At 67.5% G+C, this 57,671-nt stretch carries 45 protein-coding genes and 1 pseudogene (2 of these 46 running past the window's edge); 19 read left to right on the top strand and 27 right to left on the bottom strand.

Annotation, left to right across the window (positions count from 1 at the left end):
• On the bottom strand, positions 1–282 hold the beginning of the coding sequence (locus ABQ039_RS17530) for a CDP-glycerol glycerophosphotransferase family protein (RefSeq protein WP_184632661.1). The gene continues 777 nt to the left of window position 1, outside the view; only the first 282 of its 1,059 coding nucleotides appear in the window; it begins with the start codon at positions 280–282; its stop codon lies beyond the left edge, outside the window.
• On the opposite strand from ABQ039_RS17530, the gene ABQ039_RS17535 reads away from it, so the two are divergent.
• Positions 283–1,107: a glycosyltransferase family 2 protein gene (locus tag ABQ039_RS17535; RefSeq protein WP_226427530.1), complete on the top strand. Its 825-nt coding sequence runs from the start codon at positions 283–285 to the stop codon at positions 1,105–1,107.
• A gap of 122 nt (positions 1,108–1,229) precedes the next feature.
• On the opposite strand, the gene ABQ039_RS17540 is transcribed toward ABQ039_RS17535, so the two are convergent.
• The 5 genes from ABQ039_RS17540 to def all read right to left on the bottom strand — a co-directional run bounded on the left by ABQ039_RS17540 (position 1,230) and on the right by def (position 7,484).
• Complete coding sequence (locus ABQ039_RS17540) at positions 1,230–2,507, bottom strand: O-antigen ligase (protein ID WP_228911136.1); 1,278 nt, start codon at positions 2,505–2,507, stop codon at positions 1,230–1,232.
• A 153-nt stretch (positions 2,508–2,660) separates the two neighbouring features.
• Positions 2,661–4,382: a glycosyltransferase family 39 protein gene (locus tag ABQ039_RS17545; protein ID WP_349778391.1), complete on the bottom strand. Its 1,722-nt coding sequence runs from the start codon at positions 4,380–4,382 to the stop codon at positions 2,661–2,663.
• Positions 4,383–4,430: 48 nt separating this feature from the next.
• Positions 4,431–5,741 (bottom strand): 16S rRNA (cytosine(967)-C(5))-methyltransferase RsmB, encoded by a 1,311-nt coding sequence (rsmB, locus tag ABQ039_RS17550; protein WP_179465088.1) that lies wholly within the window; start codon positions 5,739–5,741, stop codon positions 4,431–4,433.
• On the bottom strand, positions 5,741–6,664 hold the full coding sequence (gene fmt / locus ABQ039_RS17555; RefSeq protein WP_349778392.1) for a methionyl-tRNA formyltransferase: 924 nt from the start codon (positions 6,662–6,664) through the stop codon (positions 5,741–5,743). Before fmt ends, rsmB begins: the two co-directional genes overlap by 1 nt.
• A gap of 307 nt (positions 6,665–6,971) precedes the next feature.
• Positions 6,972–7,484, bottom strand: coding sequence for a peptide deformylase (def, locus tag ABQ039_RS17560; protein WP_024938525.1), 513 nt, complete (start codon positions 7,482–7,484; stop codon positions 6,972–6,974).
• Between the two features lie 131 nt (positions 7,485–7,615).
• On the opposite strand from def, the gene ABQ039_RS17565 reads away from it, so the two are divergent.
• From ABQ039_RS17565 to ABQ039_RS17605, 9 genes are all read left to right on the top strand, one after another.
• Complete coding sequence (locus tag ABQ039_RS17565) at positions 7,616–8,752, top strand: LysM peptidoglycan-binding domain-containing protein (RefSeq protein ID WP_047129487.1); 1,137 nt, start codon at positions 7,616–7,618, stop codon at positions 8,750–8,752.
• A gap of 71 nt (positions 8,753–8,823) precedes the next feature.
• Positions 8,824–9,960 (top strand): DNA-processing protein DprA, encoded by a 1,137-nt coding sequence (gene dprA / locus ABQ039_RS17570; RefSeq protein WP_349778393.1) that lies wholly within the window; start codon positions 8,824–8,826, stop codon positions 9,958–9,960.
• 43 nt (positions 9,961–10,003) lie between these two features.
• Entirely contained in the window at positions 10,004–10,477 is a 474-nt protein-coding gene (locus ABQ039_RS17575) for a DUF494 family protein (RefSeq protein WP_003484452.1), read from the top strand.
• Between the two features lie 37 nt (positions 10,478–10,514).
• Positions 10,515–11,249, top strand: coding sequence for a pilin (locus tag ABQ039_RS17580; protein ID WP_349778394.1), 735 nt, complete (start codon positions 10,515–10,517; stop codon positions 11,247–11,249).
• A 27-nt stretch (positions 11,250–11,276) separates the two neighbouring features.
• On the top strand, positions 11,277–12,509 hold the full coding sequence (locus ABQ039_RS17585) for an RDD family protein (protein ID WP_349778395.1): 1,233 nt from the start codon (positions 11,277–11,279) through the stop codon (positions 12,507–12,509).
• A 183-nt stretch (positions 12,510–12,692) separates the two neighbouring features.
• Positions 12,693–15,191, top strand: coding sequence for a DNA topoisomerase I (locus ABQ039_RS17590; RefSeq protein ID WP_104555132.1), 2,499 nt, complete (start codon positions 12,693–12,695; stop codon positions 15,189–15,191).
• Positions 15,192–15,200: 9 nt separating this feature from the next.
• On the top strand, positions 15,201–15,764 hold the full coding sequence (locus ABQ039_RS17595; protein ID WP_349778396.1) for a Sua5/YciO/YrdC/YwlC family protein: 564 nt from the start codon (positions 15,201–15,203) through the stop codon (positions 15,762–15,764).
• 90 nt (positions 15,765–15,854) lie between these two features.
• A complete protein-coding gene (locus ABQ039_RS17600) occupies positions 15,855–16,634 on the top strand; it encodes a DUF4124 domain-containing protein (protein ID WP_349778397.1) in 780 nt (259 codons plus the stop codon).
• Positions 16,631–17,290 carry a DUF4124 domain-containing protein gene (locus ABQ039_RS17605; RefSeq protein ID WP_184611560.1) on the top strand — a complete coding sequence of 220 codons (660 nt, stop codon included), beginning with the start codon at positions 16,631–16,633 and terminating at the stop codon, positions 17,288–17,290. The genes ABQ039_RS17600 and ABQ039_RS17605 overlap by 4 nt, the downstream gene beginning before the upstream one ends.
• Before the next feature lie 271 nt (positions 17,291–17,561).
• Here the strand turns inward: ABQ039_RS17605 and ABQ039_RS17610 are convergent, their stop codons facing one another.
• Entirely contained in the window at positions 17,562–18,338 is a 777-nt protein-coding gene (locus tag ABQ039_RS17610; RefSeq protein ID WP_184433147.1) for an SDR family oxidoreductase, read from the bottom strand.
• Between the two features lie 106 nt (positions 18,339–18,444).
• Between ABQ039_RS17610 and ABQ039_RS17615 the strand changes: the two genes are divergently transcribed.
• Complete coding sequence (locus ABQ039_RS17615) at positions 18,445–18,660, top strand: hypothetical protein (protein WP_016903674.1); 216 nt, start codon at positions 18,445–18,447, stop codon at positions 18,658–18,660.
• Positions 18,661–18,937: 277 nt separating this feature from the next.
• Here ABQ039_RS17615 and sppA read toward each other — a convergent pair whose 3' ends face one another.
• The 4 genes from sppA to ABQ039_RS17635 all read right to left on the bottom strand — a co-directional run bounded on the left by sppA (position 18,938) and on the right by ABQ039_RS17635 (position 24,278).
• A complete protein-coding gene (sppA, locus tag ABQ039_RS17620) occupies positions 18,938–20,839 on the bottom strand; it encodes a signal peptide peptidase SppA (RefSeq protein WP_024938535.1) in 1,902 nt (633 codons plus the stop codon).
• An 84-nt stretch (positions 20,840–20,923) separates the two neighbouring features.
• Positions 20,924–22,300 (bottom strand): MATE family efflux transporter, encoded by a 1,377-nt coding sequence (locus tag ABQ039_RS17625; RefSeq protein WP_184611562.1) that lies wholly within the window; start codon positions 22,298–22,300, stop codon positions 20,924–20,926.
• 354 nt (positions 22,301–22,654) lie between these two features.
• Positions 22,655–23,257, bottom strand: a complete 603-nt coding sequence (locus ABQ039_RS17630; protein WP_184611564.1) for a DUF3106 domain-containing protein — start codon at positions 23,255–23,257, stop codon at positions 22,655–22,657.
• On the bottom strand, positions 23,244–24,278 hold the full coding sequence (locus tag ABQ039_RS17635; protein WP_184611566.1) for a hypothetical protein: 1,035 nt from the start codon (positions 24,276–24,278) through the stop codon (positions 23,244–23,246). The genes ABQ039_RS17630 and ABQ039_RS17635 overlap by 14 nt, the downstream gene beginning before the upstream one ends.
• A 470-nt stretch (positions 24,279–24,748) precedes the next feature.
• Here ABQ039_RS17635 and ABQ039_RS17640 point away from each other — a divergent pair, with 470 nt between their 5' ends.
• The gene (locus tag ABQ039_RS17640; protein WP_184611568.1) at positions 24,749–26,971 is read left to right on the top strand and encodes a primosomal protein N'; all 2,223 of its coding nucleotides are present in this window, start codon (positions 24,749–24,751) and stop codon (positions 26,969–26,971) included.
• Between the two features lie 384 nt (positions 26,972–27,355).
• On the opposite strand, the gene ABQ039_RS17645 is transcribed toward ABQ039_RS17640, so the two are convergent.
• The 3 genes and pseudogenes from ABQ039_RS17645 to ABQ039_RS17655 all read right to left on the bottom strand — a co-directional run bounded on the left by ABQ039_RS17645 (position 27,356) and on the right by ABQ039_RS17655 (position 29,357).
• Complete coding sequence (locus ABQ039_RS17645; RefSeq protein ID WP_374057818.1) at positions 27,356–28,018, bottom strand: glutathione S-transferase family protein; 663 nt, start codon at positions 28,016–28,018, stop codon at positions 27,356–27,358.
• Entirely contained in the window at positions 28,015–28,845 is an 831-nt protein-coding gene (locus ABQ039_RS17650) for an NYN domain-containing protein (RefSeq protein ID WP_024938888.1), read from the bottom strand. The genes ABQ039_RS17645 and ABQ039_RS17650 overlap by 4 nt, the downstream gene beginning before the upstream one ends.
• Positions 28,842–29,357: pseudogene (locus tag ABQ039_RS17655) on the bottom strand (hypothetical protein). Before ABQ039_RS17655 ends, ABQ039_RS17650 begins: the two are co-directional and overlap by 4 nt.
• 118 nt (positions 29,358–29,475) lie before the next feature.
• Between ABQ039_RS17655 and ABQ039_RS17660 the strand changes: the two are divergent.
• Together ABQ039_RS17660 and ABQ039_RS17665 are read left to right on the top strand one after the other, a co-directional pair.
• Positions 29,476–30,768, top strand: coding sequence for an NAD(P)/FAD-dependent oxidoreductase (locus tag ABQ039_RS17660; RefSeq protein WP_024938886.1), 1,293 nt, complete (start codon positions 29,476–29,478; stop codon positions 30,766–30,768).
• 52 nt (positions 30,769–30,820) lie between these two features.
• Positions 30,821–31,435 carry a trimeric intracellular cation channel family protein gene (locus ABQ039_RS17665; RefSeq protein WP_016903683.1) on the top strand — a complete coding sequence of 205 codons (615 nt, stop codon included), beginning with the start codon at positions 30,821–30,823 and terminating at the stop codon, positions 31,433–31,435.
• 150 nt (positions 31,436–31,585) lie between these two features.
• Here ABQ039_RS17665 and rpoH read toward each other — a convergent pair whose 3' ends face one another.
• From rpoH to rhlB, 6 genes are all read right to left on the bottom strand, one after another.
• Positions 31,586–32,461 carry an RNA polymerase sigma factor RpoH gene (gene rpoH, locus ABQ039_RS17670; protein ID WP_024938885.1) on the bottom strand — a complete coding sequence of 292 codons (876 nt, stop codon included), beginning with the start codon at positions 32,459–32,461 and terminating at the stop codon, positions 31,586–31,588.
• Between the two features lie 200 nt (positions 32,462–32,661).
• Entirely contained in the window at positions 32,662–33,387 is a 726-nt protein-coding gene (gene ung, locus ABQ039_RS17675) for a uracil-DNA glycosylase (protein WP_054591102.1), read from the bottom strand.
• A gap of 5 nt (positions 33,388–33,392) precedes the next feature.
• The gene (locus ABQ039_RS17680; RefSeq protein ID WP_016903686.1) at positions 33,393–34,235 is read right to left on the bottom strand and encodes a response regulator; all 843 of its coding nucleotides are present in this window, start codon (positions 34,233–34,235) and stop codon (positions 33,393–33,395) included.
• Between the two features lie 8 nt (positions 34,236–34,243).
• A complete protein-coding gene (gene ftsX / locus ABQ039_RS17685) occupies positions 34,244–35,194 on the bottom strand; it encodes a permease-like cell division protein FtsX (RefSeq protein WP_104541799.1) in 951 nt (316 codons plus the stop codon).
• Entirely contained in the window at positions 35,191–35,877 is a 687-nt protein-coding gene (ftsE, locus tag ABQ039_RS17690; protein WP_016903688.1) for a cell division ATP-binding protein FtsE, read from the bottom strand. The genes ftsX and ftsE overlap by 4 nt, the downstream gene beginning before the upstream one ends.
• Before the next feature lie 75 nt (positions 35,878–35,952).
• Complete coding sequence (gene rhlB / locus ABQ039_RS17695) at positions 35,953–37,671, bottom strand: ATP-dependent RNA helicase RhlB (RefSeq protein ID WP_167709813.1); 1,719 nt, start codon at positions 37,669–37,671, stop codon at positions 35,953–35,955.
• 198 nt (positions 37,672–37,869) lie between these two features.
• Between rhlB and trxA the strand changes: the two genes are divergently transcribed.
• The gene (trxA, locus tag ABQ039_RS17700) at positions 37,870–38,211 is read left to right on the top strand and encodes a thioredoxin TrxA (protein WP_005923050.1); all 342 of its coding nucleotides are present in this window, start codon (positions 37,870–37,872) and stop codon (positions 38,209–38,211) included.
• A 217-nt stretch (positions 38,212–38,428) separates the two neighbouring features.
• Positions 38,429–40,318, top strand: coding sequence for a transcription termination factor Rho (rho, locus tag ABQ039_RS17705; protein WP_184611572.1), 1,890 nt, complete (start codon positions 38,429–38,431; stop codon positions 40,316–40,318).
• Positions 40,319–40,435: 117 nt separating this feature from the next.
• Here the strand turns inward: rho and aceK are convergent, their stop codons facing one another.
• The 6 genes from aceK to ABQ039_RS17735 all read right to left on the bottom strand — a co-directional run bounded on the left by aceK (position 40,436) and on the right by ABQ039_RS17735 (position 48,402).
• Positions 40,436–42,175: a bifunctional isocitrate dehydrogenase kinase/phosphatase gene (aceK, locus tag ABQ039_RS17710; RefSeq protein ID WP_184611574.1), complete on the bottom strand. Its 1,740-nt coding sequence runs from the start codon at positions 42,173–42,175 to the stop codon at positions 40,436–40,438.
• 267 nt (positions 42,176–42,442) lie between these two features.
• Complete coding sequence (locus ABQ039_RS17715) at positions 42,443–44,674, bottom strand: NADP-dependent isocitrate dehydrogenase (protein ID WP_184611575.1); 2,232 nt, start codon at positions 44,672–44,674, stop codon at positions 42,443–42,445.
• A 405-nt stretch (positions 44,675–45,079) separates the two neighbouring features.
• Positions 45,080–45,637 (bottom strand): hypothetical protein, encoded by a 558-nt coding sequence (locus ABQ039_RS17720; RefSeq protein WP_102251004.1) that lies wholly within the window; start codon positions 45,635–45,637, stop codon positions 45,080–45,082.
• A gap of 62 nt (positions 45,638–45,699) precedes the next feature.
• Positions 45,700–45,993 carry a LysM peptidoglycan-binding domain-containing protein gene (locus ABQ039_RS17725; RefSeq protein ID WP_102580498.1) on the bottom strand — a complete coding sequence of 98 codons (294 nt, stop codon included), beginning with the start codon at positions 45,991–45,993 and terminating at the stop codon, positions 45,700–45,702.
• A gap of 102 nt (positions 45,994–46,095) precedes the next feature.
• A complete protein-coding gene (queF, locus tag ABQ039_RS17730; RefSeq protein ID WP_184611578.1) occupies positions 46,096–46,911 on the bottom strand; it encodes an NADPH-dependent 7-cyano-7-deazaguanine reductase QueF in 816 nt (271 codons plus the stop codon).
• Between the two features lie 174 nt (positions 46,912–47,085).
• Positions 47,086–48,402, bottom strand: coding sequence for a M20 family metallopeptidase (locus ABQ039_RS17735; RefSeq protein WP_349778398.1), 1,317 nt, complete (start codon positions 48,400–48,402; stop codon positions 47,086–47,088).
• Between the two features lie 256 nt (positions 48,403–48,658).
• Here ABQ039_RS17735 and ABQ039_RS17740 point away from each other — a divergent pair, with 256 nt between their 5' ends.
• The 3 genes from ABQ039_RS17740 (at position 48,659) to ABQ039_RS17750 (ending at position 56,513) form a co-directional block, all read left to right on the top strand.
• Entirely contained in the window at positions 48,659–49,900 is a 1,242-nt protein-coding gene (locus ABQ039_RS17740) for an efflux RND transporter periplasmic adaptor subunit (RefSeq protein ID WP_046344730.1), read from the top strand.
• 93 nt (positions 49,901–49,993) lie between these two features.
• Positions 49,994–53,242: an efflux RND transporter permease subunit gene (locus tag ABQ039_RS17745; RefSeq protein WP_184611581.1), complete on the top strand. Its 3,249-nt coding sequence runs from the start codon at positions 49,994–49,996 to the stop codon at positions 53,240–53,242.
• A 133-nt stretch (positions 53,243–53,375) separates the two neighbouring features.
• Positions 53,376–56,513 (top strand): efflux RND transporter permease subunit, encoded by a 3,138-nt coding sequence (locus tag ABQ039_RS17750; RefSeq protein WP_024938873.1) that lies wholly within the window; start codon positions 53,376–53,378, stop codon positions 56,511–56,513.
• 489 nt (positions 56,514–57,002) lie between these two features.
• Here ABQ039_RS17750 and ABQ039_RS17755 read toward each other — a convergent pair whose 3' ends face one another.
• Positions 57,003–57,671: the end of a VOC family protein gene (locus ABQ039_RS17755; RefSeq protein WP_102256982.1), read on the bottom strand. 699 nt of this gene lie beyond the right edge of the window; 669 of the gene's 1,368 nt are visible here — the last part of the coding sequence; the start codon falls outside the window, past its right edge; the stop codon is at positions 57,003–57,005.

Consider the following 57,671-nt stretch of genomic DNA (forward strand, 5'->3'; position numbering starts at 1 on the left):
GTTGTCTTCGCGTTTCTGCACATTGAACCCATGGAATAGCTGCACCTTGGTGCCCGCAATGAACGGCGGCACCCAGTTGGCCGCGCTGAACACCGCACGCGGGCGCAACGCCAGCGCCTCGCGCAGGCCGACCTCGCGCACCTCCGGCAACACCAGCCCGCGCGCACCGCCCTCGAACCACGCCGACACGGCGTGCCCGCGGGCCTGTAATGCCTGCGCCAATGGCGCCAGAATAGGCAACGCGTAACGTTCCGTTGCGAACAGCAGGTATTGAGCCATCACATGTCCTCTTCGACCGCACCCGACGAACGGCCGCGCATCAGCGCCTGCATTATCGCGTTCAACGAGGCCGATCGCCTACGCGACTGCCTGCGCTCGCTGGCGTTCTGCGACGAGATCGTGGTGGTGGACTCCGGCTCCACCGACGCCACCGTGACGCTGGCCACCGCACACGGCGCACGCGTCCTGCAGCGCGCCTTCGATGGCTACCGCAGCCAGAAGGCGTTCTGCGTTGCGCAGGCCAGCCACGACTGGGTGCTGTGCCTGGATGCCGACGAACGCGTCAGCGATGCCTTGCGGGCGTCGATCGTTGCCGCGCGCGATGGCGGCTTTGCCAATGCCGCAGGCTATCGCTTCGCACGGCTGTCGGATTATTTCGGCCGGTTCCTGCGCCATGGCAATGCCTATCCGGATCGGGTGCTGCGCTTGTTCGATCGACGCCGCGGCGGCTGGCGCGGCAGGCGCGAGATCCACGAGGCGGCCAGTGTCGACGGTGCAGTGGTGACCCTGGCGGGTGATCTGATCCACTATCCGTACCGCTCGCTGGCGCAGCAACTGGCCAAGACCCAGCGCTACGCGCAGATGATGGCCGAACACGACCACGCCCGCGGCAAGCGCGCGACCTGGAGCAAGCTGGTGCTGGCGCCGGCCTGGCGCTTCTGGCGCGGCTACCTGCTGCGCGGCGGGTTTCGCGATGGCTGGCACGGGTTGATCTATGCCTACGTGCGCGCCAACTACGTGCGCCAGAAGACCATCATGCTGTGGCTGCTGCAGCACAACCAGCCGGTGCAGGACCCGCCGCGTGCGGACGAGCGGCGCGGCGACTGAGAGCGGTCAGCAACACGACTGCGCTCGCCGCTACGTCGGCGCAAGACGCGCTCGAAGCCGGCAGTCCACCACATCAATTCCGGTGACGAGCGAATAACCCATCGCCACCGCAAGCCCGCTTGCTAGACCTTGTCGGCCGCTCGAGCCGGGAACTCCTGCGCCTGACGCGCTGCCAGCCCGACCAGCACACCGACCATCGCCGTGTAGAAGCTGGCCGACACCTGGTGCGCAAACATCGACTGGGTCAGTCCGCACAGCGCATAGCTCACCACGATCATCACCCCGGCCGCGGCCGGTCCGCGGAACTGGCGCTGGCCGCTGCGGCGGTGCAGCCGCACGAAGATCCACAACGGCACCCCGTAGACCGCAAACAGCAGCAACAGGCCCGGTACGCCCTGGGTGGCGCCCCACTCGGCCAGATCGTTATGCGCATGGCCCAGATGGCAGCGCAGCAACCAGGTGTCGCCGGCGCACACCGGCAGCTCGCGCATCGCATCGTCGAAGCGCCCGACGCCGATGCCGGTGAGCGGATGCGCGCGCAAGGTGTCCCAGGCCACATGCAGGCGCTCGATCCGGGCACCGGCGGACGAGTCGCTGTCGCCGACCTCATAGCGCTGCAGGTCGCTCTGCAACTCGCCCAGGCGCATCTGCTGGGTCAACGCCGGCACGCTGAGCACCACGCCTACCGCCAGCACCGCACTGCCGACGAAGGTCAGCAAGCGCATGCGTGCGCTCTGCCAGGGCGCGCCCCAGATCAGCACGCCCAAGGTCACCAGCAGCGATAACCACACCCCGCGGCTGCCGCTGAGCACGATCACCACCACCGTAGCGATGGCTGCGCCCACCAGCCAACGCACCTTGCCAGGCGGGCGGCAGAACACCGCCACTACCAGCAACATCAGCGCGATATCGGCAAACACAATCGCATTGGTCCAGCCTTCCGCGCGGTCGGCACCGTTCATCACCTGCAGCATGGCGATCAACATTGCCGCGAACACGCCGGCCAGCGCGCCACGCCATAGCCAGACCTGGCGCGGCCGCAGTGCGTACGCCCACACCGCCGCCCACGGCAGCACCAGAAAGCGCGAGCGGTTGTCGACATCGCGCAGCCCGTGTTCGAACAGCACGATCGACAACAGCGACATCGCGATCACCGCCGCGGCCAACCACCCCAGCGCACGCAGCGACCAGGGGCGCATGGCAACGCCTGCGCGCAGGCTGCGCCACCCCACCAGCGAGCCAAGCAACAGGCACAGCCCGAAGGGCAGCAACCCGCTCGGCATGCTGACCACCAAGGCGGTCAACGCGAACACGCCCAGTTCGGCAATGCCCACACCTGCGGGTGACGCGATGGGGGCCGACGAGGAAAGCGCAGCGGACTGGGTGGGCAAGGAATTCATTCAGACATCGGTGGCAAGTGGGGGTGACATCGGGCGACACGCGTCAGCGACGCCGGCCAAGCTAACGATGCCCCGCATGAATCCATGCTAGACAGCGGCCGGCGACGGCATTGACGGGCCGCCGATCGCGGCAGACACCTGCGCTGTGCCGGCTCATTCGGTGTCCAGGTTGCCCTGCTCCTGCGCTTCCACTGCCCGCTGCTCGGAGCTCGCCACGCAGCTGCCGTGCACGGCATCGGCCGGTACCAGCCACCAGCGACGGCGGTTGGCCACCCCCACCATTTGGCTGCGGCTGCGGTCCACGCAGCCCAGCAGCGCGGTCTCCTGCGCCATCAGCCAACGTCGATCGGGACGCTCTGCCTGCCAGGCCACCGCGCGCTGCAGCTGTTGTTCCCACGGCACCTTGAAGCCGAAGGTCTGCGCGGGGCGGTCGGCCATCAGCAGGTTCTGCTCTTTCCAGGCCACCAGCCCGAGCTGCGCGTCCGGGCCGATCCGGCGCCCGGCCTCGCGCATCACCGCGCCCGCCGAACTGGAGTCGTTGAAGATCGGATAGCAGACCAGGCCGAACGCCACCCACCACGCGCCCAGCAGCGATGCAGCGGCAAACGCGGAGCGGCGCACCCGCAGCAGCAACAGGCTGGCCACGCCCCACAGACCGACTGCCAGCAGCAGCCAGCCGAGCGGGTCGGTGGCCTCGCTGCCGACCCCGCGGCTGTCCATGATCTTCTGCTCGAAGCCCGGGTGTCCGATCAGCATCGCCGCGCCGCCGGCAGCGAAGGCCAGCGTCAGCAGCAGCACGAATCCGAACAGCAGCCGCTGCACCCCGGCGCGGCGCAGCAGGCCTGCCGCCAACGGTGCCAGCGCCAGGCAGAACATCGGCAGCGCCGGCAGGATGTACACATCGCGCTTGCCGCTGGGAATGGTGAAGAACACCAGCACCAGCAGCCACCAGGCCAGCGGCAACAGATAGCGCGCATCGCGTCGCTTGAGCCGGCGCCACCAGGCCGGGATCGCCCAGGGCAGCACCAGGATGGTCGGCAGCCACATCGTGGCCATGCCCTTGAAGTGGTACCAGACCGGCTGCGCGTGATCCCAGGAATTGGCATAGCGCTTGGCGGTCTGGCGCAGCAGGATGTCGTTGAGATAGACGCGGTACTCGGGCTGGCCGGCGGTCAGCGCGGTCACCATCATCGGCACGAACCACAGCAGGATCGCGACGAAGAAGAACAGCGGCCCCAGCCAGAAACGCCGATCGCGCACATGCACGCGCACGCCCGGCCAGCCGCGCGCCGCCGCAATGCCGGCCGGGATCAGCATCAGCAGGGCGATGATGCCGACCCCCTTGGTGATCACGCCCAGCCCGGCGGCAAACCAGCCCAGTGTCCACCAGCGCCAGGCCGGCCCCAGCAGCAGATGGCGCAGCAACCCGTAATTGGCCAGGGTGATCCAGAACACCACCAGCGGATCGATCTGCGCCTTCTTGGCCTGGAAGGTGAAGTGCAGCGTGAACAGCAGCATCCACGCCGCATACGCGCCCACGCGCCGGGTCCACAGGCGCCGCCCCAGGTCGTACACGCAGGCCAGCGTGCCCAACGCCGCCAGCAGCGACGGCAGCAGGAACGCCACCCGCCAGTTGCCCAGCAGCGTGTAGAACAGCGCCTGCAGCCACATCAGCATCGGCGGCTTGTCCGAGTACAGCTCGTTGCCGCGATGCGGGAACAGCCAGTCGCCGCTCATCACCATCTGCTTGGCGACCAGTGCAAACCGCGGCTCGTCCGACGGCCAGGGGTCGCGCAATCCCAGGCCGGCACCGATCACCAGAACGGCGGTGATGGCCAGCAGCCAGAAATCCTTGGAAGCACGAGTCTTGAGCATGACGGGCGGCAATGGATGCGAAGGTGGAGCGCCGGGGTCGGCGCGCGGTCAGGACGCTTTTAGCAAAAGCGCGTAGAAAAAACCGTCGCAGTGCTGCTCGCCGGGGAAACGCTGGCGTCCGGCGCCGGCCGCATGACCGAATTGCGCACCCAGCGGCTGCGCCTGCGCGTCGGCAGTGCGTTGCAGGAATGCCTGTACCTGCGCCTGGTTCTCGCGCGCCAGCAGGGAACAGGTGGTGTAGAGCAGCTGCCCGCCCGGTCGCAGCGTGCGCCAGGTGGCATCGAGCAGACGCGCCTGCAACGCGCACAAGGCGTCGATATCGTCGGCACGGCGATGCAGCAGCACGTCGGGCTGACGGCGCACCACGCCGGTGGCCGAACACGGCGCATCCAGCAGCACCGCATCGAACGGCTGGCCGTCCCACCATGCGGCGGTATCGGCTGCGTCAGCGGTGTGCAAGGTCACCTGCGCGCCCGGCACGGTGCGCTGCAAGGTCTGCTGCACCCGCTCCAGCCGGCGCGCATCCACATCCAGCGCGGTGAGCTGCAGGCCAGGATGACGTTCCAGCAGATGCGCGGCCTTGCCGCCGGGCGCCGCGCAGGCATCGAGCACGCGTGCCGACGGCGCCAGCGCCAGCGCATCGGCAACCTGCTGGGCAGAGCCGTCCTGCACCGAGACATCGCCGTCGGCAAAACCCGGCAACTGGCTCACCGGCACCGCCCCGTGCAGACGCACCGCATCCGGCAACAGCGCATCCGTGTCCGCGCCGATGCCCAGCGCGGCCAGCCGGGCGACATAGCCGGCCGGGTCGATCCGCGCGCGCTGCACGCGCAGCCACATCGGCGCCATCTGTGCGCTGGCCACGAAGATGCGTTCGGCCTGCTCGCCCCAATCGGCACGCAGTTGCTTGCGCAGCCAGGACGGCCAGCCCGCATCGGCGGACACCGCCGGAAACCCCTCGCGCTGGGCGCGCCGCAGGATCGCGTTGACCATGCCGGCCTGCCGCGGCCGGCCCAGCGCGCGGCACGCGTCCACGGTGGCCGACAAGGCCGCATGCGCGGGCAGCTGCAGCACGTCGAGCTGGGCGAAGCCGGCCATCAGCAGCGCTTTCAGTTCCGCATCGCGCGGCGGCAACGGGCGTTCCAGCCACTGCCGCAATGCCACGTCATAGGCCGGGCGGCGGCGCAGCACCGCAAAGCAGATCGCCTCCACCAGCGCGCGGTCGCGTGGATCATCAAGACCGGGCAAGGTCGCGGCCAGTTCGGCCTTGAGCGAGCGGCCCTGGTCGAACACCGCCGTCAGCACCCGTGCTGCGGCCAGACGCGAGCCGACGCCGGCGGTTGCGGTCTCTGCCGACATCAGCGCAGCGCCGGCAGGTCGCGGCGCGCGTTGAGGTAGTCGGCAGCGGTGATCGCCTTGCCGCCCTCGCGCTGCAGCACGCGCACCCGCAGCGCGCCCTGCCCGCAGGCGATGTCGATGCCCTGCTTGCTGGCGGCGAGCAGGGTGCCCGGCGCCTGCTGATGGGCCAGCTCCAGCGCCACCGCACCATGCAGGCGCACGCGCTCGCCGGCCAGGACCGCCTCGGCCACCGGCCATGGATTGAACGCGCGTACCCGCCGCGCCAGTTCCTGCGCCGGCTGGGTCCAGTCCAGCCGCGCCTGCGTCTTGTCCAGCTTGTGCGCATAGGTCACGCTCTCGGCCGGCTGCGGCTGCGCCACCGGGCGGATGCCGGCACGCAGCAGGCCCAGGCCATCGGCCAGCACCTGCGCGCCCAGCGCGGCCAGGCGATCGTGCAGCTGCCCGCCGGTTTCCTGCTCGCCGATGGCCAGCCGCTGCGACAGCAGCACCGGGCCGGTATCCAGCCCGGCTTCCATCTGCATCAGGCAGACGCCGGTTTCGGTATCGCCGGCCTCGATCGCGCGCTGGATCGGCGCGGCGCCACGCCAGCGCGGCAACAACGAGGCATGCACGTTCCAGCACCCATGGGTTGGCGCGGCCAGCACTGCCTTGGGCAGGATCAGGCCGTAGGCCACCACCACCATCAGATCGGCATTGAGCGCGCGCAGCGTGGCCAGGGCCTCCGGCGAGCGCAGCGTCTGCGGCTGGAAGACCGGGATGCCGCGCGCAATCGCCTCCAGCTTGACCGGCGACGGCGTCAACCCGCGGCCACGGCCGGCCGGCCGATCCGGCTGGGTGTAGACCGCCACCACTTCATGCCGCTGCGCGGCTGCGCGCAACGAGGCGACGGCAAAATCCGGCGTACCGGCGAATACGATTCTCATAGGGCGGGGATTCGGGAGTGGGGATTTGGGAGTGGCAGTAGCGGCGGCGGGAAAGCGGGGATTCGGGCATCGGGATTCGCAGCAGGGGCTTGGGCAACAGCGCAATGGCAGGCCAATCCCATATCCCAGGTCCCGACGTGTCGCCCCATCCGTGTACGCGGAGCGCGTGCAGCGACGGCCTGCGCCATCGCTTTAATCACGCGCGATAGCGCAGCGCCCGGCGATTGGGATGGGGACCAACGGATCCGGCAAGCAGCCAGAAAACCCGCTTCACCAATCCCCAATCCCAACTCCCCAATCCCTGCCCTCAGGCCACGTGCTTACGCTGCTTGGCCAGTTTCTTGCGCACCATTTCGCGCTTGAGCGGCGACAGGTAATCGACGAACAACTTGCCGTCCAGATGGTCCATCTCGTGCTGGATGCACACCGCCAGCAGGCCGTCGGTGCTCAGTTCCTGCGCCTTGCCCTGGCGGTCGAGATAGCGCACGGTGATCGCATCGGCGCGGGCGACGTCGGCATAGATGCCCGGTACCGACAGGCAGCCTTCCTGGTAGACCTGCTCGCCCTGCCTGCTCACGATCTCCGGGTTGATGAACACCTGCGGGAGCGTCTTCTCCTCGCTGACGTCGATCACCATGAAACGCTTGTGCACGTCCACCTGACTGGCGGCCAGGCCGATGCCGGGCGCCTCGTACATGGTCTGGAACATGTCGTCGAGCAGGGTCTGGAATGCCGGGCTGGTGAGCTCGGCAGCGTCGACCGGCACGGCCTTGGTGCGCAGCCGCGGATCGGGGAATTCGAGAATAGGGAGCAAAGCCATGGGATTACCCGTCTGGGAACACCGGCGCTGCGCCGGCAAGACGCTGTCATTCTAGCGCAATGCTTGCGTGACGCCCCGGTTTCTGGACTATAGTGCGCAGACCTGTTGGGGAATCAGGCAAGAAGGCACTCATGTTGAACCGACTTCGTACGGTCGTCGCTGCGGCGATGCTGACCGTCGCGACCTACGCTGCCGCGCAAGCGGTGGGCGAGCATCCAGAGACTTACGTGGTCCGCAAGGGCGATACCCTGTGGGACATCGCTGGACGTTTCCTGCAGAAACCCTGGTTGTGGCCGGAAATCTGGCAGGCCAACCCGCAGATCCAGAATCCGCACCTGATCTATCCCGGTGACGTGATCAGCCTGGCCTACCTGGATCGCGTCGCCAAGGGCACCGTCCAGCCCGGTCCGCGCCAGGAAGCGCCGATCAATGCGATTCCGCTGGCCGATGTCGAGCCGTTCCTGAAGAACCTGCGCGTCACCGACGACTTCGACCAGCTGCCGTACGTGGTGGGCCTGGAAGGCGGCCGCACGCGCGCCACTACCGGCCAGGTGGCCTATGTGGTCGGCCTGGACGATGCACAGCCGGGCCAGCGTTTTGCGGTGGTGCGCCCGACGGTGAAGTTCAGCCTGCCCAAGCACAACGAAGACCTCGATGCGGCCGGCAACATCACCGCAGGCGCCGGCAACATCTGGAAGAACTACATCGCGCCGAGCACGCGCCGCGAGTTCCTCGGCTACGAACTGGCGCAGGTCAACGTCGGCACCATCACGCGCAGCGCGGCGGGCGGCAACTCCAAGGCGGCCACCCTGCTGCTGCAGGACAGCGGCCGCGAAGTACGCGCCGGCGATCGCATCGTCGCCGTCGAGGCGCAGCCCTACGACCTGCAGTTCATCCCGCATCCGCCGTCGGAACAGGCCCTGCAGACCGAATTGCGGGTGCTGGCCATCTCCGATGCCTTCATCGTCGGCGGCACCCGCGACGTGATCGCCATCTCCGGCGGTGCCCGCGAAGGCATCAACAACGGCACGGTGTTCTCGATCTGGCGCAAGGGCCGCACGGTCAGCGACCGCGTCAAGCACTCGCGCTTCTCGCGGACCGACGACGACTTCAGCGGCCCGGCCGGCTCCACCGTCGGCCTGCCCGACGAATACGCCTCGCACGCGATGGTGTTCCGTACCTTCGACAAGGTCAGCTATGCGCTGGTGATGGAAAGCGTCAAACCGACCGGCCTGGGCTACTTCGTCAAGCATCCCGACGCGCAGTAAGCGAAAATTCCGATGCGGTAATACGACGGCGCCTGAGGGCGCCGTCGGCGTTTGCGCTTCAGGCTGGACACATGGCCCTCCCCACTTCCGACCTGCGCGCGCTCCTGACCCTGCTCCTGGCGGGCGGCCGCAGCCCGCCGCGCCATGCGCTGCTGGACTGCTTCGCCAGCCCAGCCGAGCTACTGGCGGCCGGGCCAGAAGCCTGGCTTGCCGCCGGCTGCGACGAGTTGCAGGCGACCCGGCTGCAGACTCCCGATGCGCGCGCCCTGGACGCCGCCCTGCAGTGGTGCGAGCAGCCCGGCCATCACCTGATCGGCCTGAACGATCCCGACTACCCCGCCCTGCTGCGCCACAGCGTCAATCCGCCGCTGGCCCTGTTCGTGGACGGCGACCCGAACGCGCTCTGGCACCCGGGCGTGGCCGTGGTCGGCAGCCGCTCCGCCACCGCCGGCGGCCGTGACCACACCCGCGCGTTCGCCTCCGGCCTGGCCGGCGCCGGGCTGGCCATCGTCAGTGGCATGGCCGCCGGCGTGGACGCGATCGCACACGAGGCCGCGCTTGCCCGTGCCGGGGCCATCACCGTGGCGGTGGTGGGCACCGGCGCGGATGTGGCCTACCCGGCAAATCACCACTCCCTGCGCGATCGCATCGCCGCGCGTGGCGCGGTGGTCAGCGAATACCTGCCCGGCACCGGGCCGGTTGCGGGGCACTTCCCGGCCCGCAACCGGATCATCGCCGGGCTGGCCCTGGGCACCCTGGTGGTGGAAGCGGCCATGCGCTCGGGCGCGCTGATTACCGCGCGGCTGGCGGCGGAGGCCGGGCGCGAGGTGTTCGCCCTGCCCGGCTCGCTGCACAATCCGCTCGCGCGGGGCTGCCATCACCTGATCCGACAAGGCGCCACCCTGGCCCAGGAGCCGGCCCAGGTCATCGACGGCCTGCGCCTGCTGTCGGGCGAACTGGCAAGCGCCTCGCGCCAGCGCCTGGCCGCCCCCACTGATCAGGCCAGGACACCGCCGCAAGCCGGCCCGGCGCGCCCGGATCCGGACTACCAGCGCTTGTGGCAGGCGCTGGGCCATGACCCAACCCCTATGGATTCCCTGGTCGAACGCACCGGATTGACGGCCGCCGCGCTGTCATCCATGCTGCTCATCATGGAACTGGAGGGAGACGTGGTCACCGAGCACGGTCGCTATACCCGCAATCCCTAGTTTCTTCACCTCCACAGCGTCGCGCGACGCAGGCCGAGGGGCAATGAAAGAGAGCATTCTTGATGTACTGCTGTACCTGTTCGAACATTATTTCAGCGAAGATGCGGACCTGGTCCGCGACCGTGACTCGCTTCAGAATGGCCTGATCCAGGCCGGTTTCAGCCCCGCAGAAATCAGCAAAGCCTTCGATTGGCTGGACGCGCTCTCCGAGCAGCGGCCAAGCGTGGCGCGCCCGCATGTCGATGGACCGGTACGCATCTACCACGGCCCGGAGCTGGACAAGCTCGATGTGGACTGCCGTGGATTCCTGCTGTTCCTGGAGCAACACCGCATCCTCGACGCCGACCAGCGCGAGCTGGTGCTGGATCGCGCCATGGCGCTGGACCAGGACGAACTGGACCTGGACGACCTCAAATGGGTGGTCTTGATGGTGTTGTTCAACCAGCCGGGTGCCGAAGCGGCCTACGCCTGGATGGAAACGCAGATGTTCCTGGACGAGCCTGAACCCGTACACTGAGGCGGAAGCCGCAACGGACGCGTGCGAGGGGACGGCAATGAGTAGTTGGTATTACGCCGAGGGCAACCGCCACCGGCGTGGCCCGGTGGCCGGCGAGGCCTTGCTGGCGCTGTATCGCGAGCACGCGATTGCACTGGACACCCTGGTCTGGCGCGAAGGATTTGCCCGATGGGTGCCGCTGTCTGCATGCGCCGACGAGCTTGGGCCACCGATTTCCACCGATCTGCGCGCCGCAGCGCTGCCGCCGCCCCTGCCGTCGGTTCCGCCAGCGGCTGTTCACAACGCAGCCGCCAGTGCACCCTCTTCGTCAGCGCATCGCCTGCCTGGCAACGGGCCGGGGTGGCCGCTGGCGTTGGTGCTGGGCGCGGTGGTGGGCATGTTCGTGCTGGTGGCGATGATCGGCATCCTGGCGGCGATCGCGCTGCCGGCGTACCAGGACTACACCACGCGTACCAAGGTCGCCCAGGCGATTGCGGCGCTGACGCCCCTGAAGCCGCAGATCGCCGAATTTCTCGCGCAGCAAGGCCGTTGCCCGGTCAACGTCGACGCCGGCTTTCTCGCGCCCGAGCAGTATGCAAACGATGTCCTGAGCAGCGTGCGGATCGGCCGTTTCGACACCACCAACTGCGGAGTCGAGGCGCTGCTGCATGCGCCGAAAATGACCAAAATTGACGGCAAGGCGCTGTGGCTGGATTTCGACGCGGACGCCGGCAGCTGGCAGTGCAGCTCCGAGATCGACGACAACCAACTTCCGCCGGACTGCCGCGGCTAGTCAATCGCTCTACGCAAGGGGACTTCAATGACGCAGTGGTATTACGCCGACGCACAACGCGAGCGCCAGGGGCCGGTGGACACGGACACGCTTCGCGCGCGCCTGTCGGAAGGCCTGATCGATGCATCCAGCCTGGTCTGGCGCGAAGGCTTTCCGCAGTGGGTGGCACTTGGCGAGGTCATGGCCGAGCTGGGGATCGACACCGCCGTTCCAGCGCCCGCCGCGCCGAGCGCCGGAGATGTGCCGGTGAACGTTGCGCACAGTGAGCCGCAGGCGACGGTTCACCCGACCAGCGTCGCGGTGGATCACACGCCTGCCGCAGATGTGCCGTTTGCCGGCCCGGCGGCAGACGCTGCGCTCGGGCGGTCCGACTCCGGCCTTGCCGATCACCCTGCCGTAGCCGACCACCTGCAGCGTCCGCCGAGCGGGCAGGCTGCGCTGACAGATCCAGCGGCGTGGCTCACCACGCCGGCAGACCCTGCGGCAACCCCGGCGGCATCGAGCCCGCTCCTGACCGACACCTCCCACGCGCCTGCAACACCCGCGCATGCCGTGTTGCAACCACCGGCCGGCGCGCCGCTTCCAAGCGCCTGGGATTCCGTCGCCGCGCCCGCGGCAAGCGTCGCATTGCACGATGCCCCGGTCGTCTACGCCGGCCTGTGGCGGCGCGTGGCCGCCAGCATCCTGGACAGCCTAATCACCAGCTTTGCGGTGTACCTGATCGTGATCCCGCTGGTGTTCGTCGTGGCGCTGGCGACCAGCCGGGGTGATTCCGGCTCGGCGCTGGACGACGGCAGCGCGCTCAGCATCGCCATCCTGGTGATGTCCTACGGCATCGGCCTGGCGATCCCGACGCTGTATTTCGCCTGGATGCAGTCCAGCCGGCACCAGGCCAGCCTGGGCAAGCTCGCCTGCGGTATCAAGCTGGTGCGCGCCGACAGCAACGGCGGCCGGGTCGGTTTCTGGCGCAATGTGCTGCGCTACTTGGCCTACATGCTGATCAGCGTGCTCACCCTGGGCATCGGCGTGGTCGTGGCCGCGTTCATGGCCGGCATGACCGCGCGCAAGCAGGCTCCGCACGACAAGGTCTGCGACACCCTGGTGGTGGACCGCTGGGCGTTTACGGATCACCCGGAGCGCCAATCCAGGGGTCTGGACACGGTCACCATCGTGGTGCTGGCCATTTATGCGGTGATGCTGGTGATCTCGGTGGTGGTGGTGGGCTTCATGCTGGCCGCCATCGGAATGAGCCAGAGCTAGCAGTTGGCAGCCCTGGCCGCTTGACACGGCGGCGTCCGCCGTGATCTTTCTAATAAGAGAACTGAACGCCCGGGCTCGTTTCCCGGGCGTTGACCTGTGGGAAACGGTCGATCTGCTTCCCTCCACCGGCCAATTAGGCCACGCTACCCGCCCCCCGGGCCCTGCCCAAAGAAATTCGCCACCATGCCCAAGCACCTGCTCATCGTCGAATCGCCTGCCAAGGCCAAGACGATCAATAAATACCTCGGCAAGGACTTCACCGTCCTGGCCTCGTATGGGCACGTGCGCGATCTCGTCCCCAAGGAAGGCGCGGTCGATCCGGACAATGGCTTCGCGATGCGCTACGACCTGATCGAAAAGAACGAGAAGCATGTCGAAGCCATTGCACGCGCGGCCAAGAGCGCCGACGACATCTATCTGGCGACCGACCCGGACCGCGAGGGCGAGGCGATCAGCTGGCACATCGCCGAGATCCTGAAAGAGCGCGGGCTGCTCAAGGACAAGACGATGCAGCGGGTGGTGTTCACCGAGATCACCCCGCGTGCGATCAAGGAAGCCATGCTCAAGCCGCGCGCGATCGCGGCCGATCTGGTCGATGCGCAGCAGGCCCGTCGCGCGCTCGACTATCTGGTCGGCTTCAACCTGTCGCCGGTGCTGTGGCGCAAGGTGCAGCGTGGGCTGTCGGCCGGCCGCGTGCAGTCGCCGGCGCTGCGCATGATCGTCGAGCGCGAAGAAGAGATCGAAGCCTTCATCGCGCGCGAGTACTGGTCCATCGATGCGCATTGCCGGCATCCGTCGCAGCCGTTCAATGCGCGCCTGATCAAGCTGGACGGGCAGAAGTTCGAGCAGTTCACCGTCACCGATGGCGACACCGCCGAAGCGGCGCGGCTGCGCATCCAGCAGGCCGCGCAGGGCGTGCTGCATGTCACCGATGTGGCCAGCAAGGAGCGCAAGCGTCGCCCTGCCCCGCCGTTCACCACCTCCACGCTGCAGCAGGAAGCCTCGCGCAAGCTCGGCTTCACCACCCGCAAGACCATGCAGGTGGCGCAGAAGCTGTACGAAGGCGTGGCGCTGGGCGACGAAGGCTCGGTCGGTCTGATCAGCTATATGCGTACCGACTCGGTGAACCTGTCGCAGGACGCGCTGTCGGAAATCCGCGATGTGATCGCGCGCGATTTCGGCACCGCTTCGTTGCCGGACCAGCCCAACGCCTACACCACCAAATCCAAGAACGCGCAGGAAGCGCATGAGGCGGTACGTCCGACCTCGGCGCTGCGCACCCCGGCGCAGGTGGCGCGCTTCCTGTCCGACGACGAGCGTCGCCTGTACGAGTTGATCTGGCGCCGCGCCGTGGCCTGCCAGATGATCCCGGCCACGCTCAACACCGTCAGCGTCGATCTGTCGGCCGGCAGCGAGCACGTGTTCCGCGCCAGCGGCACCACCGTGGTGGTGCCCGGCTTCCTGGCGGTCTACGAGGAAGGCAAGGACACCAAGAGCAGCGAGGACGAGGACGAAGGCCGCAAGCTGCCGCTGATGAAGGCCGGCGACAACATCCCGCTGGACCGCATCGTCACCGACCAGCATTTCACCCAGCCGCCGCCGCGCTTCACCGAAGCGGCGTTGGTCAAGGCACTGGAGGAATACGGCATCGGCCGGCCGTCCACCTACGCCTCGATCATCCAGACCCTGCAGTTCCGCAAGTACGTGGAAATGGAAGGCCGCAGCTTCCGCCCCACCGACGTGGGCCGCGCGGTGTCCAAGTTCCTGTCCGGGCATTTCACCCGTTACGTGGATTACGACTTCACCGCCAAGCTCGAAGACGACCTGGATGCGGTCTCGCGTGGCGAGGAAGAGTGGATCCCGCTGATGGAGAAGTTCTGGGGCCCGTTCAAGGAACTGGTCGAGGACAAGAAGGATTCGCTGGACAAGACCGACGCCGGCAGCGTGCGCGTGCTGGGCACCGACCCGGTCAGCGGCAAGGAAGTCAGCGCGCGCATCGGCCGGTTCGGCCCGATGGTGCAGATCGGCACCGTCGAAGACGAGGAAAAGCCCACCTTTGCCTCGCTGCGGCCAGGCCAGAGCATTTACTCGATCTCCATCGAAGACGCATTGGAGCTGTTCAAGATGCCGCGCGCACTGGGCCAGGACAAGGACCAGGACGTCAGCGTCGGCATCGGCCGGTTCGGCCCGTTCGCGCGCCGCGGCAGCGTCTATGCGTCGCTGAAGAAGGAAGACGACCCATACACCATCGATCTGGCGCGCGCGGTGTTCCTGATCGAGGAGAAGGAAGAAATCGCGCGCAACCGCGTGATCAAGGACTTCGAAGGCAGCGACATCCAGGTGCTCAACGGCCGCTTCGGCCCGTACATCAGCGATGGCAAGCTCAATGGCAAGATCCCCAAGGATCGCGAGCCGGCGTCGCTGACGTTCGAGGAAGTGCAGCAGCTGCTGGCCGACACCGGCAAGCCAGTGCGCAAGGGCTTCGGCGCCAAGAAGGCCACGCTCAAGAAGAACGCGGTGAAGGATTCGGCCAAGGAAGCCAAGGACGCCGCTGCCAAGAAGACCGCGGTAAAGAAGACCGCCACCAAGACCGCGGCGAAGAAGGCGCCGGCCAAGAAGGCCGCTGCCAAGAAGGCCAGCAAGCGCGTGGTCAAGAAGACCGCGAGCAAGGCCGCAAGCTAAGGCCGCCGCATGCAGCACACGCTCAGCCTGGACAGCGCCGTCGCCACCCTGACCCGGGGCGGCGTGATCGCCTATCCCACCGAAGCGGTGTGGGGGCTGGGCTGCGACCCGCGCCAGCAGGCCGCCGTGCTGCGACTGCTGGAGATCAAACGCCGCCCGGTCGACAAGGGCGTGATCGTGGTGGCCGCCAGCGTGGATGTGCTGCACGACTGGGTGGATCTGGACGCGCTGGCGCCGGCCCGCAAGCAGGAGGTGCTGGCCAGCTGGCCAGGCCCGCATACCTGGATCCTGCCGATCACCGCCCAGGCGCCGCGCTGGGTCACCGGCGTGCATGACGGGCTGGCGGTGCGCATCAGCGCACACCCGCTGGTCGCCGCGCTCTGTGCGGCCTGGGGCGGCCCGTTGGTGTCCACCAGCGCCAACCTGGCCGGCGAACCGCCCGCGCGCAGCCGCCAGGCGCTGGACCCGGCCCTGCTGGCCAGCATCGACGGGGTGACGGATGGCGAGGTGGGCGCATTGGCGCAACCGACCCAGATCCGCGACGCCCGCAGCGGACAGATCCTGCGCGACTGAGCAGCCGCCACGCGCCGCCTGTCGGCGCGCTTGCCCTCAACACCGCTTGCCCCCTTTGCCCACAGCCGGGTAGACGCGCACACTGCGGCCATGCGTACCGTCCTGACCCTTCTGTTGCTGGCCACCGCGCTGCCTGCGTCGGCGGCCAGTACCGCCAGCAAACCGGACCCGAATGTGCGGATCTACCGCTGCGTCAGCAGCACCGGCACCGTCGCCTTGCAGGATGCGCCATGCAGCAGCGGCCGCCAGCAGGTGCTGGACCTGCAGCGCCCGCAGGATCCGCCGCCGCAACCGCAGCGCGCCGTTGCCGCCCCGGCCGCCGTCGCGACGCAGCCACCGCGCGAGGTGCGCATCGTCACCGTGCAGCCGCCACAGCCGATGTACGAGTGCACCACCGAAGACGGCAACCGCTATACCAGCGACAGCCCGGAAGGCAATCCGCGCTGGGTGCCGACCTGGGGCCCGGCCTATGTGGGCAACGGCATTGCCCCGCCGGTCAGCGGCGGCGGCATCCAGCGCCCGCCGATTTCGGTCCGCCCACGCCCGGCGATGTCGGTGCAGGGAAGCGCCGGTCGCGGTGGAAGCCTGCGCGGCAGCGCAAGCTTCGGCGACGGCGGGTATCAGGGCGGTTATCAGGGCGGCTACAACGGCGGCGGCTACGGCGGCACGGTGATCGTGCCGTACGGCAACGTGCAGATCCGCGACGAATGCCATGCCCTGCCCGAACAGGAAGTCTGCGCGCGCCTGGCCGACCGTCGCTGGGAACTGATCCGCCGCTACAACAATGCCCTGCAGAGCGAGCGCCAGGATCTCAGCCGCGAACAGCGCGGTATCGACGCGCGCCTGCAGCGCGATTGCGGCGGCGCATGAGGCGCTGGCCGTGGGCGGTATTGCTGGCGTGTGCTTCGGTGGCCGGCGCACAGGAAGTGGCGATCTACCGGTGCACCGACTCCAGCGGCGCGCTTACCGTGCAGAACATGCCCTGCCCGAAAGGCATGCAGCAGCAGAAGAAACTGATGACGGCACCGGCCGCGGTGCCGTTGACGGTGGGTGGATCAGGCGCAGCATCGCCTGCGCGTAGCACGCCCGCTGCGCAGCCCCCCACCATGCCCAAGACCGATGTGCCCGCCGCCGTCCCGGCTGCAACGCCGGCACCGACGCCACCTGCCGCGGCCTCGACCTCCACGCTGCCACCGCCACCCTTGTTCGAATGCACCGCGCACGACAACGGGCGCTATTTCACCGAAGACCGCGAGCCGGCCACGCGCTGCCTGCCGATGCAGACCACCAACCTGGCGGGCGGGCCGGCAACCGGCGGCGGCAGCGCCTGCGAAGTGGTCACCGACCGCTGCGCACCGGTGCCGGACCAGAGCCTGTGCGAGGCCTGGCGCCAGCGTGCCGAGCAGGCCGAATCGACCTGGCGCTTCTCCGACGAGGCGCAAGCGGCCGAGCGCAAGCAGCGCTATTTGCAGATGCGTCGGGTGCTGGACGAAAGCCGCTGCGCGAATCCGTCCGCCACGCCATGACGCTGCAGCCGGCGTGGCAGCGCATGCCAGCCAGTGTGCCGGTGCAGTGCTTGCCGGGCTGATTCTTTCGAGCCACTGCAACCGTTAGCGATCACCGGATGACCTGCGCGGTGCAGCGAGCCGCATGCAAGCAAGCCCGCCGCACTGTCGCCTGCGTTGCGTGCAGACGCGGCGGGCGAACACTGCAGGCGCAGCGACGGTTCGGCGCCTGCCTGCGCAGCTTCCGATGCCATGCGCAGGCACTGTCCGCGCGACCACACACGCAGGCGTGTCAGAACCCGTAGCGCAGGAAGCCGCCATCCACCGCGATGCATTCGCCGGTGATGTAACTGGCGGCCGGCAGGCACAGGAAACCGACGGCGGCGGCCACTTCTTCCGGTTCGCCGATGCGGCGCATCGGGGTGCGCTCGATGACCTGCTCGTAGTAATCCGGATCCGACAATGGCCCGGAGGTGCGACGGGTGCGGATGTACCACGGCGCCACCGCGTTGACGCGGATGCCGTCCTCGGCCCATTCCACCGCCAGGTTGCGGGTCATCTGCTGCAGCGCGGCCTTGGTCATGCCGTACGGCACGCCGCTGCGCACATGGGTGATGCCGGAGACGCTGCCGACGTTGACGATCGCCGACGCCGCGTGGCGGGTCAGCAACGGGTGCGCATAACGCGACAACTCGAAAGCGGCGAACACATTGGTTTCGAAGATGCCGCGCCACTGGTCTTCGGTGTAATCGATCGCCGCGCGGGTGATGTTGCCGCCGGCATTGTTGATCAGCAGGTGCAGGCCATCGGCATGGTCTTCCACCCAATCCAGAATCGCGCGCCGCTCTTCGTCGTCGGCCACATCGGCGGCCAGCCCATGCAGCTCGCGCTCGGGAAATTCCTCGGCCAACTCGTCGCGCGCCTGCGCCAGCGCATCGGCATCGCGCGCCACCATCAGCAGATCCGCGCCGAAGGCCAGCAATTCGCGCGCGATGGCAAAGCCAATGCCGGCGCTGGCGCCGGTGATGAGCGCGGTCTGTCCATCCAGCCGCCAACGGTGGGTTGTCACGTGGGTCATCCTCTTTCAAGACGCAGGAAACGGCCGCAGCAGCGCGCTTGACGCATGCCTGCGGCCCGGGCGTTAGGATACCGCCACCCCGAGCGAGGTCACGACGATGAAACGGCATTGGATTCTTGCGATCAGCCTGACGTTGCTGCTGGGCGCCTGTCAGCGGCCGCAACCTGCGCCCACCGAGCAGAAGCCCGAGCCGCAGGCCACCGCCCTGCGCGACCACATCCAGGAACCGTTGAACAAGGCGCACGCAGTGCAGGCGGCAAGCGACCAGGCCGCAGACGATCAACGCAAGGCGATCGATGCGGCCACGCAGTAACCGAAGCCTGCTGGCTGAAGCACGCGCGTTTTTTGTCGACGCAGCAACTGCGCGTGCGCGCCTGCGATTGAGCGCAAGGCGATCGCTGCACCTGCGCGCACGGCAAACACGCGTGAGGTCGCTCGACCGATGGCTGATTGCCTGTGATCGTGGCGCCGTGCGTTCTGCCATTTTTGCGCTGCTGGCGCGCCCGCATTGCTGCATCGCCTGAGCGCAGATACAACAACGCCGGCACAAGGCCGGCGTTGTCGATCCATCAGGTTGCGGACCTGCCGCGTCAGAAGCCGCAGAAGCAGTACGCCAGCGACTTGACCGGGGTGCCGCCCGCCTTGCTGTCGTGCACGGCGTCTTCGACGAAGCGCAACTGCGTGTCCACTTCCGGCAGCGAGCGCGCCAACAGTGCGCGCGCCATGCCCGAGTCGCCCAGCATCCAGGCGCCCATGCGGCTGCCGGCAAATCCGCTCATGAACTGCGAGAACGGCGTCGCCGGCTTTTCCACGTAGCGCACGCGGAACTTGCCGCGGCTCAACTTGGCGCGGTCGGCCGCATCGGCCACCGCTTCGGACATGCCACCGAACGCGTCCACCAGGCCATGCTGCCTGGCCTGCGCACCGCTCCACACGCGGCCGCGTGCGACCTTGTCGATGGCGTCCACCGACTGATGCCGCGCCTGCGCCACCTTGCCGGTGAAGTCGGCATAGCCCTTGTTGATCACCGCCTGGATCACCTGGCCGGCGGCCGGGTCCAGCGGACGGGTGATGTCGAAGGCGCCGGCAAAGCGCGTGGTACCCACGCCATCGGTGTGCACGCCGATCTTGTCCAGCGCGCGGGTCAGGTTGGGCACCATGCCGAAGATGCCGATCGAGCCACTGATGGTCGACGGGTCGGCATAGATGCGATCGGCGTTCATGCTGATCCAGTAACCGCCCGAGGCGGCCAGATCGCCCATCGACACCACCACCGGCTTGCCGGCCTGCTTGAGCGCGACCACCTCACGACGGATCTGCTCGGAGGCGAACACTTCGCCGCCGGGCGAATCCACGCGCAGCACCACCGCCTTGACCTCGTCGTCGTCGCGCGCCTGGCGCAGCAACGCGGCGGTGGACTCGCCACCGATGCGGCCGGCCGGCTGCTCGCCACCGCTGATCTCGCCAGCGGCCACCACCACGGCCACCTGCGGACGGCTGTCCATCGGCGAACGCTGCGCCTGCAGCTGGCTCAGATAATCGTTGAAACCGATGTTGCGAAAGCCGCTATCGGCGTCGCTGTCGGCCACGCCGCGCTTGGTCAGCAGCGCGTCGACGTCCTCGCGGGTCTTGAGCCCGTCGACCAGCTTCTGCTGCAGCGCGAACTTGGCCAGATCGCCACCGGCGGCGGCCACACCCTCGGGCAGCGTGTCGATGCCGGCGGTCAGCTGCGCCGGGCTCAGCTTGCGCGCCTTGCCGACATCGGCCAGGTAGCGCTGCCACACGTCGTTCATCCAGAACAGGTCCGCTTCCTTGGCGTCGGCCGAAGCGGCATCGAGAATGTACGGCTCGGCGGCGGACTTGTACTCGCCCACGCGGAACAGATGCACGTCCACGCCGAGCTTGTCCTGCAGGCCCTCGCGGAAATACTGGCGATAACGGCCAAGCCCTTCCAGCAGCACGCTGCCCATCGGGTCGAGATAGACCTCGTTGGCCTGTGCGGCCAGCAGGTACTGGCCCTGGCTCATGCTCTCGCTGAAGGCGACGATCTGCTTGCCAGAGGCGCGCAGCTTCTGCAACGCCGCGGCCACTTCGCGCTGCGAGGCGAAACCGGCGGGCTGAAACTTGTCCAGGTTCAACACCACCCGCTCGATCTTGCGGTCCTTGCCGGCCGCCTCGATCACCCGCACCAGGTCGCGCAGCTGCACTTCCTCGGCGCTCTTGTCACCGACCGCCTTGGCCAGCGACCGGCTCACCGGGTCGGCGCTGAACTGCTCGACCAGCGTGCCTTCGGGGTTGATCACCAGGGTGGTGCGCTCGGCCAGCGGCTTGCTGCCGTCGCCACGCGCGATCGCCACCACAAACAGCAGCAGCACCAGGAACAGGAAGCCGAAGAACACCAGGTTGAAGATCAGGCGCCGGGTGAAATTCATCACATCCCACAGGCCGACGAAGAAACTGGCGATGGGACTGCGATGCACGGGGTGGTTCATGGAAAACTCCGTCGAAAGACGCTGCATACAATTCAATGGTGTCCAGCATACCGGCTGCGCGGTGCGCGCGGCATGCGCTGGAAGTCAGGGGGCCGTGCCGGCAGTCAGCCGCCGGCTGGTCTGCCGGAAGCGCAAGCCCATCAGGACCGACGCCACGGTCAGGCCCAGAATCAGGCCGATCCACATGCCTTGCGGCCCCCAGCCCAGCCCCAGGCCGAGCCCGGCGCCGATCGGCATGCCCACACCCCAGTACGAGAACATCGCCAGGAACATCGGCACACGGGTGTCCTTGAGCCCACGCAGCGCGCCGCTGGAAAGCACCTGGATGCCGTCAGGGAACTGGAACGTGGCGGCAAACAGCAGCAGCACCGAGGCCAGCGCGGCCACCGCCACATCGTCGGTATAGACGCTCACGATGGCATCGTGGCCCAGCAACAGCACGCTGGCCGACAGCGCCTGGGTGCCCAGCACGATGGCGTAACCGGCCCAGGCCGCGCGCCGCATGCCGAGCGGATCGCCGCGCCCGACCGCATGCCCGACCCGCACGGTGGTCGCCTCGGCCACGCCCATCGGAATCATGAAACACAGCTGCGCGACGTTGATCGCGATCTGGTGCGCGGCCGCTTCGGTGGAGCCGAGCCGGCCAATCAGCAAGGCAGTGACGATGAACAGGCCGCCCTCCATCAGCACGGTGATGCCGATCGGCAGACCGGTGCGCAACAGATCGCCGATCGCACGCCAGCGCGGGCCTTCGAAATGGGCGAACAACTGCAGGTGCGCAAACCGGCGCGAGCGCCACAAATACAGCGCAAACACGCTGGCCTGCACCCACATGGTGACCGCCGAGGCCATGCCCAGGCCCTGCGCACCGTGCTCGGCAAAGCCGAACTTGCCATAGGTCAGCGCATAACCCAGCGGCGCCAGCACCAGCAGGCCGCCAAAGCCCAGCAGCATGGTCGGCAGGGTCCAGTGCATGCCCTCGCTGAGATAGCGCATGCAGAAGTAGAACGTCAGCGCCGGCCCGCCCCAGCGCACCGCGTGCAGGAAGTCGGTCGCGCCCGGCACGATGTCCGGCGCAATCCCGAAGGTGTGCAACAGCGGCGGCACCGCACTGAGGAACGCGAACATCACCGCGCCCAGTCCCAGCGACAACCACAGGGCCTGGCGGAACAGCGGGCCGATCTCGCGCTCGCGGCCGGCGCCACGCAGCTGCGAGACCGAGGCGGTCAACGAGATCAGCGTGCCGATCGGCACCAGCATCGGCAGCCACAGCAGCGAGGTGCCGATGGTGACCGCCGCCAGCGTGGCGGTGCCGTGGTGACCGGCGATGACGTTATCGACAAATCCGATCAGGCCGGTGGAGACGTGACCGAGTACCAGCGGCAATGCGAGCAGGCCGGTGGTGCGCACTTCCGCGCCGAAACGCGGCGTCGCGGAGGTGGGTACAGGAGAGACAGACATGACAACCGATCGCTGCGCGGACTACGGCCGTGCCGGGAGGCGCTGGCACCGGGTCGCGTGGGGCCGCTATCTTACCCGCACTTGCGACACGGGCAGCGGCAAGGCGCAAGCCGGGAGATGCGCGGCAATGAGCGGCCGGCGTGGCTGGTCAGCGGAACGGGATGCCCGGGCTTCAGCGCGGTCCGTGTCCTTCGTGACGGTCGCCGCTTGGCGCGCATCGTCGAAGGCGGCAGACCTGCATGCTCTCGGCTCGGTGTCCGGCCCGACTGCCCGGTATCGAGGATGGGCAGCGAGCACGCGTGGAGACGTCGCCGGCGCAGGGGCGCCGCAACGGCGCAATCCCGCCGCTGCCAATCAGCGCGCCAGCTGGCGCTTCAACCAGGCGCTGCGCGTTGCCGGCGCCTGCGCAAGCAGGGCATCGCGCAAGCCATCGCGCTCCTGCGGCGGGGTGCGTTGTGCCAGCATCGCCAGCTGTTCCAGCTGCCCGGCGTCCAGGCTGCGCAACGCCGCCAGCAGCGTATCGCGCTGCGCTGGCGGCACGTAGCCGATCAGGGGCTGCAACTGCGGATAAAACGCACCCAGCTGCGAGCCCAGGCGCCAGCCATCGCGATGCAGGCGATCCATCGCGGTGAACTGCGTGCGCAGCGCGCGCTGCTGGTCATCGGGCAAGCCATGCAGACGCTCGCGTGCCTGCCGCAATACCACCCGGTCGGTGGCGGTGAGCCCTTTCCAGGCCGCATAACGGGCGCGCAGCTCGGCCCGCTGGGCCGGCGTCAATGCGTCCCAGTGCGCGCGCTGCTGCGCGGCGCTCGGGGTTGCGGCAGTGGCGGCTGCGGGCGTCGGCGTGCCGGCGGGCGCAGTCGCGTTGCCTTCCTCCAACGGCGCCGGCAGGGTCTGCGCAGCGGCCATGCCGACAACAGCCAACACCAGCAGGCCGCACCACTTAATTGTCGTCATCGACGGTCTCCAGGGTGGCGGCAGGCTGGTCGGCGGCGGTGGCATGCGCGCCGGATTCGTCGGCCGGCACCGGATGGCCGGCCGCATACCAGGCGTAGAAATCGGCAGAACGCGCCAGTTCCAGGTCCGGGTCGGCCAGCATCGCCTGGTCGCGCGGATCCAGGCCGGGGTTTGCCACCGCCTCCGGCAAGTCGGCGGCGGGAAGGTCTTCCACCAGCACCGGCGCGGCATCGGTGACGTGCAGCACGCCGGCCGGGGCCTGCGAGACCGGCTCGGGCGGCAGGGCCGGGCGGCGATGCGTCCACCACCAGCCCAGCGCCGCAAGCAGCAGCGCCAACGCCAGCACGGCCAGCACGAGGCCGGCGTGGCGGCGGTCGATCCGCGGCCACTGCCACTGGCGTGCAGGACGGCGGCGCGGCGCGGCCGGGCGGCGCGCTTCGGCGGCGGCCGCAGGCGCGGCCGCGACAGGCTGCAGCGGCATGCCGGCCAGGGCCGACTCGCGGAGCTGTGCCAGCCGGCTGACCTGCGCCGGGCTGAGCTCGCGCAACTCCTGCTGCGCCGCCTCGGCCAGTGCCCGCCAGGCCGGCGCATCCGGGTTGCCGGCCGCATCGCGCGGGCAGGCACGGGCCAGCGACTGCCGATAGGCCGCCGCCTCGATGCCCTGCACCTCGCTGGCAGGCTCTTCTTCCAGCCCGGCCACGATACGCAGCAGCAGCGCCAGCCGGTCGCTGGTCTGCATCCGCCCCAGTGCGGTGAACGGCGGCAGCCAGGTCCCCGGCATGGGCTCGCGCCGCAGCGGCGGTGCCGTTGCCAGCAGGCTCCAGAAGCGCATCGGCCAGCCGGCCATCGGGCGACCCGCCGCCTGGCTGCTGAACGCACGCAACGCCGCCGCCAGGGCCCGCTCGGCCGCCGCGCCATCGCCGCATTGCAGTTGTGCGAGCACCAGACCCCGGCGTTCGACACCGCGCAGGAAAGCAGACAGCGCGGCAGGGGTGACGGGGGCGTCGGGGACTACGGTCATGGGAACTCCAGCATCGGCCGGCATGATACCGACGCAATCGGCCCCCGCCGATGGCTTGACAGATCGACCCGGCTGCGCTGCGTCCCGGTGCCATCGACTGCCGTCACCTGCGCAGGTTGTGCACAGCGGCAGACATACCGATACGCGGGCGTCTGTCAACTGTTGATTTTTCTTTGTTGCATTCGTGTTTCACGCCTAAGTGATTGATCCTTATCGCTTTAAGCCGATTGGCGAAAAAATGTCCAACAGGTTGCAGAGGCTAGTGAATCCGCCTTCACAGCGTGGAGCACGAGACTAATTCACAGGCTTATCCACAGGCAATGTGGATAAACCCGTTTCCCTAGCCCTCACATAGGTTTACGTCGGATTTATCACTTCCGTCACACAAACGCGTCGTAAGCCGAAGCACCGATTCGGAGACGACCGAGCGGCGTCTGCCGGGTACTGGACAGGGTCGGTAGACTGACCGGATGTCTTCGACCGTCGCCACCTTGCGCGTCGCCCTGCCGGTGCCGCTGCCCCAACTGTTCGACTATCTGCCTCCGGCCGACGCGCCGCTGACCGACCCGGCGCGGGTCGGCTGCCGGGTGCGGGTGCCGTTCGGGCCGCGCGAGCTGGTCGGGGTGGTGGTGGAGATCGGCCAGTTGGCCTCCGCCGAAGGACTGCGCCCGGCGCTGGCCTGGTGCGACGACGCCCCGCTGCTGGTCGAGGAGCTGGCGCGTTCGCTGCAGTGGCTGGCGCGCTATACCCACGCACCGCTGGGCGAGGCCCAGTCCAGCGCCCTGCCCGGCCCGTTGCGCCGCGGCGAGCCGCTGGCCGACACCCATGCCTGGGCCTGGCAGCTCACCGAGGCCGGACGCACCGGCGCCGCCAGCCTGCGCGCCGGCAGCCGCCCCGCCTTGCTGGCCGCCCTGCTGCTGACCGGTGCGCTGGGCGAAGAACAGCTGGACCCCTTGCTGCCGCAGTGGCGCGAGGCCGCACGCAGTCTGGCCAAGCGCGGCCATGCCGAGCGCGTGGCGGTGCCGGCCGACAGCATCCCGCCCCGTCCCGGCAGCGGCCCGCAGCTCAACGACGAACAGCAGGCCGCCGCCGACGCCATCCGTGCGCAGCGCGGTTTTGCCACCTATCTGCTCGATGGCGTCACCGGCAGCGGCAAGACCGAGGTCTACCTGCAGGCGATCGCCGACTGCCTGGCGGCTGGCCGCCAGGCGCTGGTGCTGGTGCCGGAGATCGGCCTGACCCCGCAGACGCTGGGCCGCTTCCGCGCCCGCCTGGGCGTGCCGGTGCACGCGCTGCATTCGGGGCTGTCCGACGGCGAACGGGCGCGGGTGTGGGCGGCGGCCTGGCGCGGCGAAGCCAAGCTGATCGTCGGCACGCGTTCGGCGGTGTTCACCCCGCTGCCCAATGCCGGGCTGATCGTGATCGACGAGGAACACGACGGCAGCTACAAACAGCAGGACGGCATCCGCTATCACGCCCGCGATTTCGCGCTGGTGCGCGGCAAGGCGCTGGATGTGCCGGTGATCCTGGGCAGCGCCACGCCGTCGCTGGAGAGCCTGCACAACGCCTATTCCGGCCGCTACCGGCATCTGCGCCTGTCGCGCCGCGCCGGCGAGGCGCGTCCGCCGCGCGTGCGCGTGCTCGACGTGCGCAAGCGCCCGCTCAAGGACGGCCTGTCGCCGGAAGTGCTGGCCGGCATCGGCGCCACCCTGGCGCGCGGCGAGCAGGTGCTGGTGTTCAAGAACCGCCGCGGCTATGCGCCGGTGCTGCTGTGCCACGACTGCGGCTGGACTGCCGCCTGCCAGCGCTGCAGCACGCCGCTGCACCAGACCCCGATGACCGTGCACGCCGGCGGGCGGCGCCTGCAATGCCATCACTGCGGCGCGCGCCAGCAGGCACCGCTGGCCTGCCCGGCCTGCGCCAGCCTGGCGCTGCAGCCGCAAGGCATCGGCACCGAACGGCTGGAAGAACGCCTGACCGAAGCGTTTCCGGAGTTTCCGGTGGTGCGCATCGACCGCAGCACCACCCAGCGCCGCGACGCGCTGGAGACCCAGCTGGCGCGCCTGGGCAGCGAGGCCGGCATCCTGGTCGGCACCCAGATCCTGGCCAAGGGCCACGATCTGCCACGGCTGACCATGGTGGTGGTGGTTGGCATCGACGAAGGCCTGTTCTCGGCCGACTTCCGTGCCGCCGAAAAGCTCTCCCAGCAGCTGATCCAGGTGGCCGGACGCGCCGGGCGCGCCGACCGCCCCGGCGAGGTCTGGCTACAGACCCATCACCCCGAACATCCCCTGCTGCAGACCCTGGTCAACGGCGGCTACCACGCCTTCGCCGATGCCGAACTGCAACAGCGCGAGGCCGCGGGATTTCCGCCGTTCGCGCATCTGGCGCTGTTCCGCGCCGAGGCCAAGGACGTGGCCGCGGCCAACCAGTTCCTGATGGCGGTGCGCGGCCTGACCACGGCAGACAGCACCGCACAATCGCCTGCGTTTGCCGCAGTGGAGTGCTACGGCCCGATGCCGGCACCGATGCCACGTCGCGCCGGTTTCCAGCGCACCCAGTTGCTGTTGTCCGCGCAACAGCGCTCGGCGCTGCATCGTCTGCTGGATGCGCAACTGCCTGCGATCTATGCGCTGCCGCAGGCGCGGCGCGTACGCTGGTCGCTGGATGTGGATCCGATCGATCTGTATTAGGGCGGGCGTATCGCACGCGGAGCTGCAGCCAGACTTACGTCTTGCGCGCTGTGCCCAGGTCCTTGATCGCGCGTGGCGTGATCTTTCGTAGGAGCGCACCTGGGCGCGATGCGGTATTACCGGCACAGCCATCGCGCCCGGGTGCGCTCCTACGAACAGACGCGAGTCAACAGGCCGCAGGTGTCCCCACGTTTTTGTAGGAGCGCGCTTGCGCGCGATGGGGCGTTACCAGGAATGCCCTCGCGCACAAGTGCGCTCCTACAGAGAACGCGGGCTATTTGGCCGCGCGATGTACGAGGCGCATGTCCTTGCAGCAACGTGCCGTGTCGGCAGCGCGTGCGGTGCCTGCCATGGACCATGCTGGCATGAGCGGAAACGCGACACTCAGGTCAGCGCGGTCATCACCCCACGCTGGTACGCAGGCCGCGCGCGCAGGCGCTGGTACCACGCCTGCAGATGTGGCAGCTCGGGCCGCTCGATCGGCATTTCGAACCAGGCGTAGATGAAGCTGCCCAGTGGAATATCGCCCATCGCAAATTGCGCGCCGGACAGATACGGTTGCTGCGCCAGGGCCGCATCCGCGCGCGCGAGCAGGTCGCCCGAGTGCGCCAGCGCCGCGGCGATGCGCGCAGGATCGCGCTCGGGTTCCGGTGTGCGCAGCACGCCCCAGAACAGGTCGCGAAACACACCGGCAAACGTCGAGGTGGTCCAGTCCATCCAGCGATCGCCCAGCGCGCGTTCGGCCGGTGCCTGCAGATACAGGGCCGGCGCATATTGCGCGGCAAGGTAGCGCACGATCGCATTTGACTCCCACAGCACCAACTCACCATCCTGCATCGTCGGCACCAGACCGTTGGGATTCAACGCGCGATACTCGGGCGTGTCGTTACGACCAAACGCACCGCCGATTTCGATCGAGGTGTACGGCACCCCGGCTTCTTCGGCGCACCACAGCACCTTGCGCACATTGCTGGAATTGCGCCGCCCCCATAGCGTGATCGAGGCGTTTCCTGCCGCCGGTTGCATCGCAGCGTCAGCCATCGTCATTTCCCTGCTGGCGGTTTGGGCGTCGCGCGCGCCGGACGCTTTGCGGTGGACGCCTGCGTGGCGACGGCGGCCGCTGGCTGCGCCGCTTTCGCCCGCCCGCCCTTTGGCGCATCGCGTACCCACAGGGCCTGCTCGTCCTGCTTGATCTCGAACAGGCCGATCGCACGCACCAAGTCGCTGAGTTTGCGATAACCGTAGTTGCGTGGGTCGAACGAGGCCTGGTTGGCCACCTGCTTGCCCACCGCGCCCAGATGCGCCCAGCCATCGTCTTCGCAGGCACTGTCGATCGCATTGCGCAGCATCTGCACCAGCCGGGTGTCGCCGCGCAGCGCGGTGGCATCCTTGCGGCCGGCGGCGGTGTCGCTGGCCGCTGCCGCCTGCTCGCCTAGCGCTTCGACATAGGTGAACTTGGAACAGGCATTGACGAACGGCGCCGGGGTTTTCTTCTCGCCGAAGCCATACACCTTCATGCCATCGGTGAGCAGGCGCATCACCAGCGGAGTGAAATCCGCATCGCTGGAAACGATCGCAAAGCCATCCAGATTGCGTGCATACAACAGGTCCATCGCATCGATCACCATCGCCATGTCCGAGGCGTTCTTGCCCGAGCTGTAGGCAAATTGCTGGATCGGCCGGATCGCGTATTCGTGCAGCGCCGCTTCCCAGCTCTTCAGGTGCGGACTCTTCCAGTTGCCGTAGGCGCGGCGCACGTTGGCCACGCCATAGCGCGCCACTTCGGCCAGCACCACGTCGATCTTGCCGGCCGGCGCGTTGTCGGCATCGATCAGCAAGGCGATGCGTTTGTCGGGATTGTCGATCATGGTCATTCCTCGAAGGTGTCGGCAGAGTCGGTGTCGATTTCGGTGTCGGCCGCATCGGCCGACGGCAGCGTGTACTGGCTGCCATCGTGCATGGTCAACACGCCATCGCTCAGGATCTCGCGCTCGGACCCGCCGCTGACCCAGGTGGCATGCACGCGGCCGCGGCCGCGATCGCCTTCCACCGTGAACACGAAATCGTCGTCACCCGGCGCCAGGCCGGTGCGCACCAGATCCACCCGCATCGTGTGGATCTGGCCGATCTGTTCCTGCACCACCGCATCGTCCTGCAGCGCGGCGCGTGCCTGGTCGGCAAACAGCGACCAGCCGAACACGATCAGCTAGCCGAGCGCGCCCAGCACCAGCATGCCGAACAGCACCACGCAGGTCGCCAGCCCGATCAGGCCGAGTGTGACGCCGCTGAGCTTCTGTCCGGGCGCACGCGCGGCAGCCGGTGCCATCGCCGGCGAAGCGGATGGCGGTGGCGACAGCGGCGGCAACGGCGGCGGTAGTGACGGCATGCGGTCATCATGTGGATGAGATGCGACATGATGCCGCAGGCAGGCCGGGTCCAGGCGGCATGTTCATTACCGATGCGGCATGCTGATGAGCCCGCGTCGCAATCCATCGGACCTTACGATGACTTCTTCCCCCTCCCAAGCTCCGCTGCACCTGGTTGTGGTTGGCGGCGGTTTCGCCGGCTTATGGGCCACCCGCGCACTCGACGATCCCGGCATCCGCATCACCCTGATCGACCGCCAGAACCATCACCTGTTCCAGCCGCTGCTGTACCAGGTCGCCACCGCCGGCCTGTCGGCACCGGATATCGCCGCGCCGCTGCGCCACATCCTGCGCGAGCAGCGCAATGTCGAAGTGCTGCTCGGCGACGTCGCCGAAATCGCACCGGCCCGCCGTGAGGTGGTCCTGGCCGACGGCAGCACGCTCGGCTACGACATGTTGCTGCTGGCCACCGGCGCCACCCATGCCTACTTCGGCAACGATCAATGGGCCGAGCATGCGCCCGGCCTGAAGACGCTGTACGACGCGCTGGTGCTACGGCGCAAGTTGCTGCTCGCCTTCGAACGCGCCGAAGCCGAGTCCGACCCGGCCGCACGCGCAGCCTGGCTGAGTTTTGCCGTGGTCGGCGGCGGCCCGACCGGCGTCGAGCTGGCCGGCACGCTGGCCGAGATCGCCCGCCACACGCTCAAGAACGAATTCCGCCATATCGACCCGCAGCAGGCGCGCGTGCGCTTGGTCGAAGCCGGCCCGCGCGTGCTGCCCTCGTTCCCGGACGATCTCACCGCCAAGGCGCGCAAGCAGCTCGAGCGCCTGGGCGTGGAGGTGCACACCGGCACGCCGGTCACCCACATCGATGCGCTGGGCTATCAGCTCGGCGACACCTTCGTGCCTGCACGCACCGTGGTGTGGGCCGCCGGCGTGGCGGCATCGCCGCTGGCGCGCACGCTTGGCGTGCCGCTGGATCGTGCCGGCCGCGTGCTGGTGGAGCCGGACCTGAGCGTACCCGGTCACCCGGAGATCTTCGTCGGCGGCGACCTGGCCTCGGTCCAGCAAGACGGCCGCCCGGTACCAGGTGTGGCACCGGCAGCAAAGCAGATGGGCAAGCACATCGCCAAGGCGATCCGCGCCCGCCACCGCAGCCAGCCTGCACCAGCCTTCCGTTACCAGGACTACGGCAACTTGGCCACGATCGGCCGCATGGCCGCCATCGTGCATGTCGGCAAGCTCAAGCTCTCCGGCATCGTGGCCTGGTGGTTCTGGCTGGCCGCGCACGTGTACTTCCTGATCGGTTTCCGCAACCGGTTCGTGGTGCTGGTGAACTGGGCGATGGCGTACTGGAGCTACCAGCGCGCCGCGCGCATCATCTTCGGCGGTGCCACCGACGATCCGCCGCCCAGCAGCAAGGACGGATGACAGCGGCGCAGGCCGTGCGCGATGCTGTGCGGCCTGATGCGACGGTCTGATCGTGACCACTCTCCTGTTCCTGCTGGATCTGCTCGGCACCTTCGTGTTCGCCCTCAGCGGCGCGACCGTGGCGGTGCGCAATCGCCTGGATCTGTTCGGCGTACTGGTGCTGTCGTGCGCGGCGGCGGTGTCCGGCGGGATCGTGCGCGATGTGCTGATCGGCGCCACCCCGCCGGCCGCACTGGTGCATCCGCAGTACCTGCTGGTCGCCTGCCTGGCCGGCGTGGCCGGTTTCTACTGGCATGCGGCGGTGGAACGGCTGCGCAACCCGGTGCAGTTGTTCGACGCGGCCGGGTTGGCGCTGTTTGCGGTCTACGGCACCAGCAAGGCGCTCGATTACCAACTCAGCCCGCTCAGCGCGACCTTACTCGGCATGCTCAGCGGCATCGGCGGCGGCATCGCGCGTGATCTGCTGGTGGCGCGGACGCCGGTGGTGCTGCAGGCCGAGCTGTATGCGGTCGCCGCGCTGGCCGGTGGCGGCCTGGTCGCGATCGGGCACATGCTCGCAGTGCCGCAGGCCTGGTCGCTGGCGACCGGCGCGCTGGTCTGTTTCGGGCTGCGTTTCATGGCCATCCGCTACGGCTGGCATCTGCCGGTGGCGCGCCTGCCGGAATAGCGCCGGCGGGCGCAGCGCGCGGTCGATCATCGGCGAACGACCACGACGAACCACCGCGCGTCGTCGGACTCGACGCAGCACAAGCAGCCCACATGCAAACGGCCCGGAAAACCGGGCCGTTTGTGCAACACCTGGGGCATGATCGAAGGATCAGGCCACGAACAGTGCCTTCATCTTCTTCAGCGCATTCGCCTCGATCTGGCGGATACGCTCGGCCGACACGCCGTACTCGTCGGCCAGCTCCTGCAGCGTCACCTTGGAGTCGGAGTCCAGCCAGCGGCGCTTGACGATGTCGCGCGAGCGCGTGTCCAGGCCGGCCATGCCTTCGCGCAGCAACTGCAGCTGATTGTCTTCGCTGTCGTGGCGCTCGTAGGCCTGCGACGGATCTTCGTCGTTGGCCACCAGGTAGCTCACCGGCGACGGCGGACCATGATCGTCGTCTTCGTCGGACGAGGCATCGAAGCCGATATCGCGACCGGACAGACGCGACTCCATCTCCATCACTTCGCGCTCGGAGACGTTCAGGTCCTTGGCGACCGCAGTCACCTCGGACGCATTGAGCCAGCCCAGGCGGGTCTTGGACTTGCGCAGGTTGAAGAACAGCTTGCGCTGCGCCTTGGTCGTGGCGACCTTGACGATGCGCCAGTTCTTCAGGATGAACTCGTGCATCTCGGCACGGATCCAATGCACCGCGAAGCTGACCAGGCGCACGCCCATTTCCGGGTCGAAGCGCTTGACCGCCTTCATCAGGCCGATGTTGCCTTCCTGGATCAGGTCGCCCAGCGGCAGGCCGTAGCCGTTGTAGCCGCGAGCGACGTGCACCACGAAGCGCAGGTGGGAATGGACCAGCTCGCGCGCGGCGTCCAGATCCAGCTCGTCACGGAAGCGACGGGCAAGATTCTGTTCCTCATCGACCGACAGCACCGGGATCTGGTGCACGGCACCGATGTAGGCGTCCAGCGAACCGAGCGCACTGGGAATCGGGAGATTGTTTGCCACTAGGGCAGTCGAGGTGATCTGGTTCATAGGGCACCATCTTAGCAGTCGAACTATTGGACTGCCGGGTACAGAAAAAGTTCCCAGCGTTCCATTTATAGGACGTTCGGGCTTTTGGCGTCGCCGTCGTTCTACGGCGAAGCTCCCCGACTTCGAGCATCTACGCTACCACCGCCGCCCTGCGCAGACCGTGACAAAGCCGCCGCGAAACGGGCCGGCGCCGGTACCGTTCAGCCGCTGGCCGGAGTGGTGTCCAGCGCGTTGCGGGGCGGCAGCGACCAGTCGATCGGGCCCAGCCCGCGGCGCTGCAGGTGCTCGTTGGTCTTGGAGAAGTGCTGGCAGCCCAGAAAGCCGCGATGCGCCGACAACGGCGAGGGATGCGGGGCCTTGAACACGCGATGGCGCGCCTGGTCGATGACCTTGCCCTTGGACTGCGCGTAGCTGCCCCAGAGCAGGAACACCAGACCTTCGCGCTCGCGGTTGAGGGTCTCCACCACATGGTCGGTGAAGCCTTCCCAGCCCTTGTTCTGGTGCGCGCCGGCACGGCCCTGCTCCACCGTCAGCACCGCATTGAGCAGCAGCACGCCCTGGCGCGCCCACGGCATCAGATAGCCATGGTCCGGACGTGCGATGCCCAGGTCGTCCTGGATCTCCTTGTAGATGTTGAGCAGCGACGGCGGCACCGGCACCCCGGGCAGCACCGAGAAGCACAGCCCATGCGCCTGGCCTTCACCGTGATACGGGTCCTGGCCCAGGATCACCACCTTGACCTGCTCGAACGGGGTGGCGTCGAAGGCCGCAAAGATCTGCGGGCCCGGCGGGAACACCCGCGCCCCGGCCGCCTTGCGCTGGCGCAGGAATGCGGACAGCTCCTGCATTTCCGGGCGCAGCAACCAATCGCCCACCCGCGCCTTCCACGACGGTTCCAGCTGGATACGCGCTTCCACTTCAGCCACTTCGGTCATAGCGTGACAGCCTGGTCCTCGAGCCGTGCCAGGCGCAGCTGGAACAGCACCTTGGTCACCAGCAGACGTTCTTCGATGGGTTTCTGCACCAGGTCGTTGGCGCCGGCGCGCAGCAGCTCGGACTGGTTGCGCGGATTGGTGTCGCCGGTCATCACCAGCACCGGCAGGCGACGCTTGCCGTAGGCGAAGTCGATGCGGATGCGCTCGACCACGTCGCGGCCGTTGAGCTCGCCCTTCAGGGTCACATCGGTCAGCACCACGTCGATGCGGCGCTCGGTGCGGCCCAGCGATTCGGCGGTGAGCAGCGCAAAGGCATCCTCGGCGGTGAGCACATGCACCACCTTCAGGCTCTGCCGCTCGAGCATGCGCTTGGTCGCCTCGGCCACCACGCGGCTGTCCTCGATGTACAGCACGGTCGCGCCGACCACCGGCTCGGGCTGCACATAGCCGCGGATGAAGGTCGCCAGGGCTTCGTGGCCCAGCGCCTTGTCGAAATAATCGGTGACGTATTCGGTGAAGCGGCGCTCCACCAGATGCTGCTGCGCATCGCCGGAGACCACGATCACCGGCACATAGGCCTGGCCGGCCGCTTCGCGCACGCTGCGCGCCAGGGTCAGGCCATCGCCATCGGGCAGCGACAGCGAGGTGGTGACCAGATCCACCGCCCCGGCTTCCAGCGCCTGGCGCGCCTCGGCGATGCTGGAGCAGCCGATCACCTGCACGTTGGGCAGATCGCGCTGCAACACATCGGCGATCAGCTTGCGCACCAGCTTGGAGCCATCGACCACCATCACGCGCGGCGCGTCGCTGATCAGGTGCTTGAGATCCGGTGGATGCATGGCAGGCCTCAGGTCTCGGTGGGACGGGTCTGGCGGAGGAAATGGCCGGTGACCAGCCAGGCACCCAGCCAGCCCAGGACCAGGGTGCCGACCAGCACCAGCGCAGAATGCAGCAGATCCAGCCCGTGCAGGGTAAAGGAGCTGCCGTAACTGTCGGCCAGGGTCGCCAACGGCGCGCGCAACGCCAGCCCGGAGGCGGCGATCAGCGCGAGCGCCACAGCGCCGGCACCGAGCCCGTACCAGGCCCCCAGGTACAGGAACGGACGCCGGATGAAGCCATCGCTGGCACCCAGCAACTGCAGCACGCCGATTTCCTCGCGCCGCGACTGGATGTCCAGCCGCACCGTATTGCCGACCACCAGCACCGCGCCGACACCCAGCAGTGCCGACAGCACCTGCACCAGCCGCTCGCCGAAGTGCAGCCAGCCATCCAGGCGCTTGCGCCACAGCGCGTCGTGCTGCACCTGGTCGGCCTGCGGCAAGGCCTGCAGCGCGCCGGCCAGCTGCGCATCGTCAGCCGTCTCGCTGGGCGTGACGACCAGCAGCGTCGGCAGCGGGTTGTCGCCCAGCGCATCGATCGCCTCGTCGAGCTTGGCGCTCTCGCGCAGCTCGGTCAGCCCCTGCGCCGGCGTGCGCAGCGTGACCTGGGCAACGTCCGGGCGGGCGCGCAGTTCGCCGGCCAGGGCCTGCGCGGCCTCGGCGCCGATCTCGACCTTCAGGAACAGGTTGATCTCGCGCGACTGTTGCACGCTGCCGGCCAGCAACTTGACGTTGTCCAGCGCGATCGACAGCCCCAGCGGCAAGGCCAGCGCCAGCGCCATCACCACGATGGTCAGCAAGGTGGCCCAGGGCTTGCGCATGGCACGGCCCAGGCTGAAGGCGATGCTGTGCAGATGATGGTCGATCCACACGCCGACCCGCGAAGGGGCGACGGCTTCGGTATTGGCGGGCTTGCTCATTCGGCCAGATCCTGCGGCGAGATGTCGTCGACCAGGCGGCCGTGATCCAGGATCAGCACGCGCTTGCGCATCTGCTTGAGCAGGGCCAGGTCATGGCTGACCACCAGCACGCTGGTGCCGCGCGCGGGCAGCTCGGCGAACAACTGCATGATTTCCGCAGCCAGCGCCGGATCCAGATTGCCGGTGGGCTCATCGGCCACCAGCAGGCGCGGTTCGCCGACGATGGCGCGGGCGATGCCCACGCGCTGCTGCTCGCCGGCCGACAACTGCGACGGCAAGGCCCGCTCGCGATGGGCCAGCCCGATCCGCTCCAATGCCGAGCGCACGCGCTTGCCGATCTCCGCACGCCGGGTGCCGCGCAGGATCAGCGGTAACGCCACGTTCTCGGCGATGCTGCGGTCGTTGAGCAGGCGATGGTCCTGATAGACCGCACCCACCTGGCGACGGTGCAGCGGAATCTGCCGGCCGCGCACCTTGAGCAGGTTGCGTTCGCCCAGCAGCACCGCGCCCTGGCTGGGCCGCTCGCTGAGGTGGATCAATTTGAGCAGGGTGCTTTTGCCGGCGCCGGAGTGGCCGGTCACGAACAGCATCTCGCCATCGGCCACTTCGAAGCTGACATCGGTCAGCGCCTGGTGGCCACCGGCGTAGTGCTTGCTGACGTTGTCGAAACGCAGAACGGTCATCCGGCGATTATGCCGGAGCGCCAGCGCTTGCGTCGCATCGCCGGAGCCCGGCAATGCGACGCAGGCCGCAGGCGATCAGTTGCCGGACACCAGCGAGCGCAGGCGACGGCCGATACGGCTCAGCAGCGACGGGCTGCCGGACGGCTTGGCGGCGCTGCGCACCGGCTTGGCGACCACCTGGGTGGGCTTGCGCGGTGCGGCAGGTGCGGCGACCGGTGTGGAGGCCACTGCCGGCTCGGCACCTTCGACCGGACGGCCGTTGCGACGACGGCGCCGCTTGCGTGGTGCGCGCTCGGCATCGGCCACGATGGTGGAAGGCGCCTCGACCGACGCCGCCGCAACCACCGGCGTTTCGGTCGGCGCTGCCGCTGCCGGGGCTTCGCCCTCCACACGCGGCTTGCGACGCGGACGCGGCTTGCCATCGGCACTGCCGCCGTCGCGGCGACCGCCGCCACTGCCGCTGCGCGATGGGCCGCCCGGGCCGCTGCGACCACCGCCGCGGCGCTGCTCTTCGGCAGCACGCTGTTCGCGCGCCTCGCGGAAGATGGTGCCCACGCTGTCGCCAGCATCCTCGTCGGCCTCTTCGCCTTCCACCGGTACGCGCGCGGTGCGCGGCAGCGGCGTCAGCAGCTCGGAGGTTACCGGCTCGACCGGAATCTTCTGCTCGATATAGGCCTCGATGTCCGGCAGGCTCATCGCATAGCGCTCGCAGGCGAAGCTGATCGCATCGCCCTCTTCGCCCAGCCGCGCGGTACGGCCGATACGGTGCACGTAGTCTTCCGCATCGAACGGCAGGTCGTAGTTGTAGACGTACTTGACGCCGTCGATGTGCAGGCCGCGCGCGGCCACGTCGGTGGCGACCAGGATTTCGAGCTGGCCCTTCTGGAAGCGGTTGAGCAACGACTCGCGCTTCTTCTGCGGCACGTCGCCCGACAGCACGCCGACCCGGTAGCCATGCCGCTCCAGCGTGCGCGCCACGCGCTCGACAAACGCCTTGGTATTGACGAACACCATGGTGCGCGCGCCTTCGCTGCGCGACAGCAGGCCCAGCAGCAGCGTCTGCTTCTCTTCGTCGGACGGGAAATAGATGCGCTGGCGCACCCGTGCGGCGGTGATGCTCTCGGTTTCGACGACCAGCTTTTCCGGCTCGTTCATGTGCTCGTAGGCGAGCTCGAGCACGCGGTGGCTGAGCGTGGCCGAGAACAGCAGGGTCTGGCGGGTGCCGCGCTCGGGCATGCGCCGCAGCAGGAAGCGGATGTCCTTGATGAAGCCCAGGTCGAACATGCGGTCGGCTTCGTCCAGCACGCAGATCTCGCAGGCATGCAGCGAGACCACCTTGTGCTGCTTGACGTAGTCGATCAGCCGGCCCGGGGTGGCGATGATCACGTCCACGCCCTGCTGCAGCAGCTCGCGCTGCTTGTCGTAGTCCACCCCGCCGTAGACCAGCGCGAAGCGCAGGCCCAGGTCGGCGCCGAACTTGACCGCATCCTTGTGGATCTGGATCGCCAGCTCGCGGGTCGGCGCCAGGATCAGCGCGCGCGGGTCTTCCGGCTTGCGGTCGGCCAGCGCCGGGCGGATCAGCAGGCGGTTCATCACCGCCACCAGGAACGCCAGGGTCTTGCCGGTGCCGGTCTGGGCCTGGCCGGCGACGTCGCCGCCCGGCAGCGCGACCGGCAGGGTCAGCGCCTGGATCGGGGTACAGCGGGTAAACCCGGCGCTCTCCAGCCCGGCGATCAGCGCCGGATGCAGGTCGAACGTGGAAAAAGTCAAATCGGTCAGCGGTTTGTCGCTCATTATTCCGTCTTCGTGAGGCGCCCTGGGCAGCCCGGGCGCGGCTTGCATCGATGCCGACAGCGTCGCAAACTGCGGCTGTTGTGGCGGACAGCGCGGCTTCAGGACTGACACTTGATTCAGTCGCGCAATGCCCCAGTTTAACGCAATGTAGCGGCCTGCCCGTTCGGGCGGGCCGTTTTGGTTTCCAGGAGACCCAACGTGAGCGATAAGGTTCAACATGTCGGCGATGCCGACTTCGATACAGCTGTACTGCAATCCGGCGAACCGGTGCTGGTGGATTTCTGGGCCGAGTGGTGCGGACCCTGCAAAATGATCGCCCCGGTGCTGGACGATCTGGCCGATACATACCAGGGCAGACTGAAGGTTGCCAAGGTCAATGTGGACCAGAACCGCGCCCTGGCCATCAAGTACCACGTGCGTTCGATCCCGATGCTGTTGCTGTTCAAGGATGGCCAAGTGCAGGCCACCCAGATCGGTGCGGTTGGCAAGGGCCAGCTGACCCAGATGATCGACAAGACCCTGGGCGGCGCGGCCGCCTGAGCGAGCGGGCGTCCAGTGATGGGCGCCCCGTGATGCGCCAGCAGTTAAATCCTGCTGCGGCAGGCGCTTGCGCGGTTGCGCGCAGCGGTGATAGTGTCAGTTGATCCGGAGCACGTTCGTGCGCCGACGTACCCCTCTAGAAACCTCTTCTAGACTCCCATCACCTAAAGTTCGCCCCCCAGCCGGGCGCTCGCACTCTTAGCGAGGAATCACGCACTTGTCCGATCATCCTTCCTCCGATACCGGGAGCAGCGTCGACGCTCCTGTCGAGAAGCGCGTGCGCAAGCCGCGCGTGAGCAAGACCGCCGCTGCCACCGACGACGGTGGCGCGCAGCAGCCCAACCTGCCCTTGCCCGCCAGCCCCGCACCCGACGCTCCACGTGCCCCGCAGGCCCCGTCGCACGCTGCCGATTCGGCACCGGCGCAGACGTCCGGCGATGGCGCGTCCTATGCCGGTAACGCCCCCAGCACCAACCAGGGCAACCCGGGCGGCGACACCCATGGCGACTCCCGCGAGGGCGGCCAGACACAGCAGCAGCGCTTCAATCAGGCGCAGCAGCAGCAGAACCAGAATCAGGCGCAGCACCGGGGCCAGGGCCAGAACCAGGCTCAGCCCCAGGCGCAGGGTCAGGGTCAGGACCAGGCCCAGAATGGCGGCCAGCATCAGCAAGGCCAGGGCCAGGGGCACAACCAGCAGGGCAACCGCCGTGACCGCTTCCGCAATCGCCGCGACCGTGGACGCGACCGCTTCGGCAACGAAGGTGGTGGTGGCATGCCGTCGTCGGATGGCAGCAACGAGCCGTTCGTCGCGCGCCCGCACCCGGCCGTGCCGGAAGGCTTCCCGGTCTACTCGCTGAGCGATCTCAAGCGGATGCCGGCGCAGAAGCTGCTGGATATCGCCGACCAGCTCAACATCCAGGAAGGCGTGGCGCGCGCGCGCAAGCAGGACGTGATCTTCGCCCTGCTCAAGGTGCTGACCCGCCACGGCGAAGGCGTTGCCGCCGACGGTGTGCTGGAAATCCTGCCCGACGGCTTCGGCTTCCTGCGTGCCGCAGAAGCCAGCTACCTGGCCGGCCCGGATGACACCTATATCTCGCCCAGCCAGATCCGCCGCTTCAACCTGCGGACCGGCGATCACCTGTCCGGCCGCATCCGCTTCCCGAAGGACGGCGAACGCTATTTCGCGCTGTCGATCGTCGACACCATCAATGGCGAGCCGCTGGAAGCCAGCAAGAACAAGGTGCTGTTCGAGAACCTGACCCCGCTGTTCCCGCGTCGCCGCTTCCGTCTGGAGCGTGGCGATGGATCGACCGAGGACATCACCGGCCGCATCCTGGACCTGATGGCGCCGCAGGGTAAAGGCCAGCGCGCGCTGATCGTCTCCCCGCCCAAGGCCGGTAAGACGATGATGATGCAGCAGGTGGCCACGGCCATCACCAGCAATCATCCCGAAGTGCACATGATCGTGTTGCTGATCGACGAGCGCCCGGAAGAAGTGACCGAAATGCAGCGCACCGTGCGCGGCGAGGTCATCTCCTCCACCTTCGACGAACCGGCCGCGCGCCACGTGCAGGTCGCCGAGATGGTGATCGAGCGTGCCAAGCGCCTGGTCGAGCACAAGAAGGACGTGGTGATCCTGCTCGACTCGATCACCCGTCTGGCACGCGCCTACAACAACGTGGTGCCCAGCTCCGGCAAGGTGCTCACCGGTGGTGTGGACGCCAACGCGCTGCACCGTCCGAAGCGCTTCTTCGGTGCGGCCCGCAACGTGGAAGAAGGCGGCTCGCTGACCATCATCGCCACGGCGCTGGTGGAAACCGGCAGCAAGATGGACGAGGTGATCTACGAAGAGTTCAAGGGCACCGGCAACAGCGAAGTGCATCTGAACCGTCGCATCACCGAAAAGCGCGTGTACCCGGCGATCGACATCAACCGCTCGGGCACACGTCGCGAAGACCTGCTGATCGAGCCGGAGCTGCTGCAGAAGATCTGGATCCTGCGCAAGCTGCTGCACCCGATGGACGAAATCGCGGCAATGGAATTCCTGCTGGACAAGATGAAGACCACCAAGTCCAACGACGAGTTCTTCAGTTCGATGAAGCGCTGAGTCGGTCGGTATTCTCGACAAGAAAAAGCCCCGCATTGCGGGGCTTTTTTGTGGCTGCGGAATTGTGTATCCGACGAGCACCTCGTTATTGTCGCCACGCACATGGGCATTCGGCAGCTACGCCAGCCGTCGCGAGTCTGCGTAGGGCGGGGTGTCGGGGTAGTCGTCCTCGCGCAGGCGGGTTTGCAGGTCGCGCCACCACTGCGGGTCGAACAGTTCCGGGTGCAGGTGCTTGACCGCTTCCAGCTGCGAGGGTGGCAAGCCCATGAACAGCGCGAAGCGCTCGGGGAACACATCGCGCGGGCCGACGTGGAACCAGGGCTCGGCAGCCATCTGTTCTTCATAGGTGGTGGCGGTCGGCCAGTCGCGGAAGGTGCATTCGGTGATCAGGCACAGCTCGTCGTAGTCGTAGAACACCGCGCGCTGATGGCGGGTGATGCCGAAGTTCTTCAGCAGCATGTCGCCGGGAAAGATATTGTTGCGCGCCATGTCCTTGATCGCCTGGCCGTAGTCCAGCGCGGCCGCATGCGCGGCTTCGGGCAGCTGTTCGCGCAGGTAGAGATTGAGCGGGCGCAGGCGGCGCTGCACGTAGCACAGCGCGATCAGCACGTCCTTGCCATCTTCGCTCAGGCTCGTCGCACAGCTGGTCTGCAGCTCTTCCAGCAACGCGGGCGAGAAACGCGACTTGGGAAACCGCAGGAAGCGATACGGCTGCGCATCCAGCAGGCGACCGATGCGATCGAGCTGGAACACCAGCTCGTACTTGCCTTCGACCTGCGCACGACTCATGGTCTTGGGATAGGCAAAGCGGTCGCGAATCAGTTTGAACACCAGCGGATAACTGGGCAGGGTAAATACCACCATGACCATGCCGGGCGTGCCGTCGGCATGCACCAGCTGCTCGGAGGGATGCGCCTGGAAATGGCTGAAAAACGTGCGATAGCGTTCGGTCTTGCCCTGCTTGGCGCGCCCGAGCATCGTGTACAGCTCGTCGACCGGCTTGTGGGTGAGCAGGCTGCGCAAGAACACCACTGCGTCGCCGACGGTGGCCAGATCGGCCTGGAAGTAACTGCGCGAGTTGCTGAACAATTGCGCGACGTCGCTGCGTTTGGTCAGCACCGCTTCGGCACGCAGGCCGGCGTCGTCGTTGACCAGGGCGATGACGCATGGCGAGAAGCGATGTTCGCCGAACACGCGGCCGACCAGGTAGGCGCGCCGTTCGCGATAGAACACCGTCTCCAGCAATTCCACGCTGCGCACCGGGTGCTCGCCCCAGTGCGCGAGATCATCGAGCAGGCGCACCGCGATCGCCGCTGCACAGCGGGTGCGATGCGCATACGGAACGTCGAAGGAATAATCGCCGAGCACGCGCACCAGCATGTCGGTCAGCCGGCCGGGCGAGACCGCATAGGTGTGCCGCGCAACCGGCACCGTGATCGCGTCGGTCGGCTCGATATCCAGCGCGATGAATTCGATCTCCGCATCCACGCCGTGGGTGCCGAAGTAACGCCGGGTCAGGGTGTTGTAGAAGGTCTTGTACAGCTCCTGGTCGATCAGCCCGCTCAGCAGCGCGGCGTAATGCACGCGTGCACGCATCCACAGCGCGCGATCGTGCGCCTGCCCCAGCAGCACCGCACGCAAGCGCAGCATGCATTCGCTGATGTACTGGTCGTACAGCGCGATCCGCGCCACCGCATCATCCCGCGCGCCGCTCCAGTCGCGCGTTTCAAAGCGCTGTTTGGCGCGTGCGGTGATCTCGGCAAACCGGGCGTGGTAATCCTCGAAGGCGTCGTACACGGCATGGGCGATCGCTAGCGCACGGCGCTCGGACTGTGGCGGTAACGGGAGCTGGCTCATGCCGGCAGTGTACCCAGCGCATGTTGCGACGTGCAGCGGAGACAAACGATCACTCGAACAGGCGCACAGTCGGCCACATGCCGAGACTGCTCGCACCGAGGCGCAGGCTCTCTCGCAGGCACGGCATTGCCAGGTCGTGAGGCCTAGCACGCAACGACCGTGTTCTCGCTGTTGCGCGCAAACGCCGGAAACGACAAGGCCCGCCCCTCATCGAGGCGGGCCCTGCCTGTTGCACCTGCTGGACGCACCGCCAGGCGGTGCGCTGGATCAGGCCTTCAGCGTGGCCAACACGTCGTTGAAGGTCTTGCTCGGGCGCATCGCCTCGCTGACCTTGGCCAGATCGGGGTGATAGTAGCCGCCGATCTCGACTGGCTTGCCCTGGGCGCCGTTGAGCTCGGCCACGATGGTGGCTTCGTTCTCGGTCAGGGCCTTGGCCAGCGGTGCGAACTTGGCCTGCAGGGCGGTGTCCTCGGTCTGCGCAGCCAGGGCCTGCGCCCAGTACATCGCCAGATAGAAGTGGCTGCCGCGGTTGTCCAGTTCACCGACCTTGCGCGCTGGCGACTTGTTGTTGTCCAGGAACTGACCGTTAGCGACGTCCAGCGCCTTGGCGAGCACCGTGGCCGACGGATTGTCGTAGCGGTTGCCCAGATGCTCCAGCGAGGCGGCCAGGGCCAGGAACTCGCCCAGCGAATCCCAGCGCAGGCTGTTCTGTTCGACGAACTGCTGCACGTGCTTGGGCGCCGAGCCACCGGCACCGGTCTCGAACAGGCCGCCACCGGCCATCAGCGGCACGATCGACAGCATCTTGGCGCTGGTGCCCAGCTCCAGGATCGGGAACAGGTCGGTGAGGTAATCGCGCAGCACGTTGCCGGTGACCGAGATGGTGTCCTGGCCCTTGCGGATGCGCTCCAGCGAGAAGGTGGTCGCTTCCACCGGCGGCAGGATGCGGATATCCAGACCGCTGGTGTCGTGATCCTTCAGGTATTTCTCGACCTTGGCGATCACCTGCGCATCGTGCGCGCGCGCCTTGTCCAGCCAGAACACCGCAGGCGTCTCGCTCAGGCGCGCGCGCTCGACGGCCAGCTTGACCCAGTCCTGGATCGGCGCGTCCTTGACCTGGCACATGCGCCACAGGTCGCCGGCTTCCACCGCATGTTCGAACACGGTGGCGCCGGTGTCGTCGGTGACCTTGACGGTCCCGGCGGCGGCAATTTGGAAGGTCTTGTCGTGCGAGCCGTATTCCTCGGCCTTCTGCGCCATCAGGCCGACGTTGGGCACCGAGCCCATGGTGGACGGATCGAATGCGCCATGCGCCTTGCAGTCGTCGATCACCGCTTGATAGACATCGGCGTAGCAGCGATCCGGGATCACTGCCTTGGTGTCCTGCAGCTTGCCTTCGGCATTCCACATCTGACCGGAGTCGCGAATCATCGCCGGCATCGACGCATCGACGATCACGTCGCTGGGCACATGCAGGTTGGTGATGCCCTTGTCCGAATTGACCATGGCCAGGGCCGGACGCTGCGCGTATTCGGCCTGGATATCGGCCTTGATCTGCGCCTGCTGGTCGTCCGGCAGCGTGGCGATGCGTGCGTACAGGTCGCCGATGCCGTTGTTGGGATCGAAGCCGACCGACGCGAGCGCTTCGGCATGCTTGCTCAGCGTGTCCTTGTAGAACTCGCCGACCACCACGCCGAACAGCACCGGGTCGGAGACCTTCATCATGGTGGCTTTCAGATGCACCGAGAACAGCACATCCTTGGCCTTGGCATCGGCGATCTGCGCGTCGATAAAGCTGGCCAGCGCGCGCTTGCTCAGCACCGCGGCATCGACGATTTCGCCGGCCTCGACCACGACCTTGTCCTTCAACACGCTGCTGCTGCCGTCGTTGCCGACGAATTCGATCTTCAACGCGCCGGCGGCCGCCACGGTGGTGGATTGCTCGCTGCCGAAGAAGTCGCCGTCGTCCATATGGGCCACGTGCGACTTCGAATCGCTGCTCCACTTGCCCATGCGGTGCGGATGCTTGCGCGCGTAATTCTTCACCGACAGCGGCGCGCGACGGTCGGAGTTGCCTTCGCGCAAAACCGGATTGACCGCGCTGCCCTTGACCTTGTCGTAGCGCGCCTTGACGTCCTTTTCGGCATCGTCTTTGGGCGTGTCCGGATACGCCGGCAGCGCATAGCCCTGGCCCTGCAGTTCGGCGATGGCGGCCTTGAGCTGCGGCACCGAGGCGCTGATGTTGGGCAGCTTGATGATGTTGGCTTCCGGCGTGGTGGCCAGCTCGCCCAGCTCACCGAGGTCGTCGGCGATCTTCTGCGCGTCGCTCAGGTGCTCGGGAAACAGCGACAGGATGCGGCCGGCCAGCGAGATGTCGCGGGTTTCAACCACGATGCCGGCAGTATTGGTGTAGGCATCGATGATCGGCAGCAGCGACTGCGTGGCCAGATACGGTGCTTCGTCGGTGAGCGTGTAGATGATCTTCGGTGTCTTCGACATAAGGTGCGATGGCTCGTGTGGTCGGAAGGAGCGCCGGCGTTGTTGGCACTGGCGTTGGCGTGCGCGACGGGGGTCGCTGCTGGCACGCCGGTCGGCCGGCGCGTGGAACGCGGCGATGGATCAGCACGGCATTGTCGCGTCTGAGCCGCGCCCGGGTAAAGCGACCACAGGCGGATGCTCCATCCCGCCACTCGGCCAATGCGATGGATGCAGCTGTAACGAATGTGCCGGCTGAGAGAATTACGCAGAAAAAAGGGCGCGATCGTGTGATCGCGCCCCGATGGCCTGCTTAATAAGCGTTGGGACAGCGCGATGGACGCGCGTGTCCGACATGCTTGGGATCAGTGCGCTACCCAGGTTGCGAGCACGCATCCCTATCTGCAGACTGCCTGCTCGCGTGGCTGCTTACTTGACCGTGATGGTCTGCGGAGTACCTGCCGGCTTGCCATCCACCATGACCTGCGCGGTGTAGCTGCCGGTCGGCCAGCCATCTGGCTTGCTGAAGCTGAGGTTGGTGGTTTCCGGGCCAGTCGTGGTCAAAGTGGCATTCTGCTCGCCGGCCACCTGGCCATCCTGATAGGTGAGCTTGGCTGCGACCGCCACATTGCTCGCGCTGCCATCGGTTTTCACCGAGACAATGATGGTGTCTTTGCTGCCGATGTTGGCCGACGGGGTCACCGACTTGTCGGCGGTCGCCGTGGTGCCGACCACCACGCTTGACACCGTGACTGCCGAACCCATTGCGGCTGCGGTATCAGTGCTGGCAGCGCCGGTCGCGGTGCTCTGACCCGCCTGATCGCTCGCCGGCGGTGTTGCCGCCGGGCCCGGCATCGCCTCGGTGGCAGCCCCGGAGGTCGGATCCTTGGACACGCTGTCGTCGTCGGCCTTCTTGCTGCAGCCCGACAGGGCGAGAACGCCGGCAAGGGCAATGGCGAGGGTGCTAGAAACGGATGTAGTACGCATGGATCGATCTCCGGATATCAGAATAAAAGTGGGTTTCGAAAGGTGCCAGGGGTGCGGTGCGCCTATGACTTCGGCGGCAACTGCAGGACCTGACCTGGAAAGATCTTGTCCGGATCCTTGAGCGTTTCGCGGTTGGCCTCGAAAATCCGCGGCCACAGGTTGCCGTCGCCGTAATGACGCTTGGCGATGCTGGACAGACTGTCGCCCGCCTGCACGGTGACCGATTCGCCGACCAGCTGCGCAGTGCTCTGCACGCTGGTACGCACGTTGGAGAAATCCGCCGCTGGCGCGACGTCTGCGGTGCTGTCGACCGAGGACGTCACGTTGGAAAAATCTGCTTTCTTGTCGACATTCATTGCCGCAATCCCTTTGCATCACGATGACTGCAGGGTGCGCGGCGCGCTGTTAAGCGTGGATCGCGCCACCGTGAAGCTGGCGCGAGCCTTGAATGGGCGCGATTACTGGCGCAGGTCGCGGAAGATCGATAGCGGCGTCGGCACGCTGGGCGAGCTGCGCAAGGGGTTGATGTCCAGCCCGCCACGGCGGGTATAGCGCGCTTCCACCACCAACCATTCGGGCGCGCAGCGGAGCAGCACGTCATGGAAGATACGCTCCACGCATTGCTCGTGAAACTCTGCGTGGTCGCGGAAACTCACCAGATAACGCAACAGGCCTTCGCGGTCGATCGGGGCGCCGCGGTAGCGCAACGTGACGCTGGCCCAATCCGGTTGACCGGTGACCGGGCAATTGGACTTGAGCAGGGCCGAGGTCAGCACTTCTTCCACCACTGGTTGTGCGTGCGCCGCCAGATATGCGGCATTGGGCGGGCCGTAATCGTCGATGCTGACATCCAGTGCGTCGATCGACTCGCCCTCACCCACCGCATCGATCGGCGGCAGACCGAATTCCACCGCCACATCGGCACCGGCGCGCGTGGACAGGTCGGAGGCGATGCGCATACGCACCGCTTCGGCGCTATTGAAGCGGGTGGCATTGAGCGAATTGAGATACAGCTTGAGCGACTTGGATTCGATCAACGACGGCGACTCGCTGGGCACGTGCAAGGTGGCGGTGGCCACGCACGGCTTGCCCTGCGCATCGAGCCAGCTGAGTTCGTAGGCATGCCAGCGGTCGCGGCCGATGAAGGGCAAGGCCCCCGTCAGGCCGATCGCCTCGCGCCCGGCCGCGCGCGGAATCGGGAACAACAGCGACGGATCGTAGCCGCTGGGATAGGCGACCTCACGACCGAGGGTGGAATCTTCTGGGGTATTCATCGCGCCATTTTAGGCCGAGCGGGCTGGCCGTGAGGTGTATAGCGGACGCTGGAGCGAGCTGGCGACAGAAGCAGCGGGCCGTCAAGCGGCCCGCTGCGCCACACGATCACCAACGCTCAGCGGAAACCGCGCAACTGCACACGATTCCCGATTCCCCATTCCCCCATTCCCGAATCAGCCAGCCTGCCCCTGATGCAGGTAATCCAGCGACACCTGCAACAGCGCGCGCAGGCCCACATCCAGCGACGATTCGTCGAGCAGGAACTGCGGCGAATGGTTGCTGGGCGCGGTGGCCGGGTCGATGCCCTTGGCGGTGGAGCCGACGAAGAAGAACATCGACGGCACCTGCTGGGCGTAGAAGGAGAAATCTTCCGCGCCCATCTGCAGCGGCGGCTCGTAGACATTGTCGGCGCCGACCACGGCCTGCAGGCTGGGCAGCATCCTGGCGGTCAGCGCCGGGTCGTTGACCGTGGCCGGGTTGCCGGGCTGGTCCGGTACCTGCGCCTCGACCTTGGCCCCGTGGGCGGCGGCGGTGTGCTCGGCCACCGTCTTGAGGTCGGCGAAGATCTGCTGGCGCATGGCTTCGTCGAAGGTGCGGATGGTGCCGACCATTTCCACGTCGTCGGGGATGATGTTGTAGCGGATGCCGCCCTTGATCGCGCCGAAGCTCAACACCGCCGGTTGTTTGGACAGGTTGGCACGGCGGCTGATCACGGTCTGCGCGGCGCCGATCATGTCGGCGCTGGCCACGATCGGGTCGATGCCGTTCCACGGCGCCGAGCCATGCGTCTGGCGGCCGATCATCTTGATCGCAAACCGGTCCGAGGCCGCCATCAGCGGGCCGCTGCGCACCGCGATCTTGCCGGCCTGCACGCTGGAGAACACATGCAGGCCGAACACCGCCTGTGGCTTGAAGTCGGCGAACAGGCCTTCCTTGAGCATCAGCGAGGCGCCGCCCTCCTCGTTGCCGGGCGCGCCCTCTTCGGAGGGCTGGAAGATCAGCATCACTTCGCCGGGCAGCTGCTCGCGCATGCCGACCAGCGCTTCGGCCACTCCGAGCAGGATCGCGGTGTGGGCGTCGTGGCCGCAGGCGTGCATCACCCCGACCTGCTCGCCGCGGTACTCGGCGGTGACCTTGGAGGCATACGGCAGGCCGGTCTGCTCCTTGACCGGCAAGGCATCCATGTCCGCGCGCAAGGCGATCTTCGGACCCGGCTTGCCGCCCTTGATGATGGCCACCACGCCGTGATGGGCGATGCCGGTACGCGGCTTGAGGCCGAGCTTGCGCAGCTGCGCGGCCACGGTGGCGGCGGTGCGCTCCTCGCGGTTGGACAGCTCCGGGTGCTGGTGGAAGTCGCGGCGCCACTGCACCAGCTTGCTCTGCAACGGCGCGGCGGCGGCCTGGACGTCGGGCCGGGGCGCGGCCTGGGCGGCGGCCAGGGTGGGCAGGGCGAGCAGCAACGCGCTGGTCAGCAGGCGGGAGTGGCGCATCAGCAATCCTCTAAAGATGGTTGCTTAATGTAGTGCAGGTGCACGCTCGGTGGGCTGCAGTGGGGCTCGATTCAGTCCTGCGGTCAACCACATCGGCCCTGACGCGTTGCCGCTGCATTGCATCTGTGAACGCTGCAGTCGTTTCGTCCGGCGGGCCGTTACTTCAGTAACGCTCAATTGCCTGATCGCAACGATATGCTTCGCACAGCCGCCCTACGGTCGCACCAGCGCCCGGCCCGCCCTCAGGAGTTGTCGCATGTCGCGTTTTTGGAAGATCACACTGCTGGTCGTAGCGGTGCTCGTCGTGGTGTTCGTCGCAATGCGGATGTTCGGTGGGGGCAACCACGGCAAGCGGGCGGACGCGCCGGACGGCAATGGCACCGAGAACAGCGGCCCGGTACCGGTCACGGTCGTGGCCGCCACCACCCAGGATGTGCCGGTCTACGCCAGCGCGCTGGGCACGGTGACCGCGCTCAATACCGTCACGGTCAGCCCGCAGGTCGGCGGCCAGCTGATGAGCCTGAATTTCAAGGAGGGCCAGGAAGTGAAGAAGGGCGAGCTGCTGGCGCAGATCGACCCGCGCACCCTGCAGGCCAGCTACGACCAGGCACTGGCGGCCAAGCGCCAGAACCAGGCACTGCTGGCGACCTCGCGGGTGAACTACCAGCGCTCCAACGACCCGGCCTACAAGCAGTACGTCTCGCGCACAGACCTGGATACTCAGCGTAACCAGGTAGCGCAGTACGAGGCGGCGGTATCGGCCAACGATGCACAGATGCGCTCGGCGCAGGTGCAGTTGCAGTTCACCCGCGTGACCGCGCCGATCGACGGCATCGCCGGCATCCGCGGCGTGGACGTGGGCAATATCGTCAGCGCCAGTTCCACCATCGTCACCCTGACCCAGATCCGCCCGATCTACGTGTCCTTCAACCTGCCCGAGCGCGAGTTGCAGGCGGTGCGCAGCGGCCAGGCGGCCGCCCCGCTGGACGTGGCGGCGCTGGACCGCGGCGATGCGCACGTGATCAGCGGCGACGGCAAGCTGGAGGTGATCGACAACCGCATCGCCGCCGACAGCGGCACCTTCGGTGCGCGTGCGATCTTCGCCAACACCGACAATGCCTTGTGGCCGGGCCAGTTCGTCAACGTGCGCCTGCAGCTGCGCACCATCTCCGGCGGCACCGTGGTGCCGACCCAGGCCGTGCAGCGCGGCCCGGACGGCGATTACGTCTACGTGGTCGGCAACGACAACACCGCGCAGATGCGCACCGTGGTGCAGGGCGTGGAAGTGGACGACAGCCATGTGCAGGTCACCAAGGGGCTCAAGCCAGGCGAGCGCGTGGTGACCGAAGGCCAGTTCCGGCTCAAGCCGGGCAGCAAGGTCAGCGCACTCAAGCCGGGCGAGACCCCGCCGGAGCCGACCGAGGCCGAACTCAAGGCCGCGCAGGACAAGAGCCGTGGCGGCGCCGGCGGCCGACGTGGCGGCGGCGGTCCGCGCTAACTCGCGAGCACCGGCGACGGGCCTTCCGTCGCCGGTGTGCATCGGCGCTGCGCGCGCCGGCATCGATTGACGTCTTCAGCAAGGACACCCCCCGTGGGCTTTTCGACCATCTTCATCCGCCGTCCCATCGCCACCTCGTTGTTGATGGCGGGCATCCTGCTGCTGGGCATCCTGGGCTACCGGCAATTGCCGGTCTCGGCGCTGCCGGAGATCGACGCGCCCAGCTTGGTGGTCACCACCCAGTATCCCGGCGCCAACGCGACCACCATGGCCTCGCTGGTGACCACGCCGCTGGAGCGCCAGTTCGGGCAGATCTCCGGGCTGCAGATGATGACCTCCGATTCGTCGGCAGGCCTGTCCACGATCATCCTGCAGTTCTCGATGGACCGCGACATCGACATCGCCGCGCAGGATGTGCAGGCGGCGATCCGTCAGGCCACCCTGCCCTCGTCGCTGCCGTATCAACCGGTCTACAACCGGGTCAATCCGGCCGACGCGGCGATCCTGACCCTCAAGCTCACCTCCGACTCGCTGCCGCTGCGCGAGGTCAACCGCTATGCCGATGCGATCCTGGCCCAGCGCCTGTCGCAGGTGCCGGGCGTGGGCCTGGTGTCGATCGCCGGCAATGTGCGGCCTGCGGTGCGCATCCAGGTCAACCCGGCGCAGCTGTCGAACATGGGCCTGACCATGGAATCGCTGCGCAGCGCGCTGACCCAGACCAACGTCAGCGCGCCCAAGGGCTCGCTCAACGGCAAGACCCAGTCCTACAGCATCGGCACCAACGACCAGCTCACCGACGCGGCGCAGTACCGCGAGACCATCATCAGCTACAGCAACGGCCGCCCGGTGCGGCTGGCCGATGTGGCCAAGGTGGTCGACGGGGTGGAGAACGACCAGCTCGCCGCCTGGGCCGACGGCAAGCCGGCGGTGCTGCTGGAAATCCGCCGCCAGCCCGGCGCCAACATCGTGCAGACGGTGGAGCAGATCCGCAGCATCCTGCCGCAGCTGCAGGCGGTGCTGCCGGCCGACGTGCACCTGGAGGTGTTCTCCGACCGCACCGAAACCATCCGCGCCTCGGTGCACGAGGTCAAGTTCACCCTGGTGCTGACCATCGCGCTGGTGGTGGCGGTGATCTTCGTGTTCCTGCGCCGGTTGTGGGCCACCATCATTCCCTCGGTGGCGGTGCCGCTGTCGCTGGCCGGCACCTTCGGGGTGATGGCGTTTGCCGGCATGTCGCTGGACAACCTGTCGCTGATGGCGCTGGTGGTGGCGACCGGGTTCGTGGTCGACGATGCGATCGTGATGATCGAAAACATCGTGCGCTACATCGAACAGGGCAAGAGCGGGCCGGAAGCGGCCGAGATCGGCGCCAAGCAGATCGGCTTCACCGTGCTGTCGCTGACCGTGTCGCTGGTGGCGGTGTTCCTGCCGCTGCTGCTGATGCCGGGCGTGACCGGGCGCCTGTTCCATGAGTTTGCGTGGGTGCTGTCGATTGCGGTGGTGATCTCGATGCTGGTGTCGCTGACGCTGACGCCGATGATGTGCGCCTACCTGCTCAAGCCCGACGCCCTGCCCGAAGGCGAGGACGCGCACGAACGCGCCGCGGCCGCCGGCAAGACCAACCTGTGGACGCGCACCGTGGGCGCCTACGAGCGCAGCCTGGACTGGGTGCTGGCGCACCAGCCGCTGACCCTGGCGGTGGCGATCGGCGCGGTGGCGCTGACCGTGGTGCTGTACATGGCGATCCCCAAGGGCCTGCTGCCCGAGCAGGACACCGGCCTGATCACCGGCGTGGTGCAGGCCGACCAGAACGTGGCGTTCCCGCAGATGGAGCAGCGCACCCAGGCGGTGGCCGCGGCGCTGCAGAAAGACCCCGCCGTGACCGGCGTGGCCGCCTTCATCGGCGCCGGCACCATGAACCCGACCATCAACCAGGGCCAGTTGTCGATCGTGCTGAAGACGCGCGGCGACCGCGAGGGCCTGGACGAGGTGCTGCCGCGCCTGCAAAAGGCGGTGGCCGGCATTCCCGGCGTGGCACTGTTCCTCAAGCCGGTGCAGGACGTCACCCTGGACACCCGCGTGGCCGCCACCGAGTACCAGTATTCGATGTCGGATGTGGACAGCAGCGAGCTGGCCACCTGGGCCGGGCGCATGACCGAGGCGATGCGCAAGCTGCCCGAGCTGGCCGACGTGGACAACAACCTGGCCAACCAGGGCCGGGCGCTGGAGCTGAGCATCGATCGCGACAAGGCCAGCATGCTCGGCGTGCCGATGCAGACCATCGACGACACGCTGTACGACGCCTTCGGCCAACGCCAGATCTCCACCATCTTCACCGAGCTCAATCAGTACCGGGTGGTGCTGGAAGTGGCGCCGGAATTCCGCAGCAGCACCGCCTTGATGAACCAGCTGGCGGTGGCCAGCAACGGCAGCGGCGCGTTGACCGGCACCAATGCCACCAGCTTCGGCCAGCTGACCTCGTCCAACTCCTCCACCGCCACCGGCGTGGGCGCGCAGAACACCGGCATCGTGGTCGGCGCTGGCAGCATCATTCCGCTGGCCGCACTGGCCGAGGCCAAGGTCACCAACACGCCGTTGGTGGTCAGCCACCAGCAACAGCTGCCGGCGGTCACGATCTCGTTCAATCTGGCCCCGGGCCATTCGTTGTCGCAGGCGGTGGAGGCGATCGAGCAGGCGCGCCAGGATTTGAAGATCCCCACCCAGGTGCATGCGGCGTTCGTCGGCAAGGCGGCCGAATTCACCGGCAGCCAGACCGATATCGTATGGCTGCTGCTGGCCTCGATCGTGGTGATCTACATCGTGCTGGGCGTGCTCTACGAGAGCTACATCCACCCGCTGACGATCATCTCCACGCTGCCGCCGGCCGGCGTCGGCGCGCTGCTGGCGCTGATGATGTGCGGGTTGAGCCTGTCGGTGGACGGCATCGTCGGCATCGTGTTGCTGATCGGCATCGTCAAGAAGAATGCGATCATGATGATCGACTTCGCCATCGACGCCCGCCGCGACGGCGCCAACGCGCACGAGGCGATCCGGCGCGCCTGCCTGCTGCGTTTCCGCCCGATCATGATGACCACCGCCGCCGCGATGCTGGGCGCGCTGCCGCTGGCGCTGGGCACCGGCATCGGCTCGGAACTGCGGCGGCCGCTCGGCATCGCCATCGTCGGCGGCCTGCTGCTGTCGCAGCTGGTGACGCTGTACACCACGCCGGTGATCTACCTGTACATGGAACGTGCCGGCGAGCGGCTGCGTGACTGGCGCGCGCGGCGTGCAGCCCGCCGCGACGGCGTGCCCCCGGCCTCCCCCTCGGAGCGCCCGGCATGATGACCGATGGCGTCATCGCTGATCGGTCTGCCTGCCCACGGCACCGCCTTCCCGCACGCGCGTATGGCAACTGCGCTGGCTGTTGCCTTTCCCGATTCCCGAATCCCGAATCCCGATTCCCGGCAGTCACCCCATGAACATCTCCGCGCCCTTCATCAAGCGCCCGATCGGCACCGCGCTGCTGGCGATCGGTTTGTTCGTGATCGGATTGATGTGCTACCTGCGGCTGGGCGTGGCGGCGTTGCCGAACATCCAGATTCCGGTGATCTTCGTGCACGCCACGCAGTCCGGCGCCGATGCCAGCACCATGGCCTCCACCGTCACCGCACCGCTGGAACGCCACCTGGGCCAGCTGCCCGGCATCGACCGCATGCGCTCCTCCAGTTCGGAGAGCAGCAGCCTGGTGGTGCTGGTGTTCCAGAGCAATCGCAACATCGATTCGGCCGCGCAGGATGTGCAGACGGCGATCAACTCCTCGCAATCGGACCTGCCGTCCGGGCTCGGCACGCCGATCTATTCGAAAGCCAATCCGAACGACGACCCGGTCATCGCCATCGCGCTGACCTCGGACACGCAATCGGCCGATGAGCTCTACAACGTTGCCGACTCGCTGCTGGCGCAACGGCTGCGCCAGATCACCGGCATCAGTTCGGTCGACATCGCCGGCGCCTCCACGCCGGCGGTCCGCGTGGATGTGGATCTGCGCGCGCTCAACGCGCTGGGCCTGACCCCGGACGATCTGCGCAATGCGGTGCGCGCGGCCAACGTCACCTCGCCGACCGGATTCCTGTCCGACGGCAACACCACCATGGCGATCGTGGCCAACGATTCGGTATCCAAGGCCGCCGATTTCGCCCAGCTGGCGATCTCCACCCAGTCCAACGGGCGCATCGTGCGGCTGGGCGACGTGGCCACCGTCTACGACGGCCAGCAGGATGCCTATCAAGCAGCCTGGTTCGACGGCAAACCGGCGGTGGTGATGTATGCCTTCACCCGCGCCGGCGCCAACATCGTCGAAACCGTGGACCAGGTGAAGGCGCAGATTCCCGAGCTACGCGCCTACCTGCAGCCCGGCACCAAGCTGACGCCCTACTTCGACCGCACCCCGACCATCCGCGCCTCGCTGCACGAGGTGCAGGCCACGCTGCTGATCAGCCTGGCGATGGTGGTCCTGACCATGGCGCTGTTCCTGCGCCGCCTGGCGCCGACGCTGATCGCGGCGGTCACCGTGCCGCTGTCGCTGGCCGGCTCGGCGCTGGTGATGTACATGCTGGGCTTCACCTTGAACAACCTCAGCCTGCTGGCGCTGGTGATCGCCATTGGCTTTGTGGTCGACGATGCGATCGTGGTGATCGAAAACATCATGCGTCATCTGGACGAAGGCATGCCGCGTCTGGATGCCGCACTGGCCGGTGCGCGCGAGATCGGCTTCACCATCGTGTCGATCACCGCCTCGCTGGTGGCGGTGTTCATTCCGATGCTGTTTGCCAGCGGCATGATCGGCGCGTTCTTCCGCGAGTTCACCGTGACCCTGGTGGCGGCGATCGTGGTGTCGATGCTGGTGTCGCTGACCTTGACGCCGGCGCTGTGCAGCCGCTTTCTGTCCGCACACACCGAACCGGAAAAACCCAGCCGTTTCGGCGCCTGGCTGGATCGCATGCACGAGCGCATGCTCGCGGTGTACACGGTGGCGCTGGATTTCTCGCTGCGGCACGCCTTGCTGCTGTCGCTGACGCCGCTGCTGTTGATCGCCGCCACCGTCTTTCTCGGCGGCGCAGTCAAGAAGGGCTCGTTCCCGGCGCAGGACACCGGCCTGATCTGGGGCCGCGCCAATTCCAGCGCCACGGTGTCGTTTGCCGACATGGTCAGCCGCCAGCGCCGCATCACCGACATGCTGATGGCCGACCCGGCGGTGAAGACCGTCGGCGCGCGGCTGGGCTCCGGCCGGCAGGGTTCCAGCGCCTCGTTCAATATCGAATTGAAGAAGCGCGACGAAGGCCGCCGCGACACCACCGCGCAGGTAGTCGCACGCCTGAGCGCCAAGGCCGACCGCTACCCGGATCTGGATCTGCGCCTGCGCGCGATCCAGGACCTGCCCAGCGACGGCGGTGGCGGCACCAGCCAGGGTGCGCAGTACCGCGTTTCGCTGCAGGGCAACGACCTGGCGCAGCTGCAGGAATGGCTGCCCAAGCTGCAGGCGGCGTTGAAGAAGAATCCGCGCCTGCGCGATGTCGGCACCGACGTGGATACATCGGGTCTGCGCCAGAACATCGTGATCGACCGCGCCAAGGCCGCGCGCCTGGGCATTTCGGTCGGTGCCATCGATGGCGCACTGTATGGCGCCTTCGGCCAGCGCTCCATTTCCACCATCTATTCGGATCTCAACCAGTACAGCGTGGTGGTCAATGCACTGCCCTCGCAAACGGCAACGCCCAAGGCGCTGGACCAGGTCTTCGTGCCCAACCGCGCCGGCCTGATGGTGCCGATCACCTCCGTCGCCACCCAGGTGCCCGGGCTGGCGCCGCCGCAGATCGTCCACGAAAACCAGTACACCACGATGGATCTGAGCTACAACCTCGCACCGGGCGTGAGCACCGGCGAGGCGGACCTGATCATCAAGTCCACCGTGGAAGGCTTGCGCATGCCCGACGGCATCCGCCTCAGCGGCGACGACAGCTTCAACGTGCAACTCAGCCCCAACTCGATGGGCGTGTTGCTGCTGGCCGCGGTGCTCACCGTCTACATCGTGCTGGGCATGCTCTACGAGAGCCTGATCCATCCGGTGACCATCCTGTCGACGCTGCCGGCCGCCGGCGTCGGCGCGCTTCTGGCGTTGTTCCTCACCAACACCGAGTTGTCGGTGATCTCGATGATCGCGCTGGTGCTGCTGATCGGCATCGTCAAGAAGAACGCGATCATGATGATCGACTTCGCGCTGGTGGCGCAGCGCGTGCACGGCATGGATGCGCGCGCGGCCGCACGCGAGGCCTCGATCGTGCGCTTCCGCCCGATCATGATGACCACGATGGTGGCGATCCTGGCCGCGGTGCCGCTGGCGGTGGGCCTGGGCGAAGGCTCCGAACTGCGCCGCCCGCTGGGCATCGCGATGATCGGCGGGCTGATCTTCTCGCAGAGCCTGACCCTGCTCAGCACGCCGGCGCTGTACGTGATCTTCTCCTGCCTGAGCGAACGCTGGAAGGCGCGTCGCGCACGTGCGCGTGCACGCCGGGCAGAGCGCGCGGCGGCACGGCGCCCGGCGTCGGCGCACTGAGGCGAAGCAGCACACGCGCCGGTCCGCACGGACCGACGCGTGCCGGCCGGCATGGCGGTTGGCCATCATCTCTCACCGTCGCTTGCCGATTGCTGGCATGACGCCGGGGCATCGCTGCTGGCAGTGCATTCAAACGCGGCACAGTGATGCGAGCTGCAAATGCACGCTCGCCTTACTTGCTTTTGGCCAGAGCCCAAGTGCTTGACCGCATCCAGACGACACTGCGACCGGAAGTTCGGCTGCCTTGACGTGTTGGACAGCATGGATGGATCAGTTGTCGCGCGGCAGGGCTGCAGCTTGGTTGCAGGGCCCTTGCCCGCCTACCATCGCAGGACACGCCGCAAGTACGTCCGTGTAGGCGCTTACGCGGCATCCATGCCGCGTAAGGTCTCGCGACGATAGGCGGGCAATGACCTGTCGAGATGGTCGGTGTGCAAGATGCAAACCGTGCGTTACATACGTTGTTCGGGCGACGGCGCGCCCTGACCGCTACACCAGCAACGCCTGCAGCGACGCCCGCTCCAGCTGCGCGTACAACGCGCACTCATCCTGCACCTGCGCACCCAGCGCCTGTTCGAAACTGCGCTTGCTCGAATGGGCGGCATAGGCGCGTTGTTCGGCGCCACCGAGATTGGACTGGAAGATGCCGGCCGCACTCACCGGCAGGAAATCTTCATAGATGATCGGATCGGCACTGAGCAGACCGAGCGCAATCGCGGTTTCTGCCGGCATCGCCGCCACCTGCGCGGGGTCGGCACGTCCGGCCTCGGTCAGCGCATAGCGGAAATAGCCCAGACCTTCCTGACGCAGCACGGCTTCGTCGTCGGGAAACGCCACGAACGCGGTCTGCAGCCGCGTGGCGTAATCGGTACCGGTGCTGCCCGCGCCATCGCTGTCGCGTGCCTGCGCCAGCAGCGCGTCGTACAGCGCGCGGCCCTTGGGCGTCAGCGCGAGCCCGCGTTGTTCGATCTCGCCGAAGCGCGCGGTGTGCGTGCCGTGCTCGGCCTGCCCGCTGTCGCCGACAAAGCGCACCGGCTCCTCCAGTGCCTTGAAACTGGTCTGGCGCAGCAGGATCGGCACCCGCCGACGCGGCGGCCCTTCGATCACCGCCTTGGCGTCGATGCCGGCGCGCTGCATCTGCGCCTGCGCCGCATCGAT

It is taken from the genome of Xanthomonas sp. WHRI 6108 (genome assembly GCF_040202385.2).
In the GTDB taxonomy this organism is placed as follows: domain Bacteria; phylum Pseudomonadota; class Gammaproteobacteria; order Xanthomonadales; family Xanthomonadaceae; genus Xanthomonas; species Xanthomonas arboricola.

Bases quoted from the DNA above. Each gene is read 5' to 3' on its own strand.
- ABQ039_RS17535 (WP_226427530.1), top strand. From the start codon at position 283: ATGTCCTCTTCGACCGCACCCGACGAACGGCCGCGCATCAGCGCCTGC.
- ABQ039_RS17540 (WP_228911136.1), bottom strand. From the start codon at position 2,507: ATGAATTCCTTGCCCACCCAGTCCGCTGCGCTTTCCTCGTCGGCCCCC.
- ABQ039_RS17545 (WP_349778391.1), bottom strand. From the start codon at position 4,382: ATGCTCAAGACTCGTGCTTCCAAGGATTTCTGGCTGCTGGCCATCACC.
- rsmB (WP_179465088.1), bottom strand. From the start codon at position 5,741: ATGTCGGCAGAGACCGCAACCGCCGGCGTCGGCTCGCGTCTGGCCGCA.
- fmt (WP_349778392.1), bottom strand. From the start codon at position 6,664: ATGAGAATCGTATTCGCCGGTACGCCGGATTTTGCCGTCGCCTCGTTG.
- def (WP_024938525.1), bottom strand. From the start codon at position 7,484: ATGGCTTTGCTCCCTATTCTCGAATTCCCCGATCCGCGGCTGCGCACC.
- ABQ039_RS17565 (WP_047129487.1), top strand. From the start codon at position 7,616: ATGTTGAACCGACTTCGTACGGTCGTCGCTGCGGCGATGCTGACCGTC.
- dprA (WP_349778393.1), top strand. From the start codon at position 8,824: ATGGCCCTCCCCACTTCCGACCTGCGCGCGCTCCTGACCCTGCTCCTG.
- ABQ039_RS17575 (WP_003484452.1), top strand. From the start codon at position 10,004: ATGAAAGAGAGCATTCTTGATGTACTGCTGTACCTGTTCGAACATTAT.
- ABQ039_RS17580 (WP_349778394.1), top strand. From the start codon at position 10,515: ATGAGTAGTTGGTATTACGCCGAGGGCAACCGCCACCGGCGTGGCCCG.
- ABQ039_RS17585 (WP_349778395.1), top strand. From the start codon at position 11,277: ATGACGCAGTGGTATTACGCCGACGCACAACGCGAGCGCCAGGGGCCG.
- ABQ039_RS17590 (WP_104555132.1), top strand. From the start codon at position 12,693: ATGCCCAAGCACCTGCTCATCGTCGAATCGCCTGCCAAGGCCAAGACG.
- ABQ039_RS17595 (WP_349778396.1), top strand. From the start codon at position 15,201: ATGCAGCACACGCTCAGCCTGGACAGCGCCGTCGCCACCCTGACCCGG.
- ABQ039_RS17600 (WP_349778397.1), top strand. From the start codon at position 15,855: ATGCGTACCGTCCTGACCCTTCTGTTGCTGGCCACCGCGCTGCCTGCG.
- ABQ039_RS17605 (WP_184611560.1), top strand. From the start codon at position 16,631: ATGAGGCGCTGGCCGTGGGCGGTATTGCTGGCGTGTGCTTCGGTGGCC.
- ABQ039_RS17615 (WP_016903674.1), top strand. From the start codon at position 18,445: ATGAAACGGCATTGGATTCTTGCGATCAGCCTGACGTTGCTGCTGGGC.
- sppA (WP_024938535.1), bottom strand. From the start codon at position 20,839: ATGAACCACCCCGTGCATCGCAGTCCCATCGCCAGTTTCTTCGTCGGC.
- ABQ039_RS17625 (WP_184611562.1), bottom strand. From the start codon at position 22,300: ATGTCTGTCTCTCCTGTACCCACCTCCGCGACGCCGCGTTTCGGCGCG.
- ABQ039_RS17630 (WP_184611564.1), bottom strand. From the start codon at position 23,257: ATGACGACAATTAAGTGGTGCGGCCTGCTGGTGTTGGCTGTTGTCGGC.
- ABQ039_RS17635 (WP_184611566.1), bottom strand. From the start codon at position 24,278: ATGACCGTAGTCCCCGACGCCCCCGTCACCCCTGCCGCGCTGTCTGCT.
- ABQ039_RS17640 (WP_184611568.1), top strand. From the start codon at position 24,749: ATGTCTTCGACCGTCGCCACCTTGCGCGTCGCCCTGCCGGTGCCGCTG.
- ABQ039_RS17645 (WP_374057818.1), bottom strand. From the start codon at position 28,018: ATGACGATGGCTGACGCTGCGATGCAACCGGCGGCAGGAAACGCCTCG.
- ABQ039_RS17650 (WP_024938888.1), bottom strand. From the start codon at position 28,845: ATGACCATGATCGACAATCCCGACAAACGCATCGCCTTGCTGATCGAT.
- ABQ039_RS17660 (WP_024938886.1), top strand. From the start codon at position 29,476: ATGACTTCTTCCCCCTCCCAAGCTCCGCTGCACCTGGTTGTGGTTGGC.
- rpoH (WP_024938885.1), bottom strand. From the start codon at position 32,461: ATGAACCAGATCACCTCGACTGCCCTAGTGGCAAACAATCTCCCGATT.
- ABQ039_RS17680 (WP_016903686.1), bottom strand. From the start codon at position 34,235: ATGCATCCACCGGATCTCAAGCACCTGATCAGCGACGCGCCGCGCGTG.
- ftsX (WP_104541799.1), bottom strand. From the start codon at position 35,194: ATGAGCAAGCCCGCCAATACCGAAGCCGTCGCCCCTTCGCGGGTCGGC.
- ftsE (WP_016903688.1), bottom strand. From the start codon at position 35,877: ATGACCGTTCTGCGTTTCGACAACGTCAGCAAGCACTACGCCGGTGGC.
- rhlB (WP_167709813.1), bottom strand. From the start codon at position 37,671: ATGAGCGACAAACCGCTGACCGATTTGACTTTTTCCACGTTCGACCTG.
- aceK (WP_184611574.1), bottom strand. From the start codon at position 42,175: ATGAGCCAGCTCCCGTTACCGCCACAGTCCGAGCGCCGTGCGCTAGCG.
- ABQ039_RS17715 (WP_184611575.1), bottom strand. From the start codon at position 44,674: ATGTCGAAGACACCGAAGATCATCTACACGCTCACCGACGAAGCACCG.
- ABQ039_RS17720 (WP_102251004.1), bottom strand. From the start codon at position 45,637: ATGCGTACTACATCCGTTTCTAGCACCCTCGCCATTGCCCTTGCCGGC.
- ABQ039_RS17725 (WP_102580498.1), bottom strand. From the start codon at position 45,993: ATGAATGTCGACAAGAAAGCAGATTTTTCCAACGTGACGTCCTCGGTC.
- queF (WP_184611578.1), bottom strand. From the start codon at position 46,911: ATGAATACCCCAGAAGATTCCACCCTCGGTCGTGAGGTCGCCTATCCC.
- ABQ039_RS17735 (WP_349778398.1), bottom strand. From the start codon at position 48,402: ATGCGCCACTCCCGCCTGCTGACCAGCGCGTTGCTGCTCGCCCTGCCC.
- ABQ039_RS17740 (WP_046344730.1), top strand. From the start codon at position 48,659: ATGTCGCGTTTTTGGAAGATCACACTGCTGGTCGTAGCGGTGCTCGTC.
- ABQ039_RS17750 (WP_024938873.1), top strand. From the start codon at position 53,376: ATGAACATCTCCGCGCCCTTCATCAAGCGCCCGATCGGCACCGCGCTG.